Origin of the sequence: Gordonia namibiensis NBRC 108229, from assembly GCF_000298235.1 — a bacterium.
In the GTDB taxonomy this organism is placed as follows: domain Bacteria; phylum Actinomycetota; class Actinomycetes; order Mycobacteriales; family Mycobacteriaceae; genus Gordonia; species Gordonia namibiensis.
In genome coordinates this window covers 115343-173013 of record NZ_BAHE01000006.1, presented here as the reverse complement: position 1 = coordinate 173013, position 57671 = coordinate 115343, and the positions used below count along the sequence as shown (strand labels likewise).

The 57671-nt window shown below is 68.6% G+C and carries 55 protein-coding genes (2 of these 55 running past the window's edge); 41 read left to right on the top strand and 14 right to left on the bottom strand.

What is annotated here, in order from left to right:
* Both GONAM_RS03065 and GONAM_RS03060 read left to right on the top strand, forming a co-directional pair.
* Nucleotides 1-1098, top strand: partial view of a sensor histidine kinase gene (locus GONAM_RS03065; protein ID WP_006865310.1) — the 3' portion only. It extends 249 nt beyond the left edge of the window; 1098 of the gene's 1347 nt are visible here — the last part of the coding sequence; its start codon lies beyond the left edge, outside the window; the stop codon is at nucleotides 1096-1098.
* Nucleotides 1095-1781 (top strand): winged helix-turn-helix domain-containing protein, encoded by a 687-nt coding sequence (locus GONAM_RS03060; protein WP_006865309.1) that lies wholly within the window; start codon nucleotides 1095-1097, stop codon nucleotides 1779-1781. Before GONAM_RS03065 ends, GONAM_RS03060 begins: the two co-directional genes overlap by 4 nt.
* Before the next feature lie 30 nt (nucleotides 1782-1811).
* Here GONAM_RS03060 and GONAM_RS03055 read toward each other — a convergent pair whose 3' ends face one another.
* The gene (locus tag GONAM_RS03055) at nucleotides 1812-2672 is read right to left on the bottom strand and encodes a DUF3109 family protein (RefSeq protein ID WP_006865308.1); all 861 of its coding nucleotides are present in this window, start codon (nucleotides 2670-2672) and stop codon (nucleotides 1812-1814) included.
* A 55-nt stretch (nucleotides 2673-2727) separates the two neighbouring features.
* Between GONAM_RS03055 and GONAM_RS03050 the strand changes: the two genes are divergently transcribed.
* From GONAM_RS03050 to GONAM_RS03010, 10 genes are all read left to right on the top strand, one after another.
* A complete protein-coding gene (locus GONAM_RS03050) occupies nucleotides 2728-3705 on the top strand; it encodes a Ppx/GppA family phosphatase (RefSeq protein WP_174310818.1) in 978 nt (325 codons plus the stop codon).
* A gap of 131 nt (nucleotides 3706-3836) precedes the next feature.
* A complete protein-coding gene (locus tag GONAM_RS03045) occupies nucleotides 3837-5663 on the top strand; it encodes an Rv0497 family membrane protein (RefSeq protein WP_006865306.1) in 1827 nt (608 codons plus the stop codon).
* A complete protein-coding gene (locus tag GONAM_RS03040) occupies nucleotides 5660-6571 on the top strand; it encodes a sugar phosphate isomerase/epimerase family protein (RefSeq protein ID WP_006865305.1) in 912 nt (303 codons plus the stop codon). Before GONAM_RS03045 ends, GONAM_RS03040 begins: the two co-directional genes overlap by 4 nt.
* Nucleotides 6572-6635: 64 nt before the next feature.
* Nucleotides 6636-7496: a thioesterase family protein gene (locus tag GONAM_RS03035; protein WP_006865304.1), complete on the top strand. Its 861-nt coding sequence runs from the start codon at nucleotides 6636-6638 to the stop codon at nucleotides 7494-7496.
* 6 nt (nucleotides 7497-7502) lie between these two features.
* Nucleotides 7503-8363, top strand: a complete 861-nt coding sequence (gene proC / locus GONAM_RS03030) for a pyrroline-5-carboxylate reductase (protein ID WP_006865303.1) — start codon at nucleotides 7503-7505, stop codon at nucleotides 8361-8363.
* Nucleotides 8364-8550: 187 nt separating this feature from the next.
* A complete protein-coding gene (locus GONAM_RS03025; protein WP_005194237.1) occupies nucleotides 8551-8784 on the top strand; it encodes a helix-turn-helix domain-containing protein in 234 nt (77 codons plus the stop codon).
* Between the two features lie 315 nt (nucleotides 8785-9099).
* Nucleotides 9100-9201 carry a 30S ribosomal protein bS22 gene (locus tag GONAM_RS22325; protein WP_003402602.1) on the top strand — a complete coding sequence of 34 codons (102 nt, stop codon included), beginning with the start codon at nucleotides 9100-9102 and terminating at the stop codon, nucleotides 9199-9201.
* Between the two features lie 251 nt (nucleotides 9202-9452).
* On the top strand, nucleotides 9453-10505 hold the full coding sequence (locus GONAM_RS03020) for an NAD-dependent epimerase/dehydratase family protein (protein WP_006865301.1): 1053 nt from the start codon (nucleotides 9453-9455) through the stop codon (nucleotides 10503-10505).
* 509 nt (nucleotides 10506-11014) lie between these two features.
* The gene (locus GONAM_RS03015; protein ID WP_006865300.1) at nucleotides 11015-12025 is read left to right on the top strand and encodes a lysophospholipid acyltransferase family protein; all 1011 of its coding nucleotides are present in this window, start codon (nucleotides 11015-11017) and stop codon (nucleotides 12023-12025) included.
* Nucleotides 12026-12057: 32 nt separating this feature from the next.
* A complete protein-coding gene (locus tag GONAM_RS03010; protein WP_006865299.1) occupies nucleotides 12058-13221 on the top strand; it encodes a zinc-binding dehydrogenase in 1164 nt (387 codons plus the stop codon).
* 7 nt (nucleotides 13222-13228) lie between these two features.
* On the opposite strand, the gene GONAM_RS03005 is transcribed toward GONAM_RS03010, so the two are convergent.
* Both GONAM_RS03005 and GONAM_RS03000 read right to left on the bottom strand, forming a co-directional pair.
* Nucleotides 13229-15598 carry a thiamine pyrophosphate-binding protein gene (locus tag GONAM_RS03005; protein ID WP_006865298.1) on the bottom strand — a complete coding sequence of 790 codons (2370 nt, stop codon included), beginning with the start codon at nucleotides 15596-15598 and terminating at the stop codon, nucleotides 13229-13231.
* Between the two features lie 61 nt (nucleotides 15599-15659).
* Nucleotides 15660-16889: an HAD family hydrolase gene (locus GONAM_RS03000; protein WP_006865297.1), complete on the bottom strand. Its 1230-nt coding sequence runs from the start codon at nucleotides 16887-16889 to the stop codon at nucleotides 15660-15662.
* A gap of 174 nt (nucleotides 16890-17063) precedes the next feature.
* On the opposite strand from GONAM_RS03000, the gene GONAM_RS02995 reads away from it, so the two are divergent.
* From GONAM_RS02995 to mce1N, 9 genes are all read left to right on the top strand, one after another.
* The gene (locus GONAM_RS02995; protein ID WP_040535244.1) at nucleotides 17064-17318 is read left to right on the top strand and encodes a glutaredoxin family protein; all 255 of its coding nucleotides are present in this window, start codon (nucleotides 17064-17066) and stop codon (nucleotides 17316-17318) included.
* A gap of 154 nt (nucleotides 17319-17472) precedes the next feature.
* The gene (locus tag GONAM_RS02990; protein ID WP_040535200.1) at nucleotides 17473-18300 is read left to right on the top strand and encodes a redox-sensing transcriptional repressor Rex; all 828 of its coding nucleotides are present in this window, start codon (nucleotides 17473-17475) and stop codon (nucleotides 18298-18300) included.
* Nucleotides 18297-19673: a glutamyl-tRNA reductase gene (locus GONAM_RS02985; RefSeq protein WP_006865294.1), complete on the top strand. Its 1377-nt coding sequence runs from the start codon at nucleotides 18297-18299 to the stop codon at nucleotides 19671-19673. Before GONAM_RS02990 ends, GONAM_RS02985 begins: the two co-directional genes overlap by 4 nt.
* Nucleotides 19670-20614, top strand: coding sequence for a hydroxymethylbilane synthase (gene hemC / locus GONAM_RS02980; RefSeq protein WP_006865293.1), 945 nt, complete (start codon nucleotides 19670-19672; stop codon nucleotides 20612-20614). Before GONAM_RS02985 ends, hemC begins: the two co-directional genes overlap by 4 nt.
* 49 nt (nucleotides 20615-20663) lie before the next feature.
* Nucleotides 20664-22346, top strand: coding sequence for a bifunctional uroporphyrinogen-III C-methyltransferase/uroporphyrinogen-III synthase (locus GONAM_RS02975; protein WP_006865292.1), 1683 nt, complete (start codon nucleotides 20664-20666; stop codon nucleotides 22344-22346).
* A gap of 72 nt (nucleotides 22347-22418) precedes the next feature.
* Nucleotides 22419-23396, top strand: a complete 978-nt coding sequence (gene hemB / locus GONAM_RS02970; RefSeq protein ID WP_006865291.1) for a porphobilinogen synthase — start codon at nucleotides 22419-22421, stop codon at nucleotides 23394-23396.
* A gap of 64 nt (nucleotides 23397-23460) precedes the next feature.
* Nucleotides 23461-24357, top strand: coding sequence for a hypothetical protein (locus tag GONAM_RS02965; protein ID WP_006865290.1), 897 nt, complete (start codon nucleotides 23461-23463; stop codon nucleotides 24355-24357).
* Nucleotides 24354-24797, top strand: a complete 444-nt coding sequence (locus tag GONAM_RS02960) for a hypothetical protein (RefSeq protein WP_006865289.1) — start codon at nucleotides 24354-24356, stop codon at nucleotides 24795-24797. Before GONAM_RS02965 ends, GONAM_RS02960 begins: the two co-directional genes overlap by 4 nt.
* The gene (gene mce1N / locus GONAM_RS02955) at nucleotides 24794-25456 is read left to right on the top strand and encodes a transport-regulating membrane protein Mce1N (RefSeq protein ID WP_006865288.1); all 663 of its coding nucleotides are present in this window, start codon (nucleotides 24794-24796) and stop codon (nucleotides 25454-25456) included. Before GONAM_RS02960 ends, mce1N begins: the two co-directional genes overlap by 4 nt.
* Here mce1N and GONAM_RS02950 read toward each other — a convergent pair.
* The 3 genes from GONAM_RS02950 to GONAM_RS02940 form a co-directional block, all read right to left on the bottom strand.
* Nucleotides 25438-26154: a hypothetical protein gene (locus tag GONAM_RS02950; protein WP_006865287.1), complete on the bottom strand. Its 717-nt coding sequence runs from the start codon at nucleotides 26152-26154 to the stop codon at nucleotides 25438-25440. The genes mce1N and GONAM_RS02950 overlap by 19 nt on opposite strands.
* A gap of 92 nt (nucleotides 26155-26246) precedes the next feature.
* Nucleotides 26247-27161 carry a manganese catalase gene (locus GONAM_RS02945; protein ID WP_006865286.1) on the bottom strand — a complete coding sequence of 305 codons (915 nt, stop codon included), beginning with the start codon at nucleotides 27159-27161 and terminating at the stop codon, nucleotides 26247-26249.
* Nucleotides 27162-27496: 335 nt separating this feature from the next.
* Nucleotides 27497-29548: an acyl-CoA dehydrogenase family protein gene (locus tag GONAM_RS02940; RefSeq protein WP_006865285.1), complete on the bottom strand. Its 2052-nt coding sequence runs from the start codon at nucleotides 29546-29548 to the stop codon at nucleotides 27497-27499.
* A gap of 218 nt (nucleotides 29549-29766) precedes the next feature.
* On the opposite strand from GONAM_RS02940, the gene GONAM_RS02935 reads away from it, so the two are divergent.
* From GONAM_RS02935 to GONAM_RS02915, 5 genes are all read left to right on the top strand, one after another.
* On the top strand, nucleotides 29767-31446 hold the full coding sequence (locus tag GONAM_RS02935) for an AMP-binding protein (protein ID WP_006865284.1): 1680 nt from the start codon (nucleotides 29767-29769) through the stop codon (nucleotides 31444-31446).
* The gene (locus GONAM_RS02930) at nucleotides 31424-31633 is read left to right on the top strand and encodes a hypothetical protein (protein WP_006865283.1); all 210 of its coding nucleotides are present in this window, start codon (nucleotides 31424-31426) and stop codon (nucleotides 31631-31633) included. Before GONAM_RS02935 ends, GONAM_RS02930 begins: the two co-directional genes overlap by 23 nt.
* A gap of 47 nt (nucleotides 31634-31680) precedes the next feature.
* Nucleotides 31681-32376 (top strand): TetR family transcriptional regulator, encoded by a 696-nt coding sequence (locus GONAM_RS02925; RefSeq protein WP_006865282.1) that lies wholly within the window; start codon nucleotides 31681-31683, stop codon nucleotides 32374-32376.
* A gap of 159 nt (nucleotides 32377-32535) precedes the next feature.
* Entirely contained in the window at nucleotides 32536-33699 is a 1164-nt protein-coding gene (locus GONAM_RS02920; RefSeq protein ID WP_006865281.1) for an acyl-CoA dehydrogenase, read from the top strand.
* A 176-nt stretch (nucleotides 33700-33875) separates the two neighbouring features.
* Entirely contained in the window at nucleotides 33876-35378 is a 1503-nt protein-coding gene (locus GONAM_RS02915) for an SIR2 family protein (RefSeq protein ID WP_006865280.1), read from the top strand.
* Nucleotides 35379-35492: 114 nt separating this feature from the next.
* On the opposite strand, the gene GONAM_RS02910 is transcribed toward GONAM_RS02915, so the two are convergent.
* Both GONAM_RS02910 and GONAM_RS02905 read right to left on the bottom strand, forming a co-directional pair.
* Nucleotides 35493-36515, bottom strand: a complete 1023-nt coding sequence (locus GONAM_RS02910; RefSeq protein ID WP_006865279.1) for a 2Fe-2S iron-sulfur cluster-binding protein — start codon at nucleotides 36513-36515, stop codon at nucleotides 35493-35495.
* A gap of 2 nt (nucleotides 36516-36517) precedes the next feature.
* Complete coding sequence (locus GONAM_RS02905; protein ID WP_006865278.1) at nucleotides 36518-37729, bottom strand: cytochrome P450; 1212 nt, start codon at nucleotides 37727-37729, stop codon at nucleotides 36518-36520.
* Nucleotides 37730-37976: 247 nt separating this feature from the next.
* On the opposite strand from GONAM_RS02905, the gene GONAM_RS02900 reads away from it, so the two are divergent.
* Complete coding sequence (locus GONAM_RS02900) at nucleotides 37977-38915, top strand: AraC family transcriptional regulator (protein WP_006865277.1); 939 nt, start codon at nucleotides 37977-37979, stop codon at nucleotides 38913-38915.
* Between the two features lie 119 nt (nucleotides 38916-39034).
* On the opposite strand, the gene GONAM_RS02895 is transcribed toward GONAM_RS02900, so the two are convergent.
* Entirely contained in the window at nucleotides 39035-39637 is a 603-nt protein-coding gene (locus tag GONAM_RS02895) for a YdcF family protein (protein WP_040535195.1), read from the bottom strand.
* A gap of 126 nt (nucleotides 39638-39763) precedes the next feature.
* Nucleotides 39764-41248, bottom strand: a complete 1485-nt coding sequence (locus GONAM_RS02890; protein ID WP_006865275.1) for an NAD-dependent succinate-semialdehyde dehydrogenase — start codon at nucleotides 41246-41248, stop codon at nucleotides 39764-39766.
* A 115-nt stretch (nucleotides 41249-41363) separates the two neighbouring features.
* On the opposite strand from GONAM_RS02890, the gene GONAM_RS02885 reads away from it, so the two are divergent.
* From GONAM_RS02885 to ccsB, 7 genes are all read left to right on the top strand, one after another.
* A complete protein-coding gene (locus tag GONAM_RS02885) occupies nucleotides 41364-42278 on the top strand; it encodes an SGNH/GDSL hydrolase family protein (RefSeq protein WP_439644540.1) in 915 nt (304 codons plus the stop codon).
* Between the two features lie 97 nt (nucleotides 42279-42375).
* On the top strand, nucleotides 42376-43725 hold the full coding sequence (gene hemL / locus GONAM_RS02880; RefSeq protein ID WP_006865273.1) for a glutamate-1-semialdehyde 2,1-aminomutase: 1350 nt from the start codon (nucleotides 42376-42378) through the stop codon (nucleotides 43723-43725).
* Nucleotides 43725-44351: a histidine phosphatase family protein gene (locus GONAM_RS02875; RefSeq protein ID WP_006865272.1), complete on the top strand. Its 627-nt coding sequence runs from the start codon at nucleotides 43725-43727 to the stop codon at nucleotides 44349-44351. The genes hemL and GONAM_RS02875 overlap by 1 nt, the downstream gene beginning before the upstream one ends.
* 19 nt (nucleotides 44352-44370) lie before the next feature.
* A complete protein-coding gene (locus GONAM_RS02870) occupies nucleotides 44371-44964 on the top strand; it encodes a TlpA family protein disulfide reductase (RefSeq protein ID WP_006865271.1) in 594 nt (197 codons plus the stop codon).
* On the top strand, nucleotides 44964-45794 hold the full coding sequence (locus GONAM_RS02865; protein ID WP_006865270.1) for a cytochrome c biogenesis CcdA family protein: 831 nt from the start codon (nucleotides 44964-44966) through the stop codon (nucleotides 45792-45794). The genes GONAM_RS02870 and GONAM_RS02865 overlap by 1 nt, the downstream gene beginning before the upstream one ends.
* A gap of 13 nt (nucleotides 45795-45807) precedes the next feature.
* Nucleotides 45808-47538 (top strand): cytochrome c biogenesis protein ResB, encoded by a 1731-nt coding sequence (resB, locus tag GONAM_RS02860; protein ID WP_006865269.1) that lies wholly within the window; start codon nucleotides 45808-45810, stop codon nucleotides 47536-47538.
* Nucleotides 47539-47559: 21 nt separating this feature from the next.
* The gene (gene ccsB / locus GONAM_RS02855) at nucleotides 47560-48576 is read left to right on the top strand and encodes a c-type cytochrome biogenesis protein CcsB (protein ID WP_006865268.1); all 1017 of its coding nucleotides are present in this window, start codon (nucleotides 47560-47562) and stop codon (nucleotides 48574-48576) included.
* A 104-nt stretch (nucleotides 48577-48680) separates the two neighbouring features.
* On the opposite strand, the gene GONAM_RS02850 is transcribed toward ccsB, so the two are convergent.
* The 3 genes from GONAM_RS02850 to GONAM_RS02840 form a co-directional block, all read right to left on the bottom strand.
* Complete coding sequence (locus tag GONAM_RS02850; protein WP_006865267.1) at nucleotides 48681-49178, bottom strand: helix-turn-helix domain-containing protein; 498 nt, start codon at nucleotides 49176-49178, stop codon at nucleotides 48681-48683.
* 138 nt (nucleotides 49179-49316) lie between these two features.
* Nucleotides 49317-49535, bottom strand: a complete 219-nt coding sequence (locus tag GONAM_RS02845) for a hypothetical protein (protein ID WP_006865266.1) — start codon at nucleotides 49533-49535, stop codon at nucleotides 49317-49319.
* A gap of 73 nt (nucleotides 49536-49608) precedes the next feature.
* On the bottom strand, nucleotides 49609-49830 hold the full coding sequence (locus GONAM_RS02840; RefSeq protein ID WP_006435233.1) for a BldC family transcriptional regulator: 222 nt from the start codon (nucleotides 49828-49830) through the stop codon (nucleotides 49609-49611).
* 188 nt (nucleotides 49831-50018) lie between these two features.
* Here GONAM_RS02840 and GONAM_RS02835 point away from each other — a divergent pair, with 188 nt between their 5' ends.
* From GONAM_RS02835 to GONAM_RS02810, 6 genes are all read left to right on the top strand, one after another.
* On the top strand, nucleotides 50019-50345 hold the full coding sequence (locus tag GONAM_RS02835; protein WP_006865265.1) for a DUF4229 domain-containing protein: 327 nt from the start codon (nucleotides 50019-50021) through the stop codon (nucleotides 50343-50345).
* A gap of 25 nt (nucleotides 50346-50370) precedes the next feature.
* On the top strand, nucleotides 50371-51492 hold the full coding sequence (gene cds1, locus GONAM_RS02830) for an L-cysteine desulfhydrase Cds1 (protein ID WP_006865264.1): 1122 nt from the start codon (nucleotides 50371-50373) through the stop codon (nucleotides 51490-51492).
* A gap of 40 nt (nucleotides 51493-51532) precedes the next feature.
* Complete coding sequence (locus GONAM_RS02825) at nucleotides 51533-52225, top strand: ABC transporter ATP-binding protein (protein ID WP_040535177.1); 693 nt, start codon at nucleotides 51533-51535, stop codon at nucleotides 52223-52225.
* A gap of 182 nt (nucleotides 52226-52407) precedes the next feature.
* Nucleotides 52408-54930 carry an FtsX-like permease family protein gene (locus GONAM_RS02820; RefSeq protein WP_040535237.1) on the top strand — a complete coding sequence of 841 codons (2523 nt, stop codon included), beginning with the start codon at nucleotides 52408-52410 and terminating at the stop codon, nucleotides 54928-54930.
* 145 nt (nucleotides 54931-55075) lie between these two features.
* Nucleotides 55076-55357, top strand: a complete 282-nt coding sequence (locus tag GONAM_RS02815) for a helix-turn-helix domain-containing protein (RefSeq protein ID WP_006865261.1) — start codon at nucleotides 55076-55078, stop codon at nucleotides 55355-55357.
* Nucleotides 55350-56228 (top strand): Clp protease N-terminal domain-containing protein, encoded by an 879-nt coding sequence (locus tag GONAM_RS02810; RefSeq protein WP_006865260.1) that lies wholly within the window; start codon nucleotides 55350-55352, stop codon nucleotides 56226-56228. Before GONAM_RS02815 ends, GONAM_RS02810 begins: the two co-directional genes overlap by 8 nt.
* Before the next feature lie 59 nt (nucleotides 56229-56287).
* Here the strand turns inward: GONAM_RS02810 and GONAM_RS02805 are convergent, their stop codons facing one another.
* Nucleotides 56288-57160: a 1,4-dihydroxy-2-naphthoate polyprenyltransferase gene (locus tag GONAM_RS02805; RefSeq protein WP_040535173.1), complete on the bottom strand. Its 873-nt coding sequence runs from the start codon at nucleotides 57158-57160 to the stop codon at nucleotides 56288-56290.
* A 238-nt stretch (nucleotides 57161-57398) separates the two neighbouring features.
* Between GONAM_RS02805 and GONAM_RS02800 the strand changes: the two genes are divergently transcribed.
* Nucleotides 57399-57671 carry the start of a DUF559 domain-containing protein gene (locus tag GONAM_RS02800; protein WP_006865258.1) on the top strand. It continues 507 nt past the right edge of the window, so 273 of the gene's 780 nt are visible here — the first part of the coding sequence; the start codon lies at nucleotides 57399-57401; the stop codon falls past the right edge of the window.

The window sequence follows — 57671 nt, the reverse complement described above, 5'->3', positions numbered from 1 at the left end:
GCCGACGGCCGGATGACCAAGGCCGGCCTGCTGAGCATGGTCGTCCGCAACTCGACGACCGCTGTCGCCGTGGTCGACGAGTTCCGCGACGTCGTGATGTTCAACCACCGGGCGGTCGAACTGGGCATCGTCCGCGAGATGCTGCTCGCCGACCCCGTCTGGGATGCGGTGAAGGACGTCCTCGACACCGCCGTCGAGCAACATTTCGAGTTCAGCCCGCCGACCTCGACCCTCGGCTTCGTCTCCACCGGCCGCACCCCGCGGCCCACCGTCGAACATGTGCGCTGCCTGGCCAAGGTGGTGGCGCAGGACGATGAGCGGTACGCCGTCGTCTACGGCCTCGACGACACCGAACACAAGCGCCTCGAGGCCACCCGCCGCGACTTCGTGGCGAACGTGTCGCATGAACTCAAGACGCCGGTCGGCGCGATCGGCCTGCTCGCCGAGGCCCTCCTGGAATCCTCCGACGACATCGAGTCGGTCCAGCACTTCGGCCAGCGGGTGGTGGGGGAGACCCAACGGATGGGCAGGCTGGTGAGCGAGCTGCTCGCGCTGTCCCGGCTGCAGGACGGCGACACCCCCGAGTTCACCCGGATCGACGTCGACGAGCTGGTCGACGACGCTCTCGCCGCGGCGACGCTGACGGCCGAGGCGGCGTCCATCGAGCTACGGTCCGACGAACCGCTCGGCGCGACGATCTCTGGCGACCGTGTGCTGCTCATGACGGCCCTGAGCAATCTGATCTCCAACGCCATCGCCTACTCGCCGTCGAACACGGTCGTCTCGGTCAGTCGCCGCATCATCACCGACGCCGGACGTCCGATGGTGGCGATCGCCGTCACCGACCGCGGCATCGGGATCGCCCGCGCAGACCAGCAGCGTGTCTTCGAGCGCTTCTTCCGCGTCGACCAGGCGAGGTCGCGGATGACCGGTGGCACCGGTCTGGGCCTGGCGATCGTCAAACACGTGGCCGCCAATCACGGCGGCACGATCAAGCTGTGGAGCGAACCGGGTACCGGCTCCACGTTCACGCTGTGCATCCCCGAGGACCTGTCCGACGTGGGCTGGTCCGCTGACGACAAGGAATCCGAGAGTTGACCCACGTGCTGATCGTCGAGGACGAGGAATCGCTGGCCGATCCGCTGGCCTTCCTGTTGCGCAAGGAGGGGTTCGAGGCAAGCATCGTCAACGACGGTGCCCAGGCGTTGCCCGCCTTCGACCGCGTGAGCCCCGACATCGTCCTCCTCGACCTGATGCTCCCCGGGATGTCGGGGACGGAGATCTGCAAGGCCCTGCGTGCCCGGTCGAACGTGCCGGTGATCATGGTGACGGCCCGCGACGCCGAGATCGACAAGGTCGTCGGACTGGAACTCGGCGCCGACGACTATGTGACGAAGCCGTATTCGGCGCGCGAGCTCATCGCGCGTATCCGGGCGGTCCTGCGACGCGGCGCGGATGCCGGCGAGGACGACCTCGATCTCGGTGTTCTCGAGGCGGGCCCGGTCCGGATGGACGTCGAGCGACACACCGTGTCGGCCAACGGTGAGTCGATCACGTTGCCGCTCAAGGAGTTCGACCTCCTCGAGTATCTCCTGCGCAACGCCGGCCGTGTCCTGACCCGCGGGCAGCTCATCGACCGGGTCTGGGGCGCGGACTATGTCGGCGACACCAAGACCCTCGACGTGCACGTCAAACGGCTGCGCTCCAAGATCGAGCCCGACCCGGGCAACCCGAAGCACCTCATCACCGTCCGCGGCCTCGGATACAAGCTCGAGGCCTGAAACGGGTGCGCGGTCTCCCGCGCACCCGGGTCACTCCGGAGGCTGCAGCTCGTATTTGACGTCGGTCTCGCGGCGGGCGGTCGCGGCCGTGGTCGCCGGGTGGACGGCGATGAGCCCCAACCCCTTACGACGCCGGCAGGCGGCGGCGAGGGCCTCGTAGGCCGGGGCGCCGAGGAGCTCGGTCAGCTCGGGCGCGTAGGACTCCCACACCTGTTTCGCGCCGACGTGGGCGTCGGGGGATCCCGAGCAATACCACTTGAGATCGTGGCCGCCCTCGCCCCAGCCGCGGCGGTCGAACTCGGTGATCGTCGTCTGCAGGATCTGGGTGCCGTCGGGACGTTCCACCCAGTCCTGCTCACGCCGCACCGGCAACTGCCAGCACACGTCTGGCTTCACGGTCAGCGGCTCGAGTCCCTTGCGCAGGGCCATCGAGTGCAGCGCGCATCCGACGCCGCCCTCGAAACCCGGCCGGTTGAGAAAAATGCACGCGCCCTTGTGAAGTCGCGTCTTGAGCGCCGGCTCGTCGTCGAGGTCGCCCTCCTCGAGATATCCCTTGGGGCCGAGCGGGTTCTTGCCCGAGCCCTTCTTGTAGAACTGCCAGTCCTCCGGGGTGAGCATCGAGACGCCGTGGGCGAGGCGTTCCCGATCGTCGGAGTCGGACAGGTAGGCGCCGTGACTGCAGCAACCGTCGGTCTCGCGTCCGGGCAGGATGCCCTGGCAGGCCGGGGTGCCGAAGACGCACGTCCAGTGCGACAGCAGCCAGGTGAGGTCGGCTCTGATGAAGTGTTCGGGATCGGCCGGATCGACGAATTCGTACCATTCACGCGGAAAGTCGAGTTCGACCTCCGGGGCGGGCGTGATTCGTGGCGCGGACGGCGAGATTGCGGTCACGACTACAACGGTAGCCGGGATCGTGCCGACACGGCGGCTGCACTACCGTTGACCCGTGCGCTTAGGAGTTCTGGACGTGGGCAGCAACACTGTCCATCTCCTGGTGGTGGACGCCCATCGCGGCGGCCACCCGACGCCCATGAGTTCGACCAAAGCGGTCCTGCGTCTGGCCGAACAGATCGACGCCGACGGCCGGATGAGTGACAAGGCGGTGTCGAAGCTGATCGATTCCGTCGACGAGTTCACCCACATCGCGGCGACCTCCGGGTGCGAGCAGATCATGGCGTTCGCCACCTCGGCGGTCCGGGACGCCACCAACTCCGACGATCTCCTCGATGAGGTGGAGAAGCGCACCGGCGTGCGCATCGCGGTCCTGTCCGGCCGGGATGAGGCGCGTCTGACGTCGCTCGCCGTCCGACGCTGGCGCGGCTGGAGCGCGGGCCGCATCCTCGCCCTCGACATCGGTGGCGGTTCACTGGAGATGTCCAACGGCGTCGACGAGGAGCCCGACGTGGCGCTGTCGCTGCCGCTCGGTGCCGGACGACTCACCCGTGAGTGGTTGCCCGACGACCCGCCGGACCGGCGTCGGATCGGTGTCCTGCGGGACTGGCTCGACGCGGAGATGCGCGCCCCCGCCAAGGAGCTCCTCGCGCCCGGTGCACCCGACCTGTGTGTCGGCACCTCGAAGACCTTCCGCAGCCTCGCCCGCCTCACCGGCGCGGCCCCGTCGAGCGCGGGACCCCGAGTCCGGCGCGAGTTGACGACGAGCGGACTCCGTCAGCTCATCTCCTTCATCTCCCGCATGACCCGCTCCGACCGCGCCGAACTGGAGGGCGTGAGTGCCGATCGTGCCGGTCAGCTGGTCGCCGGCGCGCTCGTGGCGGAGGCGGCTATGCGGGCCCTCCGAGTCGATACACTGGAAATCTGTCCGTGGGCTCTGCGGGAGGGTGTGATCTTGCGTCGACTCGATGCGGAACCAGCCGACTCGTTCGAGCCCTCACAGACGACTGGCGCCCGGGGCGGCGTCGGCTGATCCGGTCTGCGATGCCCACGGGCACGCGGGATGGGGGAGACGGTCGACGGTGCGTCCACGAGCGCCGAGAAGTACCCAAGCGGATGCGCTCGACCGGCATCCGGTGACGTTCGAGGACGGAGAGCCACTTCATGTCGAAGGATTCGGAGCCCGAATCTCGACCCATTTCGGTATCGGAACTACTCGCGCGCTCGCAGGCGGCCGGCGGTACGACGCCCACGCGGCGGGACGGTCGCGGCCGTCGACGCGCGGGACGCGACGGTTCGGTCTCGGTCTCCGAGCTGACCGGCGAGATCCCGAAGATCACCGACGCGTCCGCGGCACAGGCCGGGGACACGCCTGCCCCCGTGGACGAGAAGCCCGCCGACGAGAAGGCAACCACTCCGGCCGAACCCGCCGCGGTGGAGACATCCGAGGTCGAGTCGCCCCGGGGCGAGGTCGCCGAGGTCGAGCAGCCGGAGACGGAAGCTCCCGAGGCGGCATCGGCACCGGAACCCTCGACGCCCGAATCGGTCGGCGAACCGTCGGCTCCGGAACCCACCGAAACCGCTGAACCCGAGGCCTCGGGCCCGGAGTCGGCCGCGCCCCGCGCCTGGGGTCCCGCGGGCTGGTCGGGGACCGGGAGTCCCAGTGGTCCGTTCCCACGGTCGGGGAACCCCGTCGCGCGCCGCGCCGCCGACGACCGCCCGGTCGCCGACCGTTCCCGCCCGGACAGTCCGTTCTCGACGACGGGTCGCAACGCCAGCGGCATGCCCGGTTTCGGCGAGGCACCGCCGGCCACTCGTGATTTCAGCTCGGATTCCGTCGCCCGGCGGATGAGCCCGCCCCGCGACTCCGCCCCTGTCGACGAGGAGTCGGCGAACGCGGTGACCGGCATCATCCCGGTCGTGGAGGGCTCCGAAGAGGGACTCGTCGTCGTCGAATCCGACGACGTGGTGACCTACGACCTCACCGAGGTCGACTCCGGTTCCGATCCGCGCGAGCGGGCCGACGGCGGGTTCTCCGACGTCATGGACTTCGACGCCTATCGCAACTTCGCCGACGTGGAGGGCGACGCCGACACCGGCGCTCAGCCGGCAGTCGGTACGAGCGGACCCAAGAAGGGCGCCAAGGCGCTCGGTGGTCTCGCACGCAAGCTGTTCAGCCGGAAATCTGCCGGCGCCGCGGCGGGAACCGCGGCCACGGCTGCCGCAGCGAAGTCGGGTAAGGATGCCGCCCCGGCCGGTGGTCGCGCGCGGGCCGCCGCGGCGCGGGCGCGCGATGACGACGAGAACCCGACCGAGATCATCGCGCCGATCGCGACCCCGGAGGAGGACGCCGCGCCCGCGGGGTCCGCAGCGGACACCCGCGGCGAGGAGACATGGCCCGCCGAGACCGGCGAGACCGAGGACTGGCAGGCGTCGGCCCAGTGGTACGACACCGAGGCATGGTCGGCGCCGGTCGTCGACGAGGAGGACGACCAGTCGAGCGAGACGGTCGAGTCCACCACCGCATCCGAGCCCGTCGACCTGGTCAAGCCCGACACCGCCCGTCTCGCGGAGACCGCCGACCTCGACGAGACCCCCGGTGATGAGAAAGAGGGGCCGTCGGAAGGCGCCGCCCGTACTTCGCCGTCCGCGGAGGACCAGGCCGCGAAGCCGGCGGCCACCGTCGACGAGCCCGACGAGATCCGGCCCGACCAGGCCGAGAGCGAGGAGCGGTCACCGGCCGCCGCGTGGCTGCTGATCTTCGGTCAGGCGGTCGCGGGTCTGGTCGTCGGCATCGGACTGTTCTGGGGCTTCACCGAGCTGTGGCGCTGGAACCCGTACTTCGCACTGGTCCTCGCGGTCCTGGTCATCTTCGGGATCGTCACGCTGTCGCACGTCGTGCGACGCACCAAGGACCTGACCACGACGCTGCTCGCGTTGGGCGTCGGCCTGCTGGTGACCATCGGTCCACTGGTGCTGCTGGCCACGTGACGACGCCGCCCGAGCCGCCTCCGCTCCCCAGACCGGAGATACCCATCGGCCTGTCGACCGCCTCGGTCTACCCGCAGAACACCGAGGCGGCCTTCGCCTACGCCGCAGACCTCGGCTTCGACGGTGTCGAACTGATGGTCTGGGGCGACCCCGTCAGCCAGGACGTCCGTCGCGTCAGTTATCTGTCGGACCACTATCAGGTCCCGGTGCTGTCGATCCACGCCCCGTGCCTGCTGATCACCCAGCGGGTGTGGGGTCGCGACCCGGTCGTGAAACTCGCCCGCTCGGTGCAGGCGGCCGAAGACCTCGGCGCCTCGACCGTCGTGGTGCACCCGCCGTTCCGCTGGCAGCGCGGTTACGTCGCGGCCTTCGACGACCTCGTCGGTGAACTCGAGGACGACAGCGGCGTGGCCGTCGCCGTGGAGAACATGTTCCCGATGCGGGCGGACCGCTTCTTCGGGTCACGCGAGCCCTCCGTTCGCCGACTCCAGAAGCGCGGCGGCGGGCCCGGACTGGCCGCCTCGGCGTTCGGCAAGTCGATCGACCCCACCGACGACGGCTACTCGAACTACACCCTCGACCTGTCGCACACCGCGACGGCCGGCGTCGACGCCCTCGACCTGCTCGATCGCATGGGTTCCAACCTCAACCACCTGCATCTCGCCGACGGCCACGGCGCGGCCACCGACGAGCACCTCATCCCCGGTGACGGCGGACAGCCGTGCGCCGAGGTGTGTCGCCGGATCGCGGAGAGCGACTTCGCCGGCGCGGTGGTGCTCGAGGTCACCACGGGCAGCGCACGCACCAAGCCCGAACGCAGTGCGCTGCTCGCCCGTTCGCTAGATTTTGCGCGGCAGCATCTCAAACGGGAGCTGCACCCCGAGAGCGCCGGCCGGCTCGACATCTGACGCCGGAGATCGTCGCGTCGCGGTCATTCGCCGACGCCGGGGTCGGTACGACGAAAGCGGGACGATGACCAGCAAGATCACCGAGGTACTGGCGTTGACCGAGGTGGACCGCGGTGGTCCCGACTCCATCACCTTGCGCGCTCACATCGACGACACCTTCACCATCGGACCCAAGGTGCACGGCGGAAGCCTGCAGATGGTCGTGGCGAAGGCGGCGCGCACCGCACTGAGCGCCCTCACACCGCCCGACGATCCGAAACTCGCCGACGCGGCCGCCGCGATGATCCCGGTTGCCGTCGCCAGTGACTACCTGACCGCACCCGACGCCGCCGACGTCGACCTCGCGATCTCCGTGCGCAAACGCGGCCGGACCGTCACGGTCCTCCAGGTCGACGCGGTGCAGCAGGGTCGTACGGTCGTGTCGTCGTCGGTGACGATGGCCCGCCCCGACTCCGGCACCCCGCACCACTCCGGGCCCAACGTGCTCGACGGCACGCCCGCCGAACCGCCGTCGACCGGCATCTCACTGGACGGTTCGCCGATCGCCGAGATCAACCACCTCGGCGCGGCGGTCGACCTCGTCCTCGACGCCGAGACGTTCCCCATGGTCCGCGGCGAGACCGGTGAGCCGCTCGTGCGCGGGTGGATTCGCCCGAAGGGCCTCGATCCCGACGAGTACTTCGCGGTCCTGGTGTGCGACATCTCGCCGCCGGTGGTCTTCAACCTCGCGATGTTCGGCTGGGCGCCGACCGTGCAGCTGACCACCTACGTGCGCCGGCATCCCGCGCCGGGCTGGCTGCGGTTCGCCGCGACGAGCACCGAGGTCGGGCCCGGAATGTTCGAAGAGGATCATCTCGTGGTGGACTCGACCGGGACAGTTGTCGCCCAGTCCCGTCAATTGGCACTCATTCCCGCAGGAAGGTAGACATTCGTGACCGAACGCATCGCCATCATCGGTGGAGGCAAGATCGGGGAGGCCCTCCTGGCCGGCCTGATCGGCGCCGGAACCCCGACGAAGGATCTCGTCGTCGCGGAGAAGCTCGAATCCCGCGCGTCCGAGATCGCCGACGAGTACGGGGTCCTGGTGACCGACGTGAAGACGGCCGCCGAATCCGCGCAGTTCGTCTTCCTCGCCGTCAAGCCCGACGCCGTCGACTCGGTGCTACGGGAACTGGCCTCGGCCGAGGACAACGCGGAGAGCGAGCGCGTGACCGTCACCCTCGTCGCCGGCATCCCGCTGGCCCGCTACGAGAGTGCGTTGCAGGCCGGTTCGCCGGTCATCCGTGTCATGCCGAACACGCCGATGCTCGTCAACGAGGCGATGTCTGCGGTCTCGGCCGGACGCTACGTCGGCGATGAGCAGCTCAGCGCAGTCGTCAACATCCTCAAGACCGTCGGCCGGGTGGCCGTGGTGCCCGAGAAGCAGATGGACGCGGTCACCGCCGTGTCCGGGTCCGGTCCCGCCTACGTGTTCCTGCTCGCCGAGGCGATGATCGACGCCGGCGTCGGCCTGGGTCTCACCCGCGCGCAGGCGTCGGAGATGGCGATCCAGACCATCCGTGGTGCCGGGGTCCTGCTCAGCGATTCGGGGATGTCCCCGGTCGATCTGCGGGCAGCCGTGACCTCCCCGGGCGGTACCACCGCGGAGGCGATCCGAGAATTCGAGGCGAACGGCCTCCGGCACGCCGTCTACCAGGCCACTCGCGCCTGTGCAGCCGCCAGCGCCCGCGGCGGACGTCGAGTGGAAGTCGAGGGTTTGACGACGGGACACGCGGTAACAGAGACCCCATGACTTGTGGTCGATAAGCGACTAAACCCCAGCATGTTGGGGTCGAGTCACAGAAATCCCAGAAATCACGGTCCCTCACGTCGCTTTTTTCACATCTGCCACGCTAAGCTGCTTTAAGCACGTGCGTGTCTGATGTCCGCAGGAGGGGAAGCCTGCGGCCGCGACGCGTGCACCGGAGGTTGAGTGATCAATGGCAGCTGCAGACACTCCTGGTGACAGGACCGCTTCGGTGAGCAATGCGACCTCTGCGTCGCAGTTCCTCACCGTCGCCGAGGTTGCGTCGCTGATGCGCGTTTCGAAGATGACCGTCTACCGTCTCGTCCACAACGGCGAACTGCCCGCGGTTCGGGTCGGACGCTCGTTCCGTGTGCACGCGAAGGCGGTGCACGACTACCTGGAGACGTCGTACTTCGACGCCGGCTAGGTTCGGTCTCGGCCGACGCGCCGATCAGCAAGTTCTACCCAGCACTCCCGAGGGTGGCCGTGAGGCCGCTCCGGGAGTGTTGTGTTAGATGGGTGTGTCCACCCGGGCCGGTGGGCCGTCCTGGTGGTCGTTTCGGCCACCGCGATTTCCTGATCCGACACACCGCCCGGTAGGCTCAGTGGTCGCGTACCTGGATGTACCGGTGAGCTCCTCGAGCCGGGTAGTCGACGCCAGTCGACGACCACTGACGAAGCCGATCGAGTGCAGGCCAGGGTCGGTCAAGTACATCAGTGTCAATCGTGAGGAAGCGCCCCCATGGGTTCAGTGATCAAGAAGCGCCGCAAGCGCATGTCGAAGAAGAAGCACCGCAAGCTGCTGCGTCGAACCCGGGTGCAGCGCCGCAAACTCGGCAAATAAGCACTCTCATGGCACCAGGACCCGCCTCGGCGGGTCCTTTTGCTGTTACGGACCCGCCTCGGCGGGTCCTTTTGCTGTTTCAGGGGTGGCGTCGCCGCTCGGTGAAGACCTGCGCGCGCGTCGGGTTTGTCGGGAGGCACTGAGGTCCTTTGTCACACGAATGACCCGGTTCCGGGGTCGTTCGTCACCGATCTCTTCGATCCGGGCCCCTCGGCGGGCCGAAACGGGTCGATGACGTTAGCCTCGACGCCATGGCCGAATCCTCCGCAGTGTTGCCTCGGGTCGTCCTGGTGACGGGGGCGTCGACGTTTCTCGGCGGGTACCTGGTCGCACGGCTTGCGGCCAATCCGCAGATCGAACGTGTGCTGGCGGTGGACTCGCGGGTGCCGCGCAAGGACCTGCTGCGCCGGATGGGACGTGCGGAATTCCTGCGTCTGGACATCCGGCGTCCCACCATCGCGAAGGCGTTGGCGTCGTACGAGGTCGACACGGTGGTTCACGCCGCGACGTCGATCGCCGACACCGCCCCGCACTCGGCAGCCATCAAGGAGTTCAACGTCGTCGGCGCCATGCAGGTCTGCGCGGCCTGCCAGCGGACACCGTCGGTGAAGCGCCTCGTGCTGCGATCGACCGCGATGGTCTACGGGTCCAGCGCGCACGACCCGTCGCACTTCTCCGAGGAGACCCGCGCACGCCGTGAGCCCAAGCGGGGCTACGGCCGCGATCTCCTCGACGTCGAGGGTTACGTACGGGGTCTCGGGCGCCGCCGCCAGGACATCGACATCACGATCGTGCGTCCACAGGCGATGCTCGGACCGCGGATCACCACGCGCATGGGTTCGTACCTGTCGGCGCCGGTGGTCCCGACCGTCATCGGTTACCAGCCGCGCCTGCAGTTCCTGCACGAGGAGGACGCACTCGCGGCGATGGAGCACGTGACCCTCGCCGGCAAGCCCGGCACGTTCAACCTCTCCGGCGAGGGTGTGGTGACGCTGTCGCAGGCCATCAGGCGGGTCGGGCACGTCGAACTGCCGGTGCCGAGCGGTCTTCTCGCGCCGATCGCCGGCGTCTTCCAGGATCTGCGCTCCGCGAAGCTCCGCTCCTCGCAGACCGAGTTCCTCACCTACGGCCGGGTGCTGGACACCACCAGGATGCGCACCGAGCTGGGTTTCGTGCCGCGGTACACGACCATGGAAACCCTCGACGACTTCGTGGAACGCAGCGGCGTGACACCGGTCATCGGGACCGACGTCTGGCGGGCTCTGGAACAACGTGTCGTCTCTGCCGCACATCAACTCCAGTGAATTGTGAGATGAGATTGGTGCGAGGAGTCGCGGTCGGGGTGCGCAACGTCGGTGCAACCTCTAGACTTGGACGCCAGACCCACAACGCGCGCAGGGGAAGCCACTCCACCGCGGGCGACGGGTGAGGACTTCGAGATCATGCTGACGATCACACGGGGAGATCACGGTGGCTCTCGGGTTCGGCGTTTCATGTCATCGACGGCGCAGCGCTGCGTCTGTAGGTCCGGGGGAATGACTTGTGACGGAACGATTGCCAGTAGTTCAGGCACTCCCGGTTCAAACGGCGAGCGGGGGGTTCACCGACACACGGACGATCCACGGGACAGGAACAAGGGGTGAGCGCCTTGCCAGGTAGCGGAGCTACGGATGCACGTACCGCCAAGGTCATACAGCTCTACGCGTCACCGTCCGGTCCGGACGCCTCCGCGGATCGCCGCGGCGTACGCGATTCAGGACGTCGTCGGCATCCGAGCCAGCAGGGCCCGGGGCACCGACCGAATACCGCTGCGATGCACGGTGATTCGACGCTCGGTCATCTCAACACCGATGGGTTCGGCCGTCCGCCCGCGAGGATCACCCCGATCAGCGACGAGATCGCACTGTCGGACGAGGCGCTAGGCATCGAGCACCGGGGCCCGTCGAAGTCGAGCCCGCTGTTCAGTCTCGGGGGCATCCGGAATGCCGTCGCCGACACCCTGACCTCCACCGCGGGCTTCATCCGCGAACGGATGGCCGGCGAGTACGAGGTCGACGAGTTCGGATTCGATCCCCATTTCACCGAATCGGTGTGGTTTCCCGCGCTCCGGCAGGTCTACGAGAAGTGGTTCCGCGTCGAGGTCACGGGTATCGAGAACCTGCCGCTCGAGGGCGGTGCGCTGCTCGTGGCCAACCACGCCGGCACCATCCCGGTCGACGCGATCATCACCTCGCTGGCCGTCCGCGACAACCACCCCGACCACCGGTACCTGCGTGTCCTCGCCGCCGACATGGCCTTCGACTCGCCGGGCATCAGCGAGGTCGCGCGGCGTATCGGTGCGACGCTCGCCTGCAACAACGACGCCGACCGACTCCTGCGCAACGGCGAGCTCACCGCCGTGTGGCCGGAGGGTTTCAAGGGCATCGGCAAGCTCTACAAGGACCGCTACAAACTGCAGCGGTTCGGTCGGGGCGGCTTCGTGACGACCGCGCTGCGCAACGCGGCGCCGATCATCCCGGTGTCGATCGTGGGCTCGGAGGAGATCTACCCGATGCTCGCCGACCTCAAGCCGCTCGCGAAGGTGCTCGGCCTGCCGTACTTCCCGATCACGCCGCTGTTCCCGTGGCTCGGGCCGCTGGGCATGGTTCCGTTGCCGTCGAAGTGGCACATCCACTTCGGCCGCCCGATCGAGACCGGTTCCTACGACGAGTCGTCGGCCGACGACCCGATGGTGGTCTTCGACCTCACCGACCATGTCCGCGAAGAGATCCAGCAGACGCTCTTCCGGATGCTGAGCCGTCGCGGGAGTGTCTACTTCGGCTGACACCGACGCTCGCTGACTGATACTGATGAGGCATGCGTGCAGTCGTGTGTCGAGCCGGTGAGCTGACCGTCCAGGACGTTCCCACCCCGGTACCGGACAAGGGGCAGGTGCTTCTCCGTGTTCTGCGGGCCGGGATCTGCGGATCCGATCTGCACGCCCGCGTGCACTGCGACGCGACCGCCGAGGTGTCCGCAGAGGTCGGCTACGACGCGTTCATGCGCTCCGACCAGTCGGTCGTCATGGGACACGAGTTCGCCGGCGAGGTGGTGTCCTACGGCCCCGGATGCCGCAAACGGTGGGCGCCGGGAACGCCGGTGGTGGCGGTACCGATGGTCCGGCACGGCGAGGAGGCGCACCTGACCGGTCTGACCGCATCGGCGCCGGGAGCCTACGCACAGTTCGTACTGGTCTCCGAGGACATGACCTTCGAGATCCCCGACGGGCTGTCGATCGATCACGCCGCCCTCACCGAACCGCTCGCCGTCGCCCATCACGCGATCCGTCGCGGTGAGGTCGGCAGGCGCGACGTCGCGGTGGTCATCGGGTGCGGGCCCATCGGGCTGGCCGTCATCGCGATGCTCAAGGCATCCGGCGTGCGCACCGTGATCGCGAGCGACCCGTCCGCAGGACGCCGGTCGCTGGCCGACCGTGTCGGTGCCGACATCGTCGTCGACCCGGCCGCCGAGTCGCCATTCGACCGGTGCGCGCAGGAGGGGAAGTACGTCACCGCCGCGCAGGACCTGCTCGGCACCGCCTTCGATGCGATGCATACTCTGCGGCGAATCCCGTTGGCCCCGTGGAGCTCCCTGTTCCGGGTGGCGGACCGGCTCGGCGCGACGCCGAAAGGTCCGGTGATCTTCGAATGCGTGGGCACCCCCGGCATGATCGAGCACGTCGTGTCGAACGCCCCGTTCCGCTCCCGCGTCGTCGTGGTGGGTGTGTGCATGGAGCCGGACACCTTCCGTCCGGCGATGGCGATCAACAAGGAGGTCGAGCTGCGGTTCGTGTTCTGCTACGACCCGGCCGAATTCCACGAGACCCTGCACATGATCGCCGACGGCAAGGTCGAGGTCGCTCCGATGATCACCGCGACGGTCGGACTCGAGGGAGTGGCCCCGGCGTTCGACGCGCTCGGGACCGCCGCCCACCACGCGAAGGTGCTGATCGATCCGATGAGCGAGATCGCCTCGCTCTGAGCATGTCTCAGAGTGCGAGGTCGAGGGCGGCGCGGACGATCGAATCGGTGTCGATGCCGTGCAGGCGGTACACGTCCTCGAGTGAACCGACCTGACCGAATCGGCTGACCCCGAGCGCCGCACCCGGCACGTTGTTGATGCCCGTGAGGAAGGCGAGCGTGTGCGGGTGCCCGTCGAGGACGGTGACCATCGGTGCCGCGCGACCGGGCGGGAACACCTGGTCGAGAATCCACGACGCGGCGTCGGCCAGCCCGCGTCGGGCCTGCAGCGCCTCGAAGATCAGTCCCGGGCTCGTCACGCAGACGACGTCGGCCTCGACGCCCTGCTCCGCCAGGCGGTCGGCGGCGGCCAGCGTCTCGGTGATGACCGCACCCATCCCGACCAGGGTGACCTGCGGAGAGTTGGTGCGGCGCAACAGATATCCGCCGGCCACCACCTGGCGTCGACGGCGTTCCCGGGCGGCCGGGTCGTCGGGGACCGCGGCGAGTCGCTGGTCGACCGGTCGCGTCGACAGCCGCAGATACGACGAGGTCCCGTCGGGGCGTCCGAGCCGGCCGATGCAGGCGAGCAGGGTCCACTCGACGTCGATCGCGAAGGCGGGTTCGTAGCTGACGCACCCGGGTTGCTCCAGGCCGATCGACGGTGTCGTGATCGACTGGTGCGCACCGCCTTCCGCAGCCAGTGTGACGCCGGACGGGGTGCCCACCAGGATCGACTGGCCGCCGGCGTAGATACCGTAGGACCACGGCTCGAGGGTGCGCTCCACGAAGGGGTCGTAGAGCACGCCGATCGGGAACAGCGGTTCGCCCCAACGACTCCAGGTGGCGCCGAGCTCGCCGATCAATCCCGCCAGGTTCGTCTCGGCGATACCGAGTTCCATGTGCTGGCCGGTCGGACGTTCCCGCCAGTGCATGATCGTCTCCGCGTCGTCGGCGAACCAGTCGCGGCGTTCGTTCGGCGACCACACCCCCACCTTGTTCAGCCAGCCGGCCAGGTTGGTCGTCGAGCTGACGTCGGGGCTCACCGTGACGACGCGGGCGGATGCCTCGGGTGCCTCCCGGGACAGGGCGAGGAGCGTACGGCCCAGTGCCGCTTGCGTTGTCGAGGTTCCCGACGGTGTCTTCCCGGTGTCGGCCGGGACCGCGGGTGGAGCGGTCGGGACGACGGGTATGCGGCGGAGCCGCTCGGCGGTCTCGGCACAGAGCCGCCCCTCGTCGGTGTTCTCGTCGAACCGTCCCCACGGACGGCTCGGGTCGAGGCCGAGCGACACCGCGAGCTCCTCGTACTGTTCGACGGTGAGCAGCGAGGAGTGGTTCTGCGGATGGCCCTCGATCGGCAGCCCGTTGCCCTTGATGGTGTAGGCGAGGATGACCGTCGGCCGGGTGTCGTCGATCTGCTCGTAGGCGCCGAGGAGGGCGTCGAGGTCGTGGCCGCCGAGGTTGCGGATCGCCTTCAGGAGGGTCTCGTCGTCGACCTCGGCGATGAGCGCGGCGACCGCATCGGCGTCGGGGCCCGACCCGGGCAGGCGCTCGCGGACCTCGCCGGCGTCGCACCGCAGCAAGCGTTGATACTCCGGGTTGGGCATGTCGAGGATGCGTGAACGCAGCGCCGACCCGCCGGTCCGCCCGAACAGATCCTCCAGCAGCCGACCGAACTTCACCAAGATCACCTGCCACCCGGCGGCGGCGAACATGGCCTCCAGGCGCCCGGCGGCGATGTTGGGGACGACCCGGTCCAGGGACTGCCGGTTGAGGTCGACGATCCAGACGATCTCGCCGAGCTCGGCCACGGAGGGGTCGAGGATCGCCTCCCAGACCGCGCCCTCGTCCAGCTCGGCGTCACCGACGAGAGAGTACTGCCGGCCGAGCGCCGTGGGTGAACGACGGTCGGCGGCAATCGCATCGGGGCCGCCGATCGTGGTGTCGAGATAGCGGCGTGCCACCGCCCCCCAGATCGGTGCGGTCGCACCGATACCCACCGATCCGGTCGAATAATCCACGGCGTCGGGGTCCTTGGTGCGGCTCGGATACGACTGGAGTCCGCCGAACTGCCGCAGTGTCGTCAGATACGACTCGTCGAGCCCGCCGAGCAGATAGTTGATGCCGTGCAGGACCGGTGACGCATGGGGTTTGACCGAGACCCGGTCACCCGGACGCAACTGCGAGAACCACAGCGACGTCATGATCGAGACCATCGAGGCGCACGACGCCTGGTGTCCGCCGACCTTGAGTCCCGACGGGTTCGGCCGAACCCGGTTGGCGTGGTGGATCATCGACGTCGAGAGCCACAGCACGCGTTGCTCGATCGCGCGCAACGCCTCGGGTGTCCCGGCCGTGTCTGTCCCGGATCGGGGATCGGCGAGGGTCTCGTCCGTCATGGTGGTCCTCTCCGGGATGGGGTCTCTCCGGGTGGTCACCGACGTCGCGACGAGGCGTCGTTCAGCGGTGTCGTAGCAGCCGTGCGGCGGCCGCGGCACCACCACCGGCGGCGCCCAGCACGATGGCGGTACCGGCACCGTACTTCGCCGCCTTGCGTGCTGTCCGGAAGTCGTACATCTCCCATCCACGCACCTTGGCGACGTCGCGCAGGTCCGTGTCGGGATTGATGGCGACGGCCTTGCCCACCAGCGACAGCATCGGCACGTCGTTGTGCGAATCCGAGTACGCGGTACAGCGTTTGAGGTTGAGGCCCTCGCGGATGGCGAGTGCGCGCACCGCATGGGCCTTGCCCGGCCCGTGCAGGATGTCGCCCACGAGCCGCCCGGTGAACACGCCGTCGACGCTCTCGGCGACCGTCCCCAGCGCACCCGTGAGTCCCAGCCGGTCGGCGATGGTCTGCGCGAGCTCCACCGGCGTCGCGGTCACCAGCCACACCTGTTGACCGGCGTCGAGGTGGCGCTGTGCCAGAGCGCGTGTGCCCGGCCAGATCTTGTCGGCGATGTAGTCGTCGAAGATCTCCTCGCCGAGTTCGACGAGCTCCGAGGTCGGGCGTCCGGCGATGAACGAGAGTGCCTTCTCCCGGCCCTCGGCGACATCGCGGGCGTTCTCCTTGCCGGTGATCCGGAACTTCGCCTGGGTCCACGCGAAATCCATGATGTCGCCGTAGGTGAAGTACTTGCGGGCGGCGAGACCTCGAGCGAAATGCACGATCGATGCACCCTGGACGAGGGTGTTGTCGACGTCGAAGAAGGCGGCCGCGGTCAGGTCGCGTGGGGGTTCGCCGGGCTCGATGTCGGACGGTTCGCGCAACCGGAGCGAGTCGACGGCGGCCTTCGCGCTCGCCTCGCCGGCGAGGGTCTGGCGGAGTTCGTGGGCGGTCTGGCGGAAGCGGCCGGTCGCGGCGCTGGCCCGCTGCGAGATCCACGTGGTGACCCGGTGGGTCTCGTCGTCCCCGGCGATGTCGTGGAGTTCGCCGTCCTCGTCGAAGTCGTCGTCGAACTCGATGCGCGCTGCCTGTGACTCCCAGTCCTCGCCGGTGTCCAGCGGGGTGGCACCGGAGTCGGCCGGTACGGATCTCGGCGCAAGGGTTTCGGGGCCGGCTGCACCGGGCACGGTGGTTTCGGACCCGGCTGCGCCGGGCACGGGGGTTTCGGACCCGGCTGCGCCGGGCACAGGGGCGTCGGAGGGGTTGTCGGGTCGTTCGTCTCCCGGGCCCGGGGTGTTGCCCACTGCCCACCTCCCACGTCGCGTCTGGCGCCAGCACTGCCTGCGCGGTCCAGCCTAGCGGCCACACACGACGATCAGCGTCGCCGCCGGGCGGTTCCGGCGCGCCCGGGCCGTGGTCCTCGTCACCGGTCCGGGGCCGCGTCATCGTGGGAGGGGAGCGCTGCGAGTATGGACCCCATGACCGTGGAACTGCTGACCCGTGAGGGATGCCAGATGTGCGCGACCGCCCGTCGCGACCTGACGCGGATCTGTGGCGAGCTCGGGGTGGAGTTCACCGAGGTCGACGTCGACCGGGCCGCGGCCGACGGCCGTCCCGAGATCCGTGCGGAATTCGGTGACCGGCTGCCGGTGGTGCTGCTCGACGGTGACGAGCACAGCTACTGGGAGGTCGACGAGCCCCGGCTGCGCACCGACCTCGCGCGCCGCGGCTGACCACTTCCGATCGCGGGACATCAACCGATCCGCCATCGCGGAGAAGCTGTTGCGTTTAACACAGACCGTGGATCCGTGAGGGTCCATGTGAAGAGTTTCACAGCGGGTTATATCCTCGATGGAACGTGCTGTGCGAAGGGAAGCGGAGGTGAGCGTGGGCGCCGATCGTCAGAAGCCCGGCGACGCCGACCCTCCCGCGTCCGCGCTGCCGCCGCCCGCCGCCGCGGTCGCCACCGACATCCCGGCCCCCACGGTGGCCCGTCTGGCCACATATCTGCACGTCCTGCGCTCGTTCAGTCAGCGCGGCGTCCTGGTGGCATCGAGCGGGGAACTGGCCACCGCGGCCGGCGTGAACCCCGCCATCCTCCGCAAGGACCTCTCCTATGTCGCCGCGAACGGTGTCCGCGGCGTCGGATATGACGTCGGTCGTCTCACCGCCCGCATCTCGATGACCTTGCACACCGACAGCATCCACACCGTCGCCCTCGCCGGCGCGGGACAGCTCGGACGCGCCCTGCTCGCCCACACCGGCTTCGGCCGCGGCTTCCGGGTGGCCGCGATGTTCGACGCCGATCCGGCCCTCGTGGGCACATCGCTCGAGGTCGGAGGCCCGCGGATCGCCCCGCTCGCCGAGATCGCGGCGGTCTGCGCCGAGGTCGAGCCCGCGGTGGAGATCGGGGTCGTCGCGACCGCCGACGAGGACGCCCGGGACGCCTTCGACGCGTTCGTCGAGGCGGGCGTACGGCAAGTGCTGAACGTCACCCCGGTGGCGCTGACGACGGAGGCGGATGTCGTCGTCAGACAAGTTGATCTAGCCTTGGAACTACAGGTTTTGACGTTCCAGGCCTCTCGTGGCAGTTCGCAGGCCCCGCGGAACGACCTCAAGATCTCCTCACGCAGCGCCGTCGGTGTGCCTCGCGAGGTGAAGGCGGCCGACCGACGCCGCGGAAAAGCAATGGGTGAAGAAACGGTGACAGCGTGAGTGTTCTGTTGTTCGGGGTGTCGCACCGCAGTGCGCCCGTCGAGGTGCTCGAGCGGTTGACGGTCTCCGACCACGACCGTCCGAAGCTGGTCGACGAATTGCTGTCGTCACGGGCGATCTCCGAGGCCATGGTCGTCTCGACGTGCAACCGCGTCGAGATCTACGCCGTCGTCGATGCCTTCCACCCGGCTCTCGAGGCGGTCGGCGAGGTACTCGGCGACCACTCGGGCATGACCGTCAACGAGATGACCCGGCACGCCTACGTGCGCTACTCCGAGGCCGCCGTCGAACACCTCTTCACCGTTGCCGCCGGTCTCGACTCGCTCGTCGTCGGCGAGCAGCAGATCCTCGGCCAGATCCGCAACGCCTACCTGAGCGCGGACGCCAACGACTCGGCCGGCCGCGTCCTGCACGAGCTCGCCCAGCAGGCTCTGCGCGTGGGCAAGCGGGTGCACACCGAGACCGGCATCGACCGGGCCGGCGCGTCGGTCGTGTCCGTGGCGCTGCATCGCGCGAAGTCGCTGCTCACCGACCCGGCGACCGGGGCGCACCGCCTGCGAACCGCGGTGGTGGTCGGCGCCGGTGCCATGGGTGGCCTCGCGACCGCCCAGCTGGCGCGTGAGGGCGTCACCGAGCTGTCGGTGGTCAACCGCACGGTCGAGAACGCCCGCCACCTCGCCGACAACATCGCCGCCAACCACGGCATCACCGTGCACGGCGTGGGCCTCGACGAGCTGCCGGCCGCGATGGCCGCCGCCGACGTCGTCGTCAGCTGTACCGGTGCGGTCGGCTCGGTGGTCAGCGTCGGTGCGGTGCATTCGGCTCTCGCCGAGCGGAACCGCAACGGCGACACCACCCCGATGGTGATCTGCGACCTCGGACTCCCACGCAACGTCGACCCGGCCGCGGCCCGCCTGCCCGGCGTGCACGTCGTCGACATCGAAGGTCTGCGCGGCGACTCCGAGACCCAGGCGGCGGAGAACGACACCCTCGCCGCCCGGTCGATCGTCGCCGCCGAGCTCGCCGACTACCTCACCCATCAGCGCCAGGCCGAGGTCACCCCGACCGTCGCCGCACTGCGTCAGCGCGCCGCCGACGTCGTGGAAGCGGAGATCCTGCGCCTCGAGACCCGGCTCCCGGACCTCGAGAACAACCAGCGCGACGAGGTCGCCAAGACCGTCCGACGCGTCGTCGACAAGCTGCTGCACGCGCCGACCGTGCGCGTGAAGCAGCTCGCGTCGACGCCGAACGGCGACCACTATGCGGAGGCCCTGCGCGAATTGTTCGAACTCAAACCAGGTGCGGCAGAGTCGGTTTCGGCGCCCGATCGAATCGGGACCACCGAGGCGGCCGGCGAGCAGGGTGACCGATGAGCGAAACCCGAACCGCGCCGATCCGGATCGGTACGCGGGGTTCCCTGCTGGCCAGGACGCAGTCGCAGACCATCGCCGACGCCCTCACCGCCGCCGGACACCCCGCCGAACTGGTCATCATCAAGACCGCCGGTGACGCCTCGGCCGCCCCGGTCGCCGAGATCGGCGTCGGTGTCTTCACCACCGCCATCCGCGTCGCGCTCCGCAACGACGAGGTCGACGTCGCCGTGCACTCCTACAAGGACCTCCCGACGGCCCCCGAGGACGACCTCACGATCGCGGCCGTCCCGACCCGTGTGGACCCGCGAGATGCGCTGGTCAGCCGGGACGGGCTGGTGCTCGGGGAACTGCCCCCGGGATCGACCATCGGAACCTCGGCGCCCCGCCGGGCGGCACAGCTTAAGGCATTGGGTCTCGGTTTGGAAATCCGCCCCCTAAGAGGCAACCTAGATTCTCGGTTGGGCAAAGTCGCCAGCGGCGAACTCGACGCAGTCGTGGTCGCCCGCGCCGGCCTCGTGCGGATCGGACGGACCGAAGTGGTCTCCGAAGCGCTCGATCCGGTCGTCATGCTGCCGGCTCCGGCGCAGGGTGCTCTCGCTGTGGAGTGCCGCTCAGACGATGCCGAACTGGTGAGAATACTCGCCGAGTTGGACGACAAGTCCACCCGGGCGGCCATCGAGGCCGAACGGTCGGTGCTCGCGGCCCTGGAGGCCGGGTGCACCGCGCCGGTCGGAGCGATCGCCGAGGTGGTGGAGTCGATCGACGAGGACGGGCGCATCTTCGCCGAACTGTCGCTCCGCGCGGCAGTGGCGGCCGAGGACGGATCCGATGTGATCCGCGCTTCGGTGGTGGGTCCGGTCGATCGGGCCGTCCAGCTGGGTAATGATCTCGCCGCCGAACTGCTGGAGCTGGGAGCGGGCGAACTCGTCAACTCTCCCTAGCAGAGAACGAACTGCAGCCCTCCACGCGGGGGCAGGAGAGTGCGAACCCATGAGCCGTACGAAGAAGGCAAATCCCGGACGGATCCTGTTCGTGGGGTCGGGTCCAGGTGATCCCGACCTGCTCACCGTGCGGGCGCGCACCGTGATCATCAATGCGACCACGGCCTACATCGATCCCGATGTCCCGGCCGCCGTGGTGTCGCTGATCGGCAGCGCACATCGCGAAGAACCCGCACCGAACACCCGCCGGTCGACCAAGAAGGCCGACAAGGCGGACGAGAAGGCCGGTGCCGATGCAGCAGGCGCCGACGCCGCCGATGCAACCACCGCACCCGCCCCGGACGCCGACAAGGCCGACGAGGAGTCGGTGGTGCGCCCGGCACTCGGCGACCCGACCGAGGTCGCCAAGACCCTCGTGGCCGCCGCCCGCAACGGTGACGACGTGGTCCGCGTCGTCGCCGGCGATCCGCTGACCACCGATTCGGTGCTCGCCGAGGTCAATGCCGTGGCCCGCCACTCGGTGACCTTCGAGGTGCTGCCGGGCCTGCCCGCCGCCTCGGTCGTCCCGAGCTACGCCGGCATGCCGCTGGGGTCGACCCACACCGAGGCCGACGTGCGCGGCGAGGTCGACTGGGCCGCGCTGGCCGCCGCTCCGGGCCCGCTGGTCCTGCACGCCACCTCCGGCCACCTGGCCGAGACCGCGAGCGCGCTGACCGAGCACGGGATGGCACCGCAGACCCCGGCGGCCATCACCATCAACGGCACCACCTGCGCCCAGCGCACCATCGAGGCCACCCTCGCCACGCTCAACGAGCAGGGCAATGCGCTGACCGGTCCGCTGGTCGTCACCGTCGGCAAGGTCGTCGGCTCGCGCGGCAAGCTTTCCTGGTGGGAGTCGCGCTCGCTCTACGGCTGGACCGTGCTGGTGCCGCGCACCAAGGACCAGGCCGGTGACATGAGCGACCGCCTCGTGAGCCACGGCGCGATCCCCAAGGAAGTGCCCACGATCGCCGTCGAGCCGCCGCGGAGTCCCGCGCAGATGGAGCGCGCGGTCAAGGGACTCGTCGACGGCCGCTACCAGTGGGTCGTGTTCACCTCCACCAACGCGGTTCGCGCGGTGTGGGAGAAGTTCGCCGAGTTCGGTCTCGACGCCCGCGCCTTCTCCGGTGTGAAGATCGCCTGCGTCGGCGAGGCCACCGCGGAGAAGGTCCGCTCCTTCGGCATCAACCCCGAGCTCGTGCCGTCGGGTGAGCAGAGCTCGCTGGGGCTCCTCGAGGACTTCCCGCCCTACGACGACGTCTTCGACCCGGTGAACCGAGTCCTGTTGCCGCGCGCCGACATCGCCACCGAGACCCTGTCCGAGGGTCTGCGCGACCGCGGCTGGGAGATCGACGACGTGACCGCGTACCGCACCGTGCGCGCCGCACCGCCGCCCGCCGAGACCCGCGAGATGATCAAGACCGGCGGCTTCGACGCGGTCTGCTTCACCTCGAGCTCGACGGTCCGCAACCTCGTCGGCATCGCCGGAAAGCCGCACGCGCGCACCATCGTCGCGTGCATCGGTCCCAAGACCGCCGAGACCGCAACGGAATTCGGTCTGCGCGTCGACGTGCAGCCGGAGAACGCGTCGGTCCTCGAACTGGTCGACGCACTCGCCGAGCACGCCGCCCGGCTCCGCGCCGAGGGCGCACTGCCCCCGCCGCGCAAGAAGTCCCGTCGATCGCGTTCGTGAGCTCCTCTGCTCCCTGAGGTGTGAGGAGCGATAGCGACGAGCCTCGAAGGGCCGTGAGACGAAGGAGACGACATGGCACCGATGATCCGACCCCGCCGGTTGCGCACCACGCCGGCGATGCGGCGGCTGGTCGCCGAGACCACTCTCGCACCACGGCAACTCGTGTTGCCGATGTTCGTCGCCGACGGCATCGACGAGCCGAAGCCGATCTCGTCGATGCCCGGCGTCGTCCAGCACACGATGGACTCGTTGCGCACCGCCGCGGCCGAGGCCGTCGAAGCAGGCGTCGGCGGGCTGATGCTGTTCGGCGTGCCGCGAGCCGAGGACAAGGACGCGACCGGCTCGGGTGCCGACGCCGATGACGGAATCCTCAACCGTGCCCTGCGTGCGCTGACCGACGATCTCGGTGACTCGACGGTCCTCATGGCCGACACGTGTCTCGATGAGTTCACCGATCACGGGCACTGCGGTGTGCTCGACGGTCGGGGGCGCGTCGACAACGACGTGACCCTCGACCGCTACGTGTCGATGTCGCTGGCGCAGGCACGCGCCGGCGCCCAGCTGCTGGGGCCGAGCGGGATGATGGACGGCCAGGTCGCCGCCATCCGCGAGGCACTGGACGCCGAGGGCTTCACCGACACCGGAATCCTGGCCTACTCGGCCAAGTACGCGTCGGCCTTCTACGGTCCGTTCCGCGAGGCGGTCGGTTCGTCGTTGCAGGGGGACCGCCGGACCTATCAGCAGGACGCGGCCAACCGGATCGAGTCGCTGCGGGAGGTGCGCCTCGATCTCGAGGAGGGCGCCGACATGGTGATGGTCAAGCCCGCCATGAGCTACCTCGACATCGTGCGCGACGTCGCCGAGATGAGCGACGTCCCCGTGGCCGCGTATCAGATCAGCGGTGAGTACGCGATGATCACCGCCGCCGCCGAGCGGGGCTGGATCGACCGCGACGCCGCGATCCTGGAATCGCTGACCTCGATCCGCCGTGCCGGCGCGTCGGTCATCCTGACCTACTGGGCCACCGAGGTCGCGAACCGGCTCTCCTGAGCTGACCGCAGCGGCTCCGGGACGCGTGCACGGGGCCGGGGTCGCGTCCGATTAGGCTGGTGCCATGTCCGCACCGTTCGACCCGATGCGCGCCTCGTCCGACCCCGACGCGCAGCAGCGCCCGGCGATCCCGGATTCGATCTCCATCGCCGTCGAGCTGTGGGTGTTGGTCGTCGTCGGCCAGATCGTCGCGCTGTTCGCCCAGACCGGCACCTTCGTCGACATGGTCCGCGATCAGATCCGCGACAACCCGCAGCAGGGTGTCTCCGAGGATCAGCTGCAGTTCATGACCTCGTCCGGTTTCGTCGTCGGCGTCCTCGTCGCGATGTCGGTGTTCCTGACCGCGATCACCGCCCTGGTCGTCTGGTTCACCCGCAAGGGCTACAACTGGGCCCGCATCGTGCTGGGGGCGATGGGCGTCTACATCGTCGTCAACCTGGTCTTCTCGCTGTTCGGCGACACCGAGCCGGCGTGGGCGATGGTGCCGCTGGTCATCAGCGGCGTCGCCGCACTGGGCGCGACGGTGCTGTTGATGCGGGGTGACTCCGAGAAGTACTGCCGGCGCATGGCGGAGGAACGCAAGCCGCGGCCCGTCCCGCCCGCCGCAGCCCCGTACCCGTACGGCCAGAATTCCTATGGTCAGAATCCTCATGGCCAGAACCCTTATGGCCAGAACCCCTATGGCCAGAACCCCTACGGCCAGGGTCCCTACGGTCAGAATCCGTACGGGGACAATCCCTACGGGCAGGGGCCATACGGTCAGAATCCATACGGCCACAACCAGTCTCCGGCGTCGCCCGAGACGACCCCGAATCCGTACGGATCTCCGTCACAGCCGGGGGCGCAGTCCGGTGACACGCCGTATGGTGACAGTTCATCCGGTGCCGACCGCGGTGGGACACCCGACCTCCGCAAGCACGAGAACCCCGACCCCGACAGCGAAGGACCGAAGAAGCAGTGACAAGTCCCGACCCGGCACAGCGTCCGAAACTCGTCGTCTGGGCCTACCGGTGCTGGGTTGTGTCGGGAGCACTCCTGGCCGTGCTCGGTCTCCTCGTGGTGATCCTGTCCGCGGTCGACGACTCCGGGTCGATGTCCTCGGCGACGCTCGGCATCCTCGTCCTGATCGTCGGTGTCGCCTACATCCTGCTGGGCAGCAAGGCGTTCACGGGTGACGCACGTTGGCGGTCGTCGTTGTCGGCACTGACCCTCGTCGTCGTCGCGATGCTGCTGTTCCTCAGTGTCGGTCTCGGCTCGCCGGTGTTCGCGCTGGCGTTGCTGGCAGGCATCATCGGGCTGTTCGGCTCGCTGCTGGCCTACCGACCGGACTCGGAGACCTGGTACACCGGCAAGGCGCCCGAACCCAAGAAGCAGCGCACGCCGCGCAAGAAGAAGCCGTGACCGACGAGACCCCGGACCCAGCCGACCCGGGCGACGAGGTCGACCCGGTCGAACCCGAGGCGGCCGAACCGGATGAGGCCGAAGCGGCCGAAGCGGAAGTGGACCCGGGCGAGGTTCTCTTCTACGAACCCGGCGGCAGCAGGTGGGTGGTCCTCATCGGACCCGTGCTCGTCCTCGCCGTCCTGATCATGGAGATCGCCGGCCCGGGACAGGTGCACTGGCCGGTCCTCATCATCTTCCTGGTGATCCTGTTCGGCTTCTCTCTCGTCCAGGTGTCCGCGGCCCGACGCCACGTCTCCGTCGAACTCACCGAGACGACGCTGCGGCAAGGGGCGGTGACGACGCCGCTCGCCGACATCGAGAAGATCTATCCGCCCAACAACTCCGCGACACCCGAGGACTGGGAGAGCGCTCGTGCGCTTGGTGAACTCCACGGGGTGCCGCGGCGCCGTAAAGGCGTGGGGGTGCGGCTCACCTCCGGCGATCTCGCCCAGGCCTGGGCGCGCGACGTCGAGGTGTTCCGCAGCGAACTCACGCAGGCACACGCCGCCGTTCGGATGGGTCTACCGCCGTCGGCGAAGAAGCCCTCCATCGGCAAGGACGAATCCCGCAAGGCCGATCCGGAAGATCCCGTGGAGGGTCAGGACACCACCGAGTGACGTCCCTTGCGGCTGTCGCGGTAAGCGCGGCGGCGCAGGTCGCCCAGCCAGGACGGCGCGAACTCGACCCCGTCGGGACGGTGCAGGATCGGATCGAAGTCGATGTCGAGCCCGGTCAGGACGTGATCGAGTTCGATCCGGGCCAGTGGCACGAATCGTCCGAACCCGGCTTCGAGGATGATGACGACCGGCCGTTTGGTGCGCAGGCAGGCGGCGAGATCCTCGACATTCAGCCCCGACGGCCCGGTCGGCTCGATGATGCGGGCACGGATCCAGTAGAGCTCGCCGTCGTAGCGGTAAGGCGTCAGGCTCGACACGGCGGTCGGGGCCCAGTGGGTGGCCGGCAGCGGCACCGGGAGGCGACCCGACAGCGGTGCGGGCCCGGCCATCAGGAGGTCCCAGGCGCCGGAGGCGGCGTCGCCGGTGACGTCCGGGGTGGGAGCTTCGGCGGGGGCGTTCGTCGGGGCCACGGCGGGGAACCGCACGGCCACACCGACGATGTCGGGCAGGCCGCCCGGGGTGCCGATGCCCTTCGACAGGCGGACCGTGACCGGTCCGGATCGGAAGGGCAGCGGATGGTCGCCGGAGACCGACGCCGTGCCGCCGCAGAGCAGGCCGTCCGGATGGAACACGCGGGCGTGCCGTAGGGCACCGAGCCAGCGGAACGGCGTGGTGATGAGATCTGGCAGGTCAGGCATGGCACCTCCGTAGATGAAGCGGCACCGCCGACGACACGGCAGGGCCGCGAACCCCTCGGGAGTCCGCGGCCTGCCGTACCGACGACGGGTTTCTAGCCGGTCGGATCGGGATCGACGACGTCCTTGATCTTGCCCATGACACCCTTCTCAGTGCCGAACTGCGGCTTCTGCGGGTCTCCCATGGCGCCATCGTAGGTCGCGTAGAGCTTCGGGTCCGGCGGCGGACCGGATTGACGGTCGCCGAGCGGCTGCGGGTCGGCGAGGAACTTGAACTCGTGCTGCCCGTCCGGGGTGGGACCGCTGGCCCAGCCGCCCTTGTCCGAGTCGGCGCCGTCGGACAAATGCCACAGCGTGCTGGCGTGCTCGCTGTACTCCTCGTCGAACAGGTCGTCCGGGGCGATGGTGCCCTCCAGACCGTCCTCCTTGAGCTCTTCGATGGCCTTGAGCCAGAGGTTCTGGTGGAACGTGTCGCGGGCGAGGTTGAACCGGAGCATGTCCTTCACGCCGGGATCATCGGTCATGTGCCACAGGCGGGCGGTCTGTACCCGTCCCTGTGCCTCGGCGGTCACGTTCGCGTGGAAGTCCGCCAGCAGGTTGCCGCTGTGGGTGATGTACCCGCTGTTCCAGGGCACACCGTTGCTGTCGGCGAGGCGCGGGCCGCCACCGGAGAAGATGGCCTGGGTGGGGTCGGAGCCACCGAGGACCGCTGCGACCACGGGATCACCGAGTGCGTTCGCGGTCGCGTCGGTGACCGGTGCACCCTCGAGCAGGCGGGCGACCATCGTGGCGATCATCTCCACGTGACCGATCTCCTCGGTCGCGATGTCCATGATGAGGTCTTTGTACTTTCCCTTCATGCGGCAGTTCCAGCCCTGCATGAGGTACTGCATGGTCACGGTCATCTCGCCGTAGGCGCCGCCGAGCAGTTCCTGCAGCTTGCGCGCGTAGACGGGGTCGGGCTTTTCGGGCTTGACGTCGAACTGCATGTAATCGGTATGGCGGAACATGATTCCCCTGACGGTCGTCGTGGTGTAGCCGCCGGCGGATGAGGCCCGGCAGGACTCGGTGTCTGCGATCGACGTTGATCGCGGCGGTCCCGTGGCGGTCGCGGACCCAGGCGTCGACGAGCGTGCTTGGTTCCCAAGACGATTCGCGGCAAGCGTCGACCGTGAAGGTCGAACGGTTGCGCGATCGTTCGGTAGCGCCGCGCCGGTGTCTTCACCGCGGCGTCGGGGCAGTGGTGCCCGAGTTGCCCACTTTCCAAACACGGGCGCACAAAACACTGCGCCCGGCCTGAGTGATTCAGGCCGGGCGCAGTGTCAGATCGAGTTCGTCTCGGGGGTCAGCCGTTCACGAGCATCGGTGCGCGGAGCAGTTCCTCGGGGACGCCGAAAGCGTCGACGAGGGACCGTGCGTGCGGACGCAGTTCCTGGCACAACTCGTTGACGCCGCGCCGGACCGCCTTGGCCCGCTCCACCGAGATGTGGCGGTGCATCATGAACCACGACAGGTCGGCTTCGAGGGCGGAGTAGACGAACAGGTCGCACACCTTGCCCAACAGCTCTGCGGCAGAACGGGAATCGCAGTTCTCGATCCCCTCGACGAAGGCCTCGAGCACCACGCGCTCGATGTGCGCGTGCCCGACCTTCAGCAGGTGGTCCTGTGCGTTGTTGAAGACGTCGAAGGCGTCGTTGTCGTCGTCGAGGGCTCGTCGCAGACGCTGCGCACAGGTGCGGACGAGGTGGTCCTCACGATTGCGGAAGAGTCGGATCTGCGTACTGCGGTCGGTGAGTGCGGACTTCTCGGTGTCCTCGTCGGAGCTGTCGAGCAGTGTCTGCACCACCTGCCGGACGGCGGTCTTCTCGGCGACCACGTCGCGGGCCATCCCCGCGATGAAGCGGACCCAACCACCCGCCGAAAGGCCCTGCACGTCATCGGAGTAGGACGAGAGCAGTTCCTTGGCGATGAGCTGCATCATGATCGTGTTGTCACCTTCGAAGGTGGTGAACACGTCGATGTCGCCGCGAATGATCGACAGTTGGTTCTCGTCGAGGTACCCGGCGCCGCCGCAGGCCTCGCGGCTGACATTGATCGAATGCGAGGCGTGCCAGGTCGCATAGGCCTTGAGGCCGGCTGCCTGCCCCTCGAGCTGGCGCTGGCGCCCCGCGTCGGAGTCGTCGGGCGCCGACGACTGGACCTCGTGCAGCTCGGCCACGATCTCGTTCTGTGCGAACGCGATGGCGTACGACTTGGCGATGAGCGGGAGCAGTTTCCGCTGGTGTCCGAGGTAGTCCATCACCGTGATCTCGTCGGTGGCCTCCGGCGCCTCGAACTGCTTGCGGATCAGGCCGTACCTGGTGGCGAGGGTCAGTGCCTTGCGACCCGCGGCACCCGCCGTCGCGGCCACGCTCACCCGGCCTCGGATCAGCGTGCCGAGCATGGTGAAGAAACGACGGTTGATGTTCTCGATCGGCGAGCTGTAGCTGCCGTCCTCGGCGACGTCGGCGTACCGGTTGAGGAGGTTCTCCGCGGGAACGCGCACGTTGTCGAACATGATGCGACCGTTGTCGACGCCGGCGAGACCACCCTTGTAACCGCAGTCGCTGGTGGTGACGCCGGGCAGGTCGTTGCCGTCCTCGTCGCGGATCGGCACGACGAAGCAGTGCACCCCGCGCCCCTCCGGCTCCTCGTCGGGTCCGCCGGTGATGAGCTGGGCGAAGACCGCCGCGAATCGGGCGTGCTCGGCCGCACCGCCGATGTAGTCCTTGCGTGACGACGGGGTGGGGGAGTGGATCACGAACTCGCGGGCGTCGCGGTCGTAGGTGGCGGTGGTCTCGATGGCCTGCACATTGGAGCCGTGGCCGGTCTCGGTCATCGCGAAACAGCCCAGGATGTCCAGGTTGATGATGCCGGGCACGTACTTGTCGTGGTGACGCTTGGTGCCGAGGTTCTCGACCGCGCCGCCGAACAGACCCCACTGCACGCCGGCCTTCACCATCAGCGAGAGATCGGCGTAACCGAGCATCTCGATCGCGGTGATCGAGGAGCCGATGTCGCCGGTGCCACCGTGATCGGCGGCGAAGCCGGCGGATGCGAAGCCCTGCGACGCCAGCTCCCGCATCACCTCGAGGGTGTGGGTGCGTGCCTCCTCCAGCGTGCGGGAGGGATCGGGGAGCAGGTCGGCTCGGTTGGAGTTCTCGCGGACGAATTCCCGGGTGGCGCGCCACCGGCCGTCGAGGGCGAACCGGAGGTTGTCGACGAGCAGCGCGCGCTCGTCGGCCGACAGGTCGTCATCGGCGGAGACGCCGGGAGGAGTGACCGGATCGTCGGGGGTCGGCTCCTTGGCGATCGGGGTGTGCTGCGACGGGGTGGGACTCTCTGTGGGAGTTGCCATGGATCCACCGTACGTAGTGCGCACGCCTTCGTCCCACCTTTTGTGGCGCCTACTACGGGCTCGGGGAGTGCACCAATCCGGTCACGGTGTCGGCACCGAACCCCCACTTTGGAGGGTGCAGGCATTTCGATGTGATCAGTACCTTGGATCGCCGTCGCACGTATGGACCGTCACAATCTCCCGGTCCTGCCACACGGTCGCGAGAAAACGGAGGAACGATGTCGGTCTCCACCCAGGATGTGTCCGCGACGGGCACGGGCCCCTCGACCACGGAATGGGGCGGGGCCAACCGCTCCGAGATGAGCCCGCTGCGCTTCCTGGAACGTTCGGCGGCGGTGTTCCCCGACCGCGCCGCCATCCTCTACGGGCAGCGCCGGCACACCTACGCGGAGTTCGCCGACCACGTCCAGCGGCTCGCCCGGGTGCTCGCGTCGAAGATCAAGCCCGGTGACCGCGTGGCCTACCTGGCCCCGAACATCCCCGAGATGCTGATCGCGCACTACGCGGTGCCGCTGGCCGGCGGTGTCCTCGTCGCCCTCAACTCGCGTCTCGCCGGACCTGAGCTGGTCTACATCCTCGACCACTCGGGGGCCAAGGCCCTCTACTTCGACGCCGAGTTCCGCGAGACCGTGTCCGCGATCATCGGCCAGGTGCCGGAGGTCGAGACGGTCGTCGAGATCGCCGATCCCGAATTCGGCGTGACCCCCGGGCCGGTCGCCGACGCCGGCATCGACGGACTCGTCTCCTACGACGACCACATGGCCGCGGCCGAGGACCTCGATCCGACGCCGATCCCATGGACGGTCGATGACGAGAACACGATCATCTCGATCAACTACACGTCGGGAACCACCGGTAAGCCCAAGGGCGTCATGTACACCCACCGGGGCGCGTACCTGAACTCCTTCGGCGAGACCTTCCACAACCAGTTCACCGGGTCGTCGCGCTACCTGTGGACGCTGCCGATGTTCCACTGCAACGGCTGGTGCACGCCGTGGGCGGTGACCCACGCCGGCGCCACGCACGTCTGCCTACGTGCCGTACGCGCGGACGCGATCTGGGACGCGATCGACGACCTCGGCGTCACCCACATGTGCGGTGCCCCGACCGTCTGCACCACCATCGTCGGCTCGCCGCGTGCGCACCGACTCGACCGCCCGCTGCACATCACCACCGCCGGAGCGCCGCCGTCGCCGACCGTGATCGGCTCTCTCGAGGCGATCGGCGTGACCGTCGTCCACGTCTACGGCCTCACCGAGGTGTACGGCCCGTACACCATCTGCGAGTACCAAGATGCTTGGGGCGCACTGGAACCCAACGATCGTGCGGCGAAGCTCTCCCGCCAGGGCGTCGGCATGGTCCAGGCCGAGACCGCGCGCGTCGTGGTCGCCGACCAGGTTCCGCTGGTCGACGTCCCCGCCGACGGCGAGACCATGGGCGAGATCGTGCTGCGCGGCAACAACGTGATGGCCGGGTACTTCCGTGACGAGGAGGAAACCCGAAAGGCGTTCGCGGGCGGCTGGTTCCACACCGGCGACCTCGGCGTAATGCACCCCGACGGCTACATCCAGCTCCGCGACCGCGCCAAGGACATCATCATCTCCGGCGGCGAGAACATCTCGACCATCGAGGTCGAGCAGGCGCTGGTGAGTCACGACGCCGTCCTCGACGTCGCGGTCATCGGTGTCGCGGACGAGAAGTGGGGCGAGCGGCCGCGCGCCTACGTCCTGTTGCAGCCGGGTGCCACGCTGACCGCCGAGGAGCTCGTCGAGCACGGTCGTCGCCTGCTCGCCGGCTACAAGGTGCCGCGCGACATCGTCTTCGCGCACGATCTGCCGCGCACCCCCACCGGCAAGGTCCTGAAAGGCGAGCTCCGTGAACAAGCCCGCGCCGAGTGACCCGGCGCCCAGCGATGCAGGGCAGGAACCGAATCCGTATCCCAAGCGCCGTAGTGCCGGTGGTCTCGCGGCCAAGCGGTCGCGGCTCGGGCCGCGTCGTGGGATGTTGGTCGACGACCAGGTCGAGGTGACGCCGCGGACCACGGGCGCGTTCGGTCGTCAGGACCTCGGTACCGTCGACAACTGATCCGGGTCGTGCGCCCGCCAGGGCGCCCATGTGGTGATACTTGACCCATGTCAGTTGCCGATGTCGACAGCGCGAGCTTCCGCATGCTCGTCGTCGCCGAGTCGATCCGGCTGTTCAGCGAGCACGGTTACGAGTCGACGACGGTCGAGCAGATCGCGTCGGCCGCCGGGATGTCGCGCCGCACGTTCTTCCGCCAGTTCGGGTCCAAGGAAGACGTGATCTTCGCCGATCACGAGTCCTTGCTGGCGCAGGTCGACGAGACCCTGGCGAGCTACGACGGCGACCCGTGGTCGGCGGTGTGCGCGGCCGCCGAGGTCGTCTTCAGCCACTTCCGTCGGGACCGCGACCTGGCCGTCCGACGCGCCCAGGTGGTGCAGGAGGTCCCGGCGCTGCGCGACCGCGAGCTCGTCACCACCTACCGCTACCAGGGCGCCTTCGAAGAGTTCCTGCGCCGTAGGCTGCCCGACGAGCCGCCGGTCCGCATCGTCGCCTACGTCGCGGCGATCACCGGCACGCACAACTACCTGCTCCGTCAGATGATCCGCGGTGACGCCGACGCCACGCTCGATCGTCTGCGGCGTGAGCTCGCCCGGGTGGCGGTGGCACTCGGTGCCGACGTCGACCGTCCCGATGCCGTGACCGGCGACGATGGGGCGCAACAGGTCACCGTGGTGACCTATCCGGCCGGCACCCCGCCGGACGAAGTCGCCCGTCGCGTGGCCGCTCAGCTGCGGAAATCCTGACCGAGACCGGCAGGTTCGGGACAACGCCGGACCCGGCGAGGACAATCGGTGGCGTGGGTCGCATTCCTCCGGTGCTGTGGTGCGTTGACATGGCACTGAGTGCCGTGATGCACTGATAGATAACCACCAATTTGGCACCCCGTGCCGTGAGGAGTTGTCATGGGTTTCGGAAATCCCGACTTCGACGTCTTCCAGCTTCCGGAGGAGCACGTCGCCCTGCGCGAGGCCATCCGCGCGCTCTCCGAGAAGGAGATCGAGCCGCACGCGGCTGACGTCGACGAGAACTCGCGTTTCCCGGAGGAGGCGCTGAACGCCCTCAACGCGTCGGGCTTCAACGCCATCCACGTCCCCGAGCAGTTCGGTGGCCAGGGCGGCGACTCGATCGCGGCCTGCATCGTCATCGAGGAAGTGGCCCGCGTGGACGCCTCGGCGTCGCTGATCCCGGCCGTCAACAAGCTCGGCACGATGGGCCTGATCCTCAACGGCTCGGACGAGCTCAAGCAGCAGGTGCTCCCGGGCATCGCCTCCGGTGAGGCCATGGCCTCCTACGCGCTGTCCGAGCGCGAGGCCGGTTCCGACGCCGCCGGCATGAAGACCCGCGCCCGCAAGGACGGCAACAACTGGGTCCTCAACGGCTCCAAGTGCTGGATCACCAACGGCGGCAAGTCGACCTGGTACACCGTCATGGCCGTGACCGACCCGGAGAAGAAGGCCAACGGCATCTCCGCGTTCATGGTCCACAAGGACGACCCCGGCTTCACCGTCGGCCCGCTGGAGAAGAAGCTCGGCATCAAGGGTTCGCCCACCGCGGAGCTGTACTTCGAGGACTGCACCATCCCGCTCGACCGCATCATCGGCGACGAGGGCACCGGCTTCAAGACCGCCCTGCAGACCCTCGACCACACCCGCCCGACCATCGGCGCCCAGGCCGTCGGCATCGCGCAGGGTGCGCTCGACAAGGCCATCGAATACGTCAAGGACCGCAAGCAGTTCGGCAAGCCGATCAGCTCGTTCCAGGGCGTCGAGTTCATGATCGCCGACATGGCGATGAAGGTCGAGGCCGCTCGCCTCATGGTCTACACCTCGGCCGCCCGCGCCGAGCGTGGCGAGAAGAACCTCGGCTTCATCAGCTCCGCGTCGAAGTGCTTCGCCTCCGACGTCGCCATGGAGGTCACCACCGACGCCGTCCAGCTCTTCGGCGGCGCCGGCTACACCCGCGACTTCCCGGTCGAGCGCATGATGCGCGACGCCAAGATCACCCAGATCTACGAAGGCACCAACCAGATCCAGCGCGTCGTCATGAGCCGCGCGCTGCTTCGCTGATCGCCTCTGGCTCAACTGGATCGCCCCGCCGGCCTGCGCCGGCGGGGCGTTTTCGTTCCCGCTCGTGCGTTTCCTTCCCGCTCGGCAGATCTGGCAAGCGGGAAGGAAGCCGACACCGCGGGAGGGAAGCGGTCCCGCGGGAAAGGCAGCTGTCCGAGGCGTTCTAGAGTCTTCTCGTGTCTGAGAATCCCTCTGCCCCCGGGCATCTGTTCGTCCTACACGGCGTGATCGAGAACTTCGATTTCGACGTCGTCATCGTCCCAACAGACTCTGCGTTCGTCGTCGAATCGCACTGGTCGTCGGTCGCCGGGGACACCGTTCGCGCGCGACCTGCGGACTGGCCCCGGCCGCCGTTCGGGCGCAGCGCAACCGGCGAGCCCGTGTGGTTCCTCAGTGTCGCCGACGCGCAGCTGCTCACCGACGACGAACTCGTCCGCAGACTTCGGGAGACTCTCAGGGATATCGCTTCCTCGGACGTCGAGAAGCTCGCCGGCCGCGCCCTCCGACGCGTCGCACTGCCGGTCCTGGGGATCGGTCGCGGCGGACTCGGCGAACGTCGAGGGGCAATCCTCGGGGCACTGCTCGACACCCTCCGGGCCGAGGCTCAGGCACTCGGGCTCGACATCCTTCTCGTCACGCCCGACCCGGCCGTCTTCAGTGCCGCGCAGCATGTTCGCCGGAACCTGGAGGCGAAGGGGTCGAAGCACTGGGAACTCGACGACGCCGAGATGGCCGAGGCGCGTCGACTCGGCGGGCTGGCGGCCAACGGCCACTTGGCGCTGTTCCTCGGCGCGGGCGTCAGCATGGCGGCCGGACTGCCGAGCTGGGACACGTTGATCGCCGAGCTCGGCAAGCGAGTCGGCGGCGAGTTGCCCAAGGACTTCGGGGAGCTCGACGCACTCGACCAGGCGGAGTATCTGGCTTCGGCACTCGGCGGCGCTGAGAAGCTGAACGACGCCGTCATCGAGATCATCGGCAGGAAGCAGAAGGTGGCGCTCGCGCACGCCCTGCTGGCCGGGATGGGTTGTCGCGAAGCTGTCACCACCAACTACGACGACCTCTACGAGAAGGCGGTGGAGGCGACCCGCCGTCGGCGTCCGACGATCCTGCCGTGGGAGGCCGTCGACGCGGAACGTCCGTGGCTGCTGAAGCTGCATGGCGACATCGACCGGTCGCCGAGCATCGTGCTCACACGACGGGACTTCGTATTGTTCGACGCCAAGTCCCGACCGGCCGGCTCCTTGCTGCAAGCGCTGCTGTTGACCAAGCACGTCCTCATCATCGGGGCTTCACTGTCCGACGGAAACGTGATCCGCCTCGCGATGGAGGTGGACGAATACCTGCAGAAAAGCAAGGTGAAGTCCATCCGGGGCACATTCGTCGACACCTCCGGCGTCGAAGCGCGACAACACCTCTGGAAGGATCAGTTCCGCTGGTTCGTCTGTGAGGGTAAAGAACGTGAAGACCGTGTCCGTCGGATGGAGATGTTCCTCGACGCGGTGGCCGCTTTCGCGGCGACGGACGCGCGCTGGCTTCTGGACGAACGGTTCGACGGACTGCTCGACGAGCGGGACCGCGAGGTCGTCGCCAGCGCGCGCCGGCTGACCGCAGACACGCGCGGGGGGTCGGGGCTGCTGGCTCCGTTGGAGAGCGCGCTCAGCAACTTGCGCGGGCACTGAGCCGGGTCTCGTTCCCGCGCAACCGTTTCCTTCCCGCTCGGCAGATCTGGCGAGCGGGAAGGAATCGGACACCGCGGGAGGGAAGCGGTCCCGCGGGAAGGGCGGCGTGCCGGCTCACGCCGGGACGAGACCGGCTGCGGGGGTGTACTTCTCCCGCCTGATCCGACGCGGCGACATGCGGCGGCGTTTGAGGGCCTTCACCCCTGCCTCGACCATCGCCGGCGGTCCGCAGAGGTAGGCCGCGTGGTTCCGGCACGAGGCGATGTCCTCCATCATCGCGTCACCGACGTATCCGGTTCGCCCCGACCATTGTTCGCGGCTGAGGCATGGGATGTACCGGACCCCGGGGTGGGCGGCCGCGAGTCCTTCCCAGAAGTCCACGTCGTAGAGCTCGGCCCGGGTGCGGACACCGTGGTAGACGTGGATCTCGCGGTCGGGGTCGGCTGCGAGAGCCGCGCGGGCGATCGCTTTCAGTGGCGCCAGGCCGGTTCCGCCGGCCAGCAGGATCAGGCCCGCGGATTCGTCCGGCTCGAAGCAGAAGTCTCCCCACGGACCGGACATCGTCACCGGATCGCCGACATCCAGGGTCTGGAAGATCCAGCCTTCCGTCGCCAACCCGCCGGGCTGGCGTCGGATGTGGAACTCCAGCTTGTCGGGTTCGCTCGGCGGGTTCGCCATCGAATACGGCCGTGTCTCAGCGGTTCCCGGCACCGCCAGCTCGACGTACTGGCCGGCCGTGAAGTCCAGCGGCTCGTCGAGAAGTACCGTCACCGACACGGTGTCCGCGGCGATCTCCGTGACGGCACCAACGGTCCCGGCGATGTCGCGGAGCACATGCCCCGGTGAATCCGGGTTCTCGGCGGGCGGGTCGATGACCACGTCGGAAGAGGGCGTGGTCTGACAGGACAACACGAAACCCTGTTCCTGCTCGGCGACCGAGAGCACGGAATCCGGGGCCGGCGGATGGTCGGCGGTTCCGCGTACGACGCGGACCTTGCAGGTGCCGCACGTTCCCTGGTTGCACGAGTTCGGGACCCACACTCCGTTGCGCAGGAACGCGTCGAGCATCTTCTGATCCGGTCCGCACGACACCGAGGACTTCCCGGTGCTGATCGTGAACGTCTCCGCACTCGCCATGGTCACACCTCCCAGGTGGTGTGCAGCGACGTCGGTCCGCGGAAGCCCCAACCCCAGAACTCGACGTCGGAGCCGGTGTCGCGTTCGAGGTTCGGGATCGCCTCCAGCAGTTCCTCGAGTCCGATCCGGCAGACCTGATTGGCGAAGTAGATGCCGGCACACGCGTGGTTGCCGGCGCCGAACGCCAGGTGCGGCAGCGGGGGCCGGGTGAGGTCGAACTCAGACGGGGCGTCGTACACGGAGTGGTCGTGGTTGGCCGAGCCGTAGGACATCAGCACCACCGAGCCCTCCGGGAGCTCGACGCCGGCCACCTCCACGGCCTTGGTGCTGATGCGTGCGGTCGCCGACCAGATCGGTGAGGTCCAGCGCATGCCCTCCGAGATGGCGCGGGGGATCAGGGCGGGTTCGTCGATGACCTGCTCGAGTTGGTCCGGTCGCGTGAACAGCCCGACGAGCGTCGAGCCCATCGCATGTCCGGGCTCCTGCATCGCGCCGAGCAGGTAGACGTAGAGGGTCGGGTAGATGTACTCGCGGTCGCGGGTCTGCCCCTCGGGCATACCGTCGTGCAGCCAGTGGGAGATCGCGCTGTCGTCGGGGTTGACGAGCCAGTTGTCGATCAGCGGGTCGACGATGGAGCGGATCTCCTCCTTGGCGGCGTCGGCCTCGACGAAGCCCTCGGGGTTGGTGAACTCGCCGTTCTCGTCGACGCCCGCGTTGGTGAACGAGACCGACAGCTTGTGGAACCACTCGCGCAACTTGTCCGAGCTGACCGTCTGGAGGCCGAGGAGGTCGCCGAGAGCGCGGACACTGACCGGCTCGCAGTACTGGGCGATGAGTTCGGCCCGGCCGGTGTCCTCGAAGTCGCTCAGGTAGCGGCGCGCGATCGGACGGACCAGATCGTCGATCCAGCGGTCGACCTCCTGCGGCTGCAGGGCGGGATCGACCATCGACCGGAGATCGTCGTGAACCGGCCCGTTCACTCCGATGACCGCGGGGTGACCGAAGGTGCGTCCACCTGCCTTGGTGATGACGGCTTCGAAGTCGGGGCTGGTCGCGATGGCGCGGCAGATCTCGGCCGTGGTTGCGACGTAGGACCCAAGCACCGGCACGTAAGCCAGCGGAGCCTCTGCGCGCAACCGCTCGTAGACCGGGTACGGATTGCGCTCGAGTTCGGTCATCGTGATGTCGTCGATCCAGGAGATGGTGCTGGTCATCGGTCGTCCTCACCTCGGTTGATGGTTCATCGGCGAGCTGTCGCCGGGGAGTTGCGAGAGCAGACGTTAGGGACGGATCGACCCCGGGGCGATACGCGATGCGCGGGAACGAGACGGATTGCGCGACCGGTGTGATGCAGGTCTCCGAGCGCTCTGGCGGGTGGTTTGGTGCACAGGGTTGAATCACAGGTGCCGCACCGGGTGCGGCAGGATCGGGCGCTCGAGCGGGGACGGAGGGCGAGAGGACATGTCGACGCAGCGGACCACCAGGATCAGCGACTGGGAGGCGGCTCATCGGGCAGTCGAGCAGGTGTACTTCCCGCATGAGCTGACCGCGCTGTCGTCCCCGGATCAACTCGAACTGAACCTGCAGACCGTCGACCTGGGGCCGGTCACGATCGGTCGGCTGAACTGGGGGACCGACGTCTCCATCGCCTGCGACTACCCCGACGCCTACGAGATCAACATCCCCGTGAGCGGTGTCCTGGAGTCACGAGCCGGGTCGGTCCATACGACGTCGGAGGCCGGCCAGGCCACGGTGTTCACCGCCGATCGGCCGTCGGTCATCACCCGGTGGTCCGGTGACTGTCAGGTCGTCGGGGTGAAGTTCGACGCCGAGTACCTCGAACGTGAAGCCGACCGCGTCCGCGCGGCACCGCTGCGGTCGCAGTTGCTGCTCCCGCACCAGCTCGACCTCAGCGGGCACGACGAGCAATCGTGGTTCGCGCTCGTCCGCGCACTCTCGGCGCAACTGCGGGAACCGGCTGACCTGCTTGCCAACCCGCTGGTCGGGCCGCAACTCGCGAGTGCGGTCAGCAGCGCCTTCATCCTCGCGGTGTCGCCCGGAGAGGCCGGCACAGGCCTGCGGCCGCGCATGGTGAAGCGCGTGCTCGATGCCCTGCACGACGATCCTGCTCGCGACTGGCGTCTGGCCGACATGGCCGAGATCGGTGGGTCGAGCCTACGACGACTGCAGGAGGGTTTCGCCGAGCACGTCGGCGCCACGCCCACCGAGACGCTGCGCGACATCCGTCTGAGTCGGGCGCGGGCCGACCTGACCTCGTCCGATGACGCCGGTACCGTTGCCGAAGTTGCTGCGCGGTGGGGGTTTTCCAGCCCGAGCCGGTTCGCGGCCGCCTACCGGAAGAGGTATGGGATCTCACCCTCGGAGCATCGCCGACGGTGAGCTGTTCCGCTGCCCGTCGGGTCTCGTTCCCGCGGTGGCCATTTCCCTCCCGCTTACCAGATCCGGTAAGCGGGAGGGAAACGGGTGGGCGGGAGGGGGACCGCCTCTGAGGGGAAGTGTTATGCGTACGCCGCCCGGAACGTGAGCCGGGCATTCTGGGCCTTGGCGGCGTCGCGGAAGTTCTTCATGGCGCGTTCCATGTGGAAGCCGTTGGTGACGATGAGCGCGCCGGAGGCGCCCATGCCCTTGAGCATGCGCACGGTGTTCTGGGCGTTCTGCACGGTCGAGGTGGAGGCGCCCTCGTTGACCATCTGCCACATGGGGATTCCGCGGCGGATCAGGCCGAGGTTCATGAACTGGGCCTCGGTGATCGGCAGCCAATGGGTGTCGCCCCCGGAGACGATGACGCGGTTGAACGGGTGTTGCTTGGCCAGCTTGGCGGCGACGTTGAGCCGCTGGGTCATGATCTGCGGGGTCTGCCCGAACTGGCCGAACTTCGCACCCAGGACGACGATGTAGCGGGCTGCCGGGTTCTCCCACAGGAACACACTGTTCGGCGTGCCCAATTCGGAGCTGCCGAAGTCGACGCTGCCGAAATCCAAACTGGTGGCGGCTGATTCGATCTTCGCAGTGCTCGTGTCCCCAGTGGTGGTGACGGCGACACCGGTCATCGTCACCGCCGCGGCGACGGCGATCGCGGGCATCATTCTTCTCAGACGCATGCCCTCGGAGTGTACGGATGAGCACGGCCGTGCAGGTTTCGACCCGATAACATCTGCATCACCAGTCACATACGTAACAGAGCAAATCGGCGTCGAACGACCGCTGGACCGCCAGGTCGCGCGGGATCAGGTGAGCGCGATGTACTTCACCGAGAGGTATTCGTCGATTCCCTCGATGCCGCCTTCGCGGCCGATGCCGGACTGCTTGATCCCGCCGAATGGTGCTGCTGCGTCGGAGATCACGCCGCGGTTCACCCCGACCATGCCCGAGTCGAGGCGGCTCGCGACGCGCATGCAGCGTTCCAGGTCGCGGCTGTAGAAGTATGCGGCCAGGCCGTACTCGGTGGAGTTCGCGGCGGCGATGGCGTCGTCCTCGGCGTCGAAGGTGCTGATCACCGCGACCGGACCGAAGATCTCCTCGCGGGTGACCGGGGCATACGGGTCGACGTTGTCGAGAACCGTTGCCGGGTAGAAGAATCCACGACCTTCGGGGCGTTCACCGCCGAGTCGCAGTCGCGCGCCGTCGCTCACGGCCTGCTCGACGGCATCTGCGACCTTGTCCCGCTGATCGGCGTTGACCAGCGGCCCGAGGGTCACGCCGTCCTTGTAGCCCGGTCCCATCACGACGCCGGACATCTTCTCCACCAGCTTGGCGGTGAACTCCTCGGCGACACCCGATTGCACGAGGAAACGGTTGGCCGCGGTGCAGGCCTCGCCACCGTTGCGCATCTTGGCCGCGAAGGCACCCTCGACCGCGGCGTCGACGTCGGCGTCGTCGAAGACCAGGAACGGGGCGTTGCCGCCGAGTTCCATCGACGTGCGCTGCACGCGTTCGGCGGCCTGACCCAGCAGGTTGCGGCCGACCGGGGTCGACCCGGTGAAGCTGATCTTGCGAATCCGGTCGTCGGTGATCAGAGCGGTCGACACCTCGCCGCTCGAACTCGTCGGCAGCACCGACAGCACGCCGGGCGGCAGCCCCGCCTCGGCGAACGCCTCGGCCAGCGCCAGCATCGTCAGCGGCGTCTCCCGCGGCGGCTTCACGATCATGACGTTGCCGGCAGCCAGCGCCGGCGCGATCTTGCGCGTTCCCATCGCCAGCGGGAAGTTCCACGGCGTGATCGCCAGGCACGGGCCAACGGGTTGATGGGCGACGAGAATCCGTCCGTTGCCCGCGGGGGCCTGCGTGAAGCGGCCGCCGATGCGGACCGCCTCCTCGGCGAACCAGCGCAGGAACTCGTTGCCGTACTTGGTCTCCGCGCGGCTGTCGGGGAGTGCGCGGCCGAGTTCGAGCGTCATCAGCAGGGCGATGTCGTCGGCGCGGTCGGTGAGCAACTCGAAGGTGCGACGCAGGATCTCGCCGCGTTCGCGGGCGGGCGTCGCGGCCCATTCGTCGGATACGGCGACCGCGTGGTCGAGCGCGGAGCGGGCGTCGGCGACCCCGGCGTCGGCGACCGATGTCAGCGACTCCTCGGTGGCCGGGTCGTACACCTCGAAGGTGGCGCCGTCGGCGGCCGGCGTCGAACGCCCGTTGATCCAGAGGCCGGTCGGCACCCCGTCGAGAACCGCCTGGGGGTCGAGCACATCCCTGTCACTGACATCGCTGGAGCTCATGCCGTCTCACATCCTCGTCCGGTCGGGTGCAGCCTGGGCGTTCGCACGCCGTTTTCAACGCTACCGGCCGGAGAGGTGGTTGCCGACCGCCTTCGCGCGGACGCACGATGGCTTGGTGGACGTACACAACAGCAGCCGGTGGCCCGACGCAGTCCTACGCGGTCTCGGGCTGCTCGCGGTGGCCGCGACCCTCGCCACCGGATGCTCGAACGACGACGCCGCGGGCAGCACCACCACCGAATCGACCCCAGCCGCCACGCAGGCCGAGGACCGCACCGAGTACGTCAATCTCGGCGACAGCTTCAGCGCGGGCACCGGCGTGCAACCGCTGGTGGAGGACTCGCCGATCCTGTGCCTGCGCTCGTCGAGGAACTTCGCGCACATCGTCGCCGCGGAGGAGGACTTCGCGTTGACCGACGTCAGCTGCGGTGGCGCCGAGACCGCCGACTTCCGGAAGGCGCAGCACGAGGGGGTGCCGCCGCAGCTCGACGCCGTGACCGCGGACGCCGACGTCGTGACCGTGATGATCGGCGGCAACGACAAGGAGACCTACGGGCGGACCATCGAGCTGTGCAGTCGCGCCGCGGACACCGATCCGCTCGGCTCGCCGTGCACCGACCGCTACGGACGCTCTCTGATCGAACCGGTCGCCACCGACATCTACCCGGCGATCCGTGAGGCGCTGCGCGACGTGAAGGCCAAGGCGCCGGACGCGAAGGTGCTCCTCGTCGGCTATCCGTGGCTGATGCCGCCGACCGTGGGCTGCTACCCGGAGATGAAGCTCGCCGTCGGCGACGTCCCGATGATCCGTGACCTCCAGACGTCGCTCAACGACTTCGGCCGACGCGCCGCCGCCGACGAAGGGGTCCGGTTCGTCGACATGCTGCCGGCCTCGGTCGGGCATGACGCCTGCGCCGGACCACAGCGGTGGATCGAACCGATGACCGCGCAGGGGCCCGCCCGCGTCCACCCGAACGAACGGGGCCAGGAGGCCATTGCCGAACAGGTCCGCAAGGCCCTCGCGAACTGATCGCTTTCGCGCGGGTCTGACCCCCTCGGGTGACCCGGAGCACCCTCTCACCAGCGGCGATTTGGGTCACCCGGTGCCATTTGGAACACTGTAGGCCGTGACCCCTTCCGTTGACGGCCCCATCGTCGAGCATTCCGACAACTCCGCCGCGCTGTTCGCCCGCGCCGCTCAGGCCATCCCGGGTGGCGTCAACTCTCCGGTCCGCGCGTTCTCCGCGGTCGGCGGGACCCCGCGCTTCATCTCCAGCGCCCAGGGTTGCCGCCTGACCGACGCCGACGGCAACACCTACGTCGACCTCGTCAGCTCGTGGGGCCCGATGATCCTCGGCCACGCGCATCCGGCCGTCGTCGACGCCGTGCAGCGCGCCGCGACCAGTGGCCTGTCGTTCGGTGCGCCCACCGAACCCGAGATCGAACTGGCCGAGGAGATCATCGGCCGCGTCGACCCGGTCCAGCGTGTGCGCCTGGTGAATTCGGGTACCGAGGCCACCATGTCGGCGATCCGCCTCGCCCGCGGCTTCACCGGCCGTTCCAAGATCATCAAGTTCGCCGGCTGCTACCACGGTCACGTCGACGCCCTGCTCGCCGCAGCCGGTTCGGGTCTGGCGACGCTCGGGCTGCCGACGAGCCCCGGCGTCACCGGTGCGTCGGCGCACGACACCCTGGTTCTCCCGTACAACGACCTCGAGGCAGTCGGGAAGGCGTTCGCCGAGCACGGCGACGACATCGCCGCGGTCATCACCGAGGCCGCCGCCGGCAACATGGGCGCCATCGCCCCGGTCGAGGGCTTCAACGCCGGTCTCCGTGAGATCACCCGCCGTCACGGCGCGCTGCTGATCATGGACGAGGTCATGACGGGCTTCCGCGTGAGCCCGAGCGGCTGGTACGGCCTCGAAGGTGTCGCGGGCGACCTCTACACCTTCGGCAAGGTCATGAGCGGCGGTCTACCCGCCGCGGCCTTCGGCGGTCGCGCCGACGTCATGGAGCGCCTCGCGCCGACCGGCCCGGTCTACCAGGCGGGCACCCTGTCGGGGAACCCCGTCGCGGTGGCCGCCGGCCTGGCGACCCTGCGCAACGCCGACCACGAGGTCTACAACAAGCTCGACGCGAACGCCGACCGTCTCGCCGGCCTGCTCACCGACGCGCTCACCGCTGCCGGAGTGGGCCATCGCGTGCAGAAGGCGGGCAACCTGCTGAGTGTGTTCTTCACAACCGCCCCAGAGATCCCGGTCTTCGACTACGCGGGTGTGAACGCCACCGAGACCTGGCGATTCGCCCCGTTCTTCCACGCCCTGCTCGAACGTGGCGTGTATGCACCGCCGAGTGCCTTCGAGGCGTGGTTTGTGTCCGCCGCACTCGACGAGGATGCTTTCTCGCAGATCGCCGACGCGCTGCCCGCGGCAGCGCAGGCAGCCGCTACCGCAGCCACCCCGGGGGACAACGCCTGATGCACACGATCGTCCACATGATGCGCCACGGAGAGGTCGACAACCCGGAGGGCATCCTCTACGGTCGCCTCCCCGGTTTCCGGCTCTCCGGCACCGGCCGTTCGCAGGCACAGACGGTCGCCGACGCCCTCGCCGACCACGACGTCAAGGCCGTCTTCGCCTCGCCGCTGCAGCGCGCGCAGGAGACCGCGACCCCGATCGCGGCGGCCCACGGCCTGTCCATCCAGACCAACGACGACCTCATCGAGGCCGACAACGTCTTCGAGGGCCTCAAGGTCTCCGTCGGCGACGGCGCGCTGAGCAAGCCGCGGCACTGGCCCAAGCTGCGTGACCCGTTCACCCCGTCGTGGGGTGAGCCGTACATCCAGCTGGCGCACCGCATGCTGGCCGCTGCAAACAAGGCGCGCGACGCCGCCCGCGGCCACGAGGCCGTGTGCGTCAGCCACCAGCTGCCCGTCTACACGCTGCGTCGTTTCCTCGAAGGTCAGCGCCTCTGGCACGACCCGCGTCGGCGGCAGTGTTCGCTGGCCTCGTTGACCAGTCTCATCTACGACGACGACGCCCTCGTCGACATCATCTACTCCGAGCCGGCCGGTGCCTCCGACCCGCTGGCCACCGGTGCGTGAAGCCAGAGGTCGAGACGTAGTGCGCAAGTTCCTCCTGCCGGCAGTGCTGTCGGCCCTGATCCTGCTGATCAGCGGCTGCAGCACGGGTGACGACGCGGTTGCGCAGGGGAACACCTTCCAGTTCGTCTCACCCGGCGGGCAGACGGTCATCACCTACCAGCCGGCCGACCGCAAGCCGATCGCCGGCCTCGAGGGCGAGGACCTCGTCAGCGGTCAGCCGCTGTCGTTGTCAGACCCCCGGTTCGCGGACAAGGTCGTGGTCATCAACGTCTGGGGTTCGTGGTGCGGACCCTGCCGCGGTGAGGCCGACGACCTCGAGCGCGTCTACGAGGCCAACCGCGACGACGGCGTCGAGTTCCTGGGCATCAACCTGCGCGACGACCGGAATTCCGCGAAGGACTTCGTGATCGACCGCAACGTCGGGTTCCCGTCGATCTACGACTTCCCGGGCCTGTCCCTGGCGGCGCTGACCACCCCGACGTCGGTGGTCCCGACGACGATCGTCCTCGACCGGCAGCACCGGCCGGCCGCGGTCTTCCTGAAGGCCGTCTCCGACAAGGAACTCGACGAGGTCGTCAAGCGGGTCGCCGCGGAACCCACGGGCGCCGCCTGATGTCCGAACCCACCACGGCCGACCTGACGACGACGGTCCTCGCCTCGTCGATCGGCGACACCTTCGCCGAGACGGTGACCTCCGGACCGCTTCTGCTCGCCCTGGCGGCATGTCTGCTGGCCGGTCTGGTCTCGTTCGCGTCGCCGTGCGTGGTCCCGCTCGTCCCCGGTTATCTCTCGTACCTCGCGGGACTCGTCGGCGCCGAGGCGCCCGCGGTGAAGGTGGGGGAGGGCGCCAAGAGCGGCCGCTCGCGCGTCGCGCTCGCCGCCGGTCTGTTCGTCCTCGGTTTCACCGTCGTCTTCGTCGCGGCCACCGCGACGGTCCTCGGCGTCACCAGTACCTTCGTCCTGAATCGTGAACTGCTGCAACGCATCGGCGGCGTGGTCACCATCGCGATGGGTCTGGTGTTCATCGGCCTGATTCCGGCCCTGCAGCGTGAGGTCCGGTTCGAGCCGGTGCGCGTCTCCAACATCGTCGGCGCCCCGCTCCTCGGCGCGGTCTTCGCACTCGGCTGGACGCCGTGCCTCGGGCCGACCCTGGCCTCGGTCATCGCGACGGTCAGCGGCACCGAGGGTGCGACCGCGGCCAAGGGTGTGACCCTGATCGTCGCCTACTGCCTGGGCCTCGGCCTGCCGTTCGTCGTGCTGGCGTTCTCCTCGGCATGGGCGCTGCGCAGCCTCGGCTGGCTGCGCCGGAACGCCCGCACCATCCAGGTCGTCGGCGGCGTCCTCCTCATCGGGGTGGGCGTCGCACTGCTGACCGGCTGGTGGGACCAGTTCATCGTGTGGGTCCAGGTCCACTTCGTCACCGACACCGAACTACCGATCTGAGCGTGTTGCCCTCATGACCGATGTCACCGACCGTCCCCAGGTGGACACCCCCGAACCCGGGACGCCCAAGGCGCACTGGGCCCGACGCCGGGTCCTCTGGCCGCTGCGCAACCTCTGGCGGTCCCTGACCTCCATGCGTACCGCGCTGCTGCTGCTCTTCCTGCTGGCGCTCGCCGCGATCCCCGGCGCGCTCCTGCCGCAGCGCGACCTCAACGAGACCAAGACGCTCGAGTACATCTCCGAACGCGGCACGCTCGGCACCTGGATGGACCGGCTGCAGCTGTTCGACGTCTTCTCCAGCGTCTGGTTCACCGCCATCTACGTGCTGCTGTTCGTCTCGCTCGTCGGTTGCCTGACGCCGCGCATGATCGAGCACTTCCACAGCCTGCGCGCCAAACCCGTTGCCACGCCGCGCAATCTGTCGCGTCTGCCCCGGCACGTCACGCACACCGTCGACGGAACCCCGGACGAGATCGCCGACCGCATCAACGGCCGGCTCCGCGGCTGGCGGCGCGAGATCGTCGTCCGCGAACCCTCCAAGGCCTACCCCGACGGTTGCGTCGAGGTGTCCGCGGAGAAGGGCTACCTGCGCGAGTTCGGCAACCTGGTCTTCCACTTCGCGCTGCTCGCGCTGCTGGTGTCGATCGCGGCGGGCAAGATGTTCGGCTACGAGGGCACGCGAATCCTCGTCGCCGACGGCGAGCAGGGCATGTGCAACACCTCGACCGCCGTCTACGACTCCTTCCGCGCCGGCAACCTCGTCGACGGCACCGACCTGTCGCCGTTCTGCTTCCGCGTCGACGACTTCTCGGCGACCTTCCTGCCCAGCGGCCAGCCCGACATGTACGACGCGACGATCCGCTACGCCGAGGGAACCAAGGTCGGCTCCCCGGACACCTGGAAGAGCACCTCGGTCCGGGTGAACGAACCGCTGCGCGTCGCCGGTGACCGCGTCTACGTGCTGGGCAACGGCTTCGCCCCCACGTTCACCGTCACCTTCCCGAACGGGGAGAAGCGCACCCAGACCACCCCGTTCGTCCCCGACGAACTGCAGACGATGCTGTCCTCGGGTGCGGTGCGCTACGACACCCCGGCCGGGCTGTACCCCGACGCCGACGAGCGCCGGAGGAACCAGATCGCCCTCGAGGGCCTGTTCGCGCCGACCGCGCTCTACCACGGGACCCTGTTGACGTCGCTGTCGCCGGAACCCGACGACCCGGCCGTCGCGATCCGGGTCTACAAGGGCGACACCGGTCTCGACACCGGCAAACCACAGAACGTCTACTCCCTCGACCAGGACCTCGTCGAGCAGGGCCGACTCCAGCGGCAGGCGCAGGTGAACCTGAGCGTCGGCCAGAGCCACACCATCGCCGACGGCACCACCGTCACCTTCGACGGATACAAGCGGTGGGTGTCGGTGCAGGTCTCCCACGACCCGGCGCAGATCTGGGTGCTGGTCAGCGCGGTCGTGATGCTCGGTGGCCTGCTGGTCTCGCTGCTGATCCGCCGCCGTCGCATCTGGGCGCGGCTCGTCCCGGCACCGGTCACCACGGGGCCGGACGGCAGCCGGGACCCGGCCGGCACGGAACCGCTCGATGGAAAACGACGTACTGTAGTAGAGATTGCCGGTCTGGCCCGTACCGATCAGGCCGGCTGGGGTGAGGGATTCGAAGACCAGGCGGCGGCACTCGTCGCCGACGACGCGGACGCATCCACCTCGCGGCGCACGACCCGGCGACTCTAGGCGCCGGCGAAAGGAACTCTGATGAACAACGGCACCGTCCAGGTGGACGAGACGCTGGCGCGCTACTCCGACCTGCTGTTCGGCACCGCGATGGCCGTGTACGTGGTCGCCGCGTTCCTGTTCTTCGGTGCGCTCGCGGCGGTTCGCGGCCGCAAGCTCGAGGAGCGGGAACTCGTCGCCGCCGGTGCCACCACGGGTTCCGACGACGTCCGGATGCCGGGACGCGTCGCCGGCCCGGCGAAGCGGACCTTCGGGGACAAGCTCGGCAACATGGGCCTGCCCGTCGTGATCGTCGGGCTCGTCGCGCACCTCGCGTCGATCGTGCTGCGCGCCATGGCGACCGACCGTGTGCCGTGGGGCAACATGTACGAGTTCGTCTCGATGACCTGTGCCGCGGGCGTGATCGCGGCGCTGGTCATCCTGCGCAAGCCCGAGCACCGTCCGCTGCTCTCGTTCGTGCTGCTTCCGGTCGTCCTGCTGATGTTCATCGCCGGCCGCTGGCTCTACACCCAGGCCGCGCCCGTCGTGCCCGCCCTCAAGTCGTACTGGCTGGCCGTGCACGTCTCGATCATCTCGGTGTCCTCGGGCATCCTCATGGTCTCCGGCGTCGCCAGCATCCTGTACCTCATGAAGATGCGCTGGGCGTCGAACCCCGACGACGACGCGACATCCACCGCTCGCCCGGGAGTGGGTGGCGCACTGCGCCGCATTCTCGATCACATCCCGGCCGCCGAGAACCTGGACCGCCTCGCCTACAAAACCGTCGTCGTCGGCTTCCCGCTCTTCGGCCTCGGCGTGATCTGCGGTGCCATCTGGGCCGAAGCGGCGTGGGGCCGATTCTGGGGCTGGGACCCCAAGGAGACGGTGTCGTTCATCGCGTGGGTGATCTACGCGGCCTACCTGCACGCCCGCGCAACCGCCGGCTGGCGCAACACCGCCGCGGCCTGGATCAACGTCGCCGGCTTCGTGGCGATGCTGTTCAACCTGTTCATCATCAACCTGGTCGTCTCGGGCCTGCACTCGTACGCCGGTCTCTGATCGCCCCTCGCTCCCCGAGGTGCGACGAGCGATAGCGGCGGGGGCCATCCTCGCTCCCTGAGGTGCGACGAGCGATAGCGAGGAGCCTCGAAGGGCTCGTGACCCTACTCTGGGAGACGCGCTGTCGCGTCGGGTGATTCGGCTTGGTCCGGTCCCTCGGACTGCTTCGCCTGCGCCTGTGCCTTGACCAGCTTCAGCAGGTCGATGAGGGCGTCGATGGTCTCCGGGCAGAGTGAGCCGAGGTCGATGCCGGCCAGGTGGCTGCCGGTGACCTCGAGCATCTCGACGTAGTTCTGCTGCTGTCTGACGCGCTCGAGATCCTCGTCGGGGTTGGAGAGGAAATAGGTGACGCTGACGTCGAAGGCGCGGGCGATGGCCTCGACCGTGCGGAACGAGGGAGTACGCGCCTTGCCGGTGCGGAGCTGCGAGATGTACGCGTCCGACAGCGAGTAACCCAACCGGTTCGCCTTCTCGGCGATCTTCTTGCCGGTGTAGCGGATCCCGTTCTCGTCACGGCTGTGCTCGAAGAGGTGGCCGATCTTGTCGGCGAAACTCAGGTCGTCGTCGGTCGACGCCCCGTGCGGAGATCGTCCCGGGTTCAACGGCGCCTTCTCTCGGATCTTCCAACGTGGAGTCGATGACGAGAAGGACATTACCCTACCCTCGGGTATGTTCCGGTGCGACTTCTGAAGCGAGTCTCAGGTTTTCGTATACGAACCGAGACGCCAAACGGCGGGGCGTCAGAGTTCGTCGGCCTCGCCGCCCTTGGGTCCACGGGTGCGGTTGTCCAGGTCACGGAGGAAATCGGGGTCGTCATCGGGGCCCACCGGACCGCGTGAGCGGCGGCGACGGCCGCCGGGCGAGGGGGCGTCGCCGCCGCCGTCCGATTGCGGTCCGAATGCACGCCACATCAGGAAACCGATGGCGAGCAGACCGAGAACGGCGAACAGATAAGTCATGGCAACCTCCCGTCAACCAGCGTACGTCAGTTCGTCTGGCGGCCGGTCGAGGTCGCTCGATGGGCCGACCCGCCTAGTGCGTACGACGGTTCAGCAGCGCGACCACGTCTTCTTCGCGGAAGCGTCGATGGCCGCCCGGGGTGCGGATGGAGCCGAGGATGCCCGAGCTGGCCCAGCGTGCGACGGTCTTGGGATTCACGTTGAACATTGCCGCCACCTGACCGGGGGTCAGGGTGTGCTGGCTGGCGAGTCCCGGGGTGATGTAGGTGGAGGCGGTGGTTTCGATGCTGGTCACGTTTCCCCCTGAAACGATGGTGCCCTGTCGGTGCGCCGCGGTTTGGCGAATCGGCCCGGCACTTGATGGACGCGTTCTACATGAATACACGCAAATCGCCCAGGTACTCGAACCTTCAGCGGCAGGTAAAGAGCGGGCAAAGGCCCACGACCTGCAGGTCCTTTGAAGGAGGCAAGTACCCTGAGAGGGTGAGTGAAGCGCATGACCCTGCCCCCGGTACACCTCCGCCCAGTGGCCGCCCCGCGACCCTGGCGCTCGCCCTGTTCGGTTACACCGTCGCGCGCATGCTGCTCGTCGTCGTCATCGCCGCCGTCATCCTGTTCGGCGGCAAGCTCGTGGGCGTCGACGTGCCGTTCCTCGTCGCCGCCGTCTTCGGCGTGCTGATCGCGCTCCCGCTGGGCATGTACCTGTTCAAGTCGCTCCGGCTGAAGGTCAACGGCGAGATCGCCGCGATCGAGGCCGATCGTCGGGCCCGCCACGACGACCTCCAGTCGCGCCTGCGCGGGGACAAGTGAGGTCGTTCCGGATGGGACGTCCCGCATGAGGCCGACGCGGGTCGTCGACCATCGGGCGGACCGTGCCTGGGCGCAGAACGCGGTACGGCTGATCGAGGCCGACGCCCGACGCAGCGCCGACACGCACCTGCTGCGGGTTCCGCTGCCCGCGTGGTCGCGATGGTCCGGTCCCGACGGTGACGCCGGCGTCGACCTGTACCTGAAAGACGAGTCGACGCATCCGACCGGATCGCTCAAGCACCGCCTGGCGCGGTCGCTGTTCCTCTACGCGATCTGCAACGGCTGGGTCACCGAGGGGACGCCCGTCATCGAGGCGTCGTCGGGTTCGACGGCCGTCAGCGAGGCCTACTTCGCCGAGCTCATCGGGGTGCCGTTCATCGCCGTGATGACGTCGAGTACGTCGCCGGCGAAAACCGCGCTGATCGAACGCCACGGCGGCCGTTGCCATTTCGTCGAACATCCCGGCGAGGTCTACACCGAGGCGTTGCGCCTCGAGGCCGAGCTGGGCGGCCACTTCATCGACCAGTTCACGATGGCCGAGCGTGCCACCGACTGGCGTGGCAACAACAACATCGCCGAGTCGATCTTCGCGCAGATGGCCGACGAGGAGCATCCGATCCCGACGTGGATCGTGGTGGGCGCCGGCACCGGTGGCACGTCGGCGACGCTCGGCCGCTACGTGCGGTACCGGCGGCACGACACCTGGCTCGCCGTCGTCGACCCGGAGAACTCGGTGTTCCTTCCGGCCTACGAGACCGCCGATGGAGCGCTCACGGGCGAGGTCGGTTCGCGCATCGAGGGAATCGGCCGCCCGCGGGTCGAGCCGTCGTTCATCTCCCAGGTCATCGACCGGATGATCGGCGTTCCCGACGAGGCCTCGATCGCCACCACGCACCGGGTGTCGGAGATGTTGGGGCGCCGCGTCGGCGGGTCGACCGGCACCAACATGTGGGGTGCGTTCTCCCTCGTCGCGGAGATGGTCGCCGATCGCCGGGCGGGCAGCATCGTGACGCTGCTCTGCGATCCGGGTGACCGCTACGCCAACACCTACTTCGACGAGAAGTGGATCGGCGCACAGTCTTTCGATCTGGACCCGGCGAACGCGATCCTTGACGAGTTCCTCGCGACGGGACGCTGGACGGCTTGAGCCCCGGGCGGCACCGACCCGGTGGGCTACCATCCGGGGGGTGCCGACCGAAACCGTGCGTCCACTCGTCGAGGCCGTCGACCTGGTGCGTGAGTACCAGATGGGTGAGGAACGCGTCCGCGCCCTCGACGGACTGAATCTGAACATCGACGGGGGACAGTTCGCGTCGATCGTCGGTCCGTCCGGCGCGGGTAAGTCCACGCTGCTGCACATCCTCGGCGCCCTCGACACCCCGACATCCGGCCGGATCTCCATCGACGGAATCGATCTCGGTGCGCTCGACGACACCGCCGCGTCGGCCTTCCGGCGTCACCGCGTCGGCTTCGTCTTCCAGTTCTTCAATCTCGTCCCGACCATGTCGGCGTGGGAGAATGTCGCGCTGCCACGGCTGCTCGACAACCAGTCGCTGCGCAAGGCCAAGCCGCGTGCCGTCGAACTGCTCGAACAGGTCGGACTCGGCGACCGCGTCGACCACCGGCCGTCGGAACTGTCCGGCGGGCAGATGCAGCGCGTGGCCATCGCCCGTTCGCTCATCATGGACCCGACGATCCTGCTCGCCGACGAACCCACCGGCAACCTCGACTCCAAGACCGGGGAATCGGTGCTGGAGTTGCTCGCCGACGTCGCGCACGCCGCGCCGGATCGGCTGGTGGTCATGGTGACCCACGATCCCAAGGCGGCCGCGTTCGCCGACACCACGATCACGGTGCGCGACGGGAAGATCGCGGAGTGAGCGACACCCCGCCGGCTGAGCAGCCGACGAGCGGCGCAGGACGTGTCCCCCCGCCGGTTGAGCAGCCGACGAGCGGCGCAGGACGTGTCCCCCCGCCGGCTGAGCAGCCGACGAGCGGCGCAGGACGTGTCCCCCCGCCGGCTGAGCAGCCGACGAGCGGAGCGAGGAGGCGTGTCGAAGCCCTGCTCGCCGGCTTCACCCGTATCCGACTGCTCAACATCCGAGAGATCCGCACCCACCGGCTGCGTCTCTTCACCTCGCTGGCGGTGGTGATCGTCTCCTCAGCACTGCTCATCGCGGTTCTGGGAACCTTCGGTTCGACGTCGGAGTCGGTGCGCGCGTTCAACAATGCGATCTCCGGTTCGGCCGATCTCGAGGTCGCGGCGATCGCCGACAGCGGCGTCGACCAGTCGTTGGCCGGCCAGATCCGCCGCGACGTCGACGGGGCGAAGGCGGTGGTGCCGATGATCCGCGGGTCGGTGGTCGTCAACGAGTCGGCGATCCCGCTCATCGGCTCGGACCAGCGTGTCACTTCTCTGTCGGGGAGTCTGCGATCCGCCGTCCAACAGGAGAACTCCGAGTCGATCGACTTCGACCGACTGCGCAACGGTGTCTTCGTCGGACCGGGACTCGGACTCGACGTCGGGCAGCAGTTGACGGTCAACGGCATCGATGTTGAGGTGCTGGAGGTCGTCGACAACGAGCAGGCCGCCGGACTCAACAACGGCCGGTTTCTGTTCGCGTACCTGGACCTCGCGCAGCGACTCGTCGGGCTGGAAGGGCGGCTCGATTCGATCCTCATCGTCACCGAACCGGGCGTCGACGTCGGGTCGGTGCGCAAGCAGGTCGAGGAGATCGTCGACGGCCGTGCGGTGGTCGTCGACCCGGACTTCCGCGCCAAACAGGCCGAGGTCGCGAGTTCGGTGACGCGCGACGCGACGCTGCTCGTCTCGCTGGTGTCCCTGGTGATCGCCGCGTTCCTGGTCTTCAACACCATGAACATGGCGGTGGCGTCGCGACGCGGTTCCCTCGCCATGATCCGGGCGTTGGGCGCCAGACGATCCCACCTCGTCGGCGACATGCTGGGCGAGGCCGCACTGATGGGTCTGGTCGGCGGCGTGATCGGAATCCCGCTCGGAATCCTCGCCGGCCGGGCGGTGATCGCGAGTCTGCCCGACCCGCCACCCGACACGGTGGGCACGGTCATCAACTATCACCTGCCGGGGTACGCGCCGGTGGTCGCGGTCCTCGCGTGTGTGATCGCCTGTGTCGCTGCCACATCGCTGGCCGCGCGGTCGGTGTTCTCGGTGTCGCCGGTGGAGGCGATGGCTCCCGTCGAGGTGTCCGACGCGTCGAAGCGCCACGGACCGGTCGTCGTGATCGCCGGGATCGTGGGGGTCGCCGGGTTGATCGCGTCGTGGGTGATCGTCGCGACGGTGCCCGGTCGACCCGCGATCCTGGCCGGTGTCGTCTATCTCGTGGGCGCCCTGCTGGTGTGCTTCGCGTTGTCGAACCCGTTGACGTGGCTGGTCGTTCGGGTCGCCCGCTGGTTCCGCGGACCGGGTCAGCTCGCGTCGGTCAACACCGAGCGCGCGCCGCGTCGGGCGTGGGCGACACTCATGACCGTGGCCGTCGCGATCGCGGTGGGCATGGGAACGTCGGGCGCGCTGGACAACCTGGTGTCGTCGATGTCGAAGTCGCTGGACGGACTGGGCGACCCGGACTTCTACGTGTCGTCGTCCTCGGCGGCGAGCCTGCCGCTGGGCCCGATCCTGCCGCCATCGATCCGCGGCGAGGCCGCGAAGGTGCCCGGCGTGACCGAGGTCGTCGGCGGTCAGTGGGCCGCGGTCAACATCGGCGAGAGCCGGGCGAATGTGCAGGGCCTGGAACCGGGTTCGCGCGCACCGTTCATGCGGAAGGCGACGCCGGAGTCGGTCGAGCAGGTGCTCGCCGGGAACGGCATCCTGTTGTCGAATGTGCTTGCGCGCGTGCTCGATGTGGGTGTCGGGGACACGGTGACGCTGGCGACGCCGACCGGCCCGCACGACGTTGTCGTCCGGGACACCGTCGACTACGTGTCCGTGGACTCCGGGGTCGCCGCGTTGTCGCAGAAGCAGTTGGGGGAGTGGTTCGGACGTGAGGGCGACACCTACCTGCAGGTGATCACCGCCCGCGACGCCGATCCCGAACAGGTGCAGCAGGCACTCGAGACGCTGGTCGCGGATGTCCCGACCACCGGCAACAAACCCATCAGCGTCTACACCGGTGCCGAGGCGCTCGCCGCCACGCAGGCGACCGTCCAGCAGGCGGGTTCGTTCACGGTGGCCATCCAGTGGATCGTGGCCGGCGCCGCGGCCATCGCGCTGCTGAACACCCTGCTGCTCTCGGTGATCGAGCGCCGTCGTGAGTTGGGTGTGCTCCGTGCGATGGGAGCGTCCCGAAAGTTCATCTCTCGCATGGTGCTTGCCGAGGCCGCCGCGGTCGCCGTCGTCGGAGCCCTGGTCGGGGTGATCCTCGGCGCGCTGATGCACCTGCTGAGCGACCGCATCCTCAGCGTCACAACCTCGTTGACCGTGATCTATTCGCCGCGGCCATCGGCGGCGATGTTCGTCGCGATCGCGGTGGCGCTGTGCCTGGTGGGCGCGTTCCTGCCGGCCGTGCGCGCGGCGCGGATGAACATCAGCGAGTCGATCCTGAACGAGTAGCCGCAGGCGGCCCAATTTTTCTCGAGGCAGTTTGACCCGGTCGGCGGATCAAACTGCCTCGACTTTTACTCAGATGGGGGCGGGCGTCGGCTGGGTTTGTCAATAATTCTTGACAAGCTGCCCGATGTCAACATAACCTGACAACATGCACGACGACCAGAAGACCGAAACGCCGGACGACGCCCAGGGTCCTGACCTCGCAGGAGATGCCGCGAGCAGCGACCCAGCGAAGGGCCTGGCAGCGGTTCGGGCGCTGCGCACGCTGGCCGACCGACTCGAAGAAGTACAGGTCGCCAACGCTCGCGCCAATGGCTGGAGCTGGCAATCGATCGCAGAAGTACTGCAGATCAGCCGGCAGGCCGTGCATCAGAAGCACTCACAACGTGAGGTCCGCGAGGGCGGACCCGAAGGAGACAAAGATGTTTGAACGAATCACTCGTGATGACAAGATGCTGCTGGCCTTCGCCACGCAGGAGGCCGCCGACCTCGGACATCGGCAACTGGGAAACGATCATCTGATCCTGGGCATGCTCTGCAACGCCCGGAGCCCGCTGTTCTCGATCCTGGCCGATCAGGGGCTGACCCTGGCCACGGCGCGAGAAGTGGTTCGCAAGTACCACGAGGAGCACGCAGACCAGGCGGACGCGGCCGACACCGACGACGAGTCGGCGGCCCGGCGCTACGAGGAGGACCGAGAAGCTCTGCGGAGCATCGGGATCGACCTCGACAAGGTGCGCGAAGCCGTCCGCGGGCGCTTCGGTGAGGACCTGTCCGACGGTTGGGGCGAACGCCCCGAACGCGGGCCGGGACGACGCGGAGGTCCCGACGGAGGTCGCGGACGCGGCCGAGGCCACGGACGCCGGCATGGACACGGTCACGGACCGCATCGTGCTCGCGGACCCCGCCCCGACTGCGGGCCGGAAGGTTTCGGCCCGGGATTCGGTCCTGAGGGCCCGGGGGGCTTCGGCCCCGGCGGTTTCGGGCCCGGACCGTTCGGTCCCGGCGGACCCTTCGGCCCTGGTGGCGAAGGTCCCTGGGAGCCGGGTCGTGGTCGTCGGGGTCCGCGCGGACGGGGTAACCGGCCTCGGTTCGCCCCGGACACCCGCGCGGTGTTCGCCCGAGCAGTCGAGATCGCACGCGAACGGGGCGACCGGCGGCTACGTGCCGAGTACCTGCTGCTCGGCATCATCGACGCCGCCGACGACGCGTCGAAGACGCTGATCGAATCAGCCACCACCGCAGATGAACTCAAGGCGGCCGTCTGGGCGAGCCTGCCCGAGGTCGACGCCGAGGTGTGACCCCACAAACGACGACCCCGCCCCCGGAACCGATTCCGGAGGCGGGGTCGTCGTCGTTTCTAAGAGGTCAGCGCCAACGCCACCGCGGTGACGACCGCCCATGCAAGCATCGCCTTGCCGGTCGTCCCGATCGACGGGATGAGCGCCGGGCCCTGTGCCCCGGTGCGGACCGGCGTGTACGCCTGCCACAGCAGCGGGAAGGTCAGCAGCCCGACGAGCCCCCACGGGGTCGCGAAGGCCAGCGCCACGCTCATCACGAGCGGGGTCATGAGCAACACAGCGAACAGGATTCGGGTGCGGGCATCGCCGAGCCGAACTGCGAGGGTGATCTTGCCGCTCTCGGTGTCGGTCGGGATGTCGCGGAGGTTGTTGACGACCAGCACACTGCACGAGACCGCGCCCACGCCCACGGCACAGGCGAGGCCGACCAGGTCGACGCGGTCCGACACCACGAACTGGGTACCGAGCACCGCGACCAGTCCGAAGAACACGAACACCGCGACCTCGCCCCACCCGGCGTAGCCGTAGGGCCGCTTGCCGCCGGTGTAGAACCAGGCGCCCGCGATGCAGACCGCGCCCACGACGACCAGCCACCAGGCCGTCGCGATCGCCAGCACGAGGCCGCACACCGCGCCGATGCCGAAGCAGATGAACGCTGCCGCCTTCACCGAACCCGGCGACGCCACGCCGGAGCCGACGAGGCGCAGCGGGCCGACTCGGTCATCGTCGGTGCCGCGCACGCCGTCGGAGTAGTCGTTCGCGAAGTTCACGCCGATGATGAACGCCATCGCCACGGCCAGCGCGAGCACGGCCTTCCACCACGAGATCCCGCCGTGATGGAGCGCCGCTCCGACGCCGGCCACGACGGGTGCCACGGCGTTGGGGAGAGTCCTCGGGCGTGCGCCCTGAATCCACTGCGATGCGGTTGCCACGGATCGATCCTGCCACGCGTCGGATGTCCGCCGACCACCCCATCAGATGTCGCGCACCGTTCGGCGCGCGACACGATCCGCGACATCTACACGCAGACACAATTGGCCGGAACCGCACCGACCTGCGAATACGTCTAATCAAGGTGCGAACCCCGCCGAAACTACGAGCCCTTGCCCTCGAACACGACGGTGTCATCACTGCTGCCGAGGCACGTGAGCACGGATTCGATCGCTCGGCGTGCGCCGGAGGTTGTCCGCCGGGGAGTGGGTCGGTGTCCGTCCCCGGCTGTACCGGCTCGCCGACCATCCCGTCACCGACCGGACCACCGCCAGGATCGCGACACTGTCGGTCGGGCCGTCGGCGACCCTGTCGGGACTGGCGGCGGCCTGGTGGCATGGCATCGTCGACGACCCGCCCGAGACGATCACCGTCACTGCACCCCGCGGACGGCACGGCCCACCGATCAAAGGCGTACGGATACTCAACCGGTTCCTCGACGACGCAGACGTC

Coding starts and splice junctions, on each gene's coding strand:
- GONAM_RS03045 (WP_006865306.1), top strand. CDS start 3,837: ATGTCGAAGGATTCGGAGCCCGAATCTCGACCCATTTCGGTATCGGAA.
- GONAM_RS03035 (WP_006865304.1), top strand. CDS start 6,636: ATGACCAGCAAGATCACCGAGGTACTGGCGTTGACCGAGGTGGACCGC.
- GONAM_RS03025 (WP_005194237.1), top strand. CDS start 8,551: ATGGCAGCTGCAGACACTCCTGGTGACAGGACCGCTTCGGTGAGCAAT.
- GONAM_RS22325 (WP_003402602.1), top strand. CDS start 9,100: ATGGGTTCAGTGATCAAGAAGCGCCGCAAGCGCATGTCGAAGAAGAAG.
- GONAM_RS03020 (WP_006865301.1), top strand. CDS start 9,453: ATGGCCGAATCCTCCGCAGTGTTGCCTCGGGTCGTCCTGGTGACGGGG.
- GONAM_RS03015 (WP_006865300.1), top strand. CDS start 11,015: ATGCACGGTGATTCGACGCTCGGTCATCTCAACACCGATGGGTTCGGC.
- GONAM_RS03010 (WP_006865299.1), top strand. CDS start 12,058: ATGCGTGCAGTCGTGTGTCGAGCCGGTGAGCTGACCGTCCAGGACGTT.
- GONAM_RS03005 (WP_006865298.1), bottom strand. CDS start 15,598: ATGACGGACGAGACCCTCGCCGATCCCCGATCCGGGACAGACACGGCC.
- GONAM_RS02995 (WP_040535244.1), top strand. CDS start 17,064: ATGACCGTGGAACTGCTGACCCGTGAGGGATGCCAGATGTGCGCGACC.
- hemC (WP_006865293.1), top strand. CDS start 19,670: ATGAGCGAAACCCGAACCGCGCCGATCCGGATCGGTACGCGGGGTTCC.
- GONAM_RS02975 (WP_006865292.1), top strand. CDS start 20,664: ATGAGCCGTACGAAGAAGGCAAATCCCGGACGGATCCTGTTCGTGGGG.
- hemB (WP_006865291.1), top strand. CDS start 22,419: ATGGCACCGATGATCCGACCCCGCCGGTTGCGCACCACGCCGGCGATG.
- GONAM_RS02965 (WP_006865290.1), top strand. CDS start 23,461: ATGTCCGCACCGTTCGACCCGATGCGCGCCTCGTCCGACCCCGACGCG.
- GONAM_RS02950 (WP_006865287.1), bottom strand. CDS start 26,154: ATGCCTGACCTGCCAGATCTCATCACCACGCCGTTCCGCTGGCTCGGT.
- GONAM_RS02945 (WP_006865286.1), bottom strand. CDS start 27,161: ATGTTCCGCCATACCGATTACATGCAGTTCGACGTCAAGCCCGAAAAG.
- GONAM_RS02940 (WP_006865285.1), bottom strand. CDS start 29,548: ATGGCAACTCCCACAGAGAGTCCCACCCCGTCGCAGCACACCCCGATC.
- GONAM_RS02935 (WP_006865284.1), top strand. CDS start 29,767: ATGTCGGTCTCCACCCAGGATGTGTCCGCGACGGGCACGGGCCCCTCG.
- GONAM_RS02925 (WP_006865282.1), top strand. CDS start 31,681: ATGTCAGTTGCCGATGTCGACAGCGCGAGCTTCCGCATGCTCGTCGTC.
- GONAM_RS02920 (WP_006865281.1), top strand. CDS start 32,536: ATGGGTTTCGGAAATCCCGACTTCGACGTCTTCCAGCTTCCGGAGGAG.
- GONAM_RS02910 (WP_006865279.1), bottom strand. CDS start 36,515: ATGGCGAGTGCGGAGACGTTCACGATCAGCACCGGGAAGTCCTCGGTG.
- GONAM_RS02905 (WP_006865278.1), bottom strand. CDS start 37,729: ATGACCAGCACCATCTCCTGGATCGACGACATCACGATGACCGAACTC.
- GONAM_RS02900 (WP_006865277.1), top strand. CDS start 37,977: ATGTCGACGCAGCGGACCACCAGGATCAGCGACTGGGAGGCGGCTCAT.
- GONAM_RS02895 (WP_040535195.1), bottom strand. CDS start 39,637: ATGCGTCTGAGAAGAATGATGCCCGCGATCGCCGTCGCCGCGGCGGTG.
- GONAM_RS02890 (WP_006865275.1), bottom strand. CDS start 41,248: ATGAGCTCCAGCGATGTCAGTGACAGGGATGTGCTCGACCCCCAGGCG.
- GONAM_RS02875 (WP_006865272.1), top strand. CDS start 43,725: ATGCACACGATCGTCCACATGATGCGCCACGGAGAGGTCGACAACCCG.
- GONAM_RS02865 (WP_006865270.1), top strand. CDS start 44,964: ATGTCCGAACCCACCACGGCCGACCTGACGACGACGGTCCTCGCCTCG.
- resB (WP_006865269.1), top strand. CDS start 45,808: ATGACCGATGTCACCGACCGTCCCCAGGTGGACACCCCCGAACCCGGG.
- ccsB (WP_006865268.1), top strand. CDS start 47,560: ATGAACAACGGCACCGTCCAGGTGGACGAGACGCTGGCGCGCTACTCC.
- GONAM_RS02845 (WP_006865266.1), bottom strand. CDS start 49,535: ATGACTTATCTGTTCGCCGTTCTCGGTCTGCTCGCCATCGGTTTCCTG.
- cds1 (WP_006865264.1), top strand. CDS start 50,371: ATGAGGCCGACGCGGGTCGTCGACCATCGGGCGGACCGTGCCTGGGCG.
- GONAM_RS02815 (WP_006865261.1), top strand. CDS start 55,076: ATGCACGACGACCAGAAGACCGAAACGCCGGACGACGCCCAGGGTCCT.
- GONAM_RS02810 (WP_006865260.1), top strand. CDS start 55,350: ATGTTTGAACGAATCACTCGTGATGACAAGATGCTGCTGGCCTTCGCC.